This window comes from Lysinibacillus sp. AR18-8, from assembly GCF_001705465.1.
In the GTDB taxonomy this organism is placed as follows: domain Bacteria; phylum Bacillota; class Bacilli; order Bacillales_A; family Planococcaceae; genus Lysinibacillus; species Lysinibacillus capsici.
The window spans coordinates 57,672-115,342 of record NZ_MDGU01000009.1 but is presented as its reverse complement, the minus strand read 5'-3'; the positions used below and the strand labels follow the sequence as shown (position 1 = coordinate 115,342).

At 38.1% G+C, this 57,671-nt stretch carries 59 protein-coding genes and 1 tRNA gene (2 of these 60 cut by a window edge); 11 read left to right on the top strand and 49 right to left on the bottom strand.

The features are described 5' to 3' along the window. The 13 genes from BFM98_RS08565 to secG all read right to left on the bottom strand — a co-directional run. Nucleotides 1-183, bottom strand: partial view of a class I adenylate-forming enzyme family protein gene (locus BFM98_RS08565; RefSeq protein ID WP_066037107.1) — the 5' end (the start) only. 1,299 nt of this gene lie to the left of the window's left edge; only the first 183 of its 1,482 coding nucleotides appear in the window; the start codon lies at nt 181-183; its stop codon lies beyond the left edge, outside the window. Next, on the bottom strand, nt 180-671 hold the full coding sequence (locus BFM98_RS08560; protein WP_066037106.1) for a PCC domain-containing protein: 492 nt from the start codon (nt 669-671) through the stop codon (nt 180-182). Before BFM98_RS08560 ends, BFM98_RS08565 begins: the two co-directional genes overlap by 4 nt. Continuing rightward, nucleotides 664-1,413: an SDR family NAD(P)-dependent oxidoreductase gene (locus tag BFM98_RS08555; protein WP_083225322.1), complete on the bottom strand. Its 750-nt coding sequence runs from the start codon at nt 1,411-1,413 to the stop codon at nt 664-666. The genes BFM98_RS08560 and BFM98_RS08555 overlap by 8 nt, the downstream gene beginning before the upstream one ends. Nucleotides 1,414-1,427: 14 nt before the next feature. Then, a complete protein-coding gene (locus tag BFM98_RS08550; protein WP_066037104.1) occupies nt 1,428-2,753 on the bottom strand; it encodes a TRAP transporter large permease in 1,326 nt (441 codons plus the stop codon). Beyond that, a complete protein-coding gene (locus BFM98_RS08545; protein ID WP_054549534.1) occupies nt 2,750-3,247 on the bottom strand; it encodes a TRAP transporter small permease in 498 nt (165 codons plus the stop codon). Before BFM98_RS08545 ends, BFM98_RS08550 begins: the two co-directional genes overlap by 4 nt. Nucleotides 3,248-3,258: 11 nt before the next feature. Continuing rightward, nucleotides 3,259-4,284 (bottom strand): DctP family TRAP transporter solute-binding subunit, encoded by a 1,026-nt coding sequence (locus BFM98_RS08540; RefSeq protein ID WP_066037103.1) that lies wholly within the window; start codon nt 4,282-4,284, stop codon nt 3,259-3,261. Between the two features lie 163 nt (nt 4,285-4,447). Beyond that, the gene (locus tag BFM98_RS08535) at nt 4,448-5,548 is read right to left on the bottom strand and encodes a CdaR family transcriptional regulator (protein ID WP_054549536.1); all 1,101 of its coding nucleotides are present in this window, start codon (nt 5,546-5,548) and stop codon (nt 4,448-4,450) included. A gap of 45 nt (nt 5,549-5,593) precedes the next feature. Then, nucleotides 5,594-6,934 (bottom strand): (Fe-S)-binding protein, encoded by a 1,341-nt coding sequence (locus BFM98_RS08530; RefSeq protein WP_066037102.1) that lies wholly within the window; start codon nt 6,932-6,934, stop codon nt 5,594-5,596. Continuing rightward, entirely contained in the window at nt 6,921-8,336 is a 1,416-nt protein-coding gene (locus BFM98_RS08525) for an FAD-binding oxidoreductase (protein WP_066037101.1), read from the bottom strand. The genes BFM98_RS08530 and BFM98_RS08525 overlap by 14 nt, the downstream gene beginning before the upstream one ends. 229 nt (nt 8,337-8,565) lie before the next feature. Then, the gene (gene smpB, locus BFM98_RS08520; protein ID WP_009373233.1) at nt 8,566-9,030 is read right to left on the bottom strand and encodes an SsrA-binding protein SmpB; all 465 of its coding nucleotides are present in this window, start codon (nt 9,028-9,030) and stop codon (nt 8,566-8,568) included. A 71-nt stretch (nt 9,031-9,101) separates the two neighbouring features. Continuing rightward, the gene (rnr, locus tag BFM98_RS08515; protein ID WP_066037100.1) at nt 9,102-11,573 is read right to left on the bottom strand and encodes a ribonuclease R; all 2,472 of its coding nucleotides are present in this window, start codon (nt 11,571-11,573) and stop codon (nt 9,102-9,104) included. 37 nt (nt 11,574-11,610) lie between these two features. Continuing rightward, nucleotides 11,611-12,357: an alpha/beta hydrolase gene (locus tag BFM98_RS08510; protein WP_004228103.1), complete on the bottom strand. Its 747-nt coding sequence runs from the start codon at nt 12,355-12,357 to the stop codon at nt 11,611-11,613. Between the two features lie 188 nt (nt 12,358-12,545). Then, a complete protein-coding gene (gene secG / locus BFM98_RS08505; RefSeq protein ID WP_004228101.1) occupies nt 12,546-12,773 on the bottom strand; it encodes a preprotein translocase subunit SecG in 228 nt (75 codons plus the stop codon). 205 nt (nt 12,774-12,978) lie between these two features. Between secG and BFM98_RS08500 the strand changes: the two genes are divergently transcribed. From BFM98_RS08500 to dltD, 7 genes are all read left to right on the top strand, one after another. Further along, the gene (locus BFM98_RS08500) at nt 12,979-14,226 is read left to right on the top strand and encodes a transglutaminase domain-containing protein (RefSeq protein ID WP_066037099.1); all 1,248 of its coding nucleotides are present in this window, start codon (nt 12,979-12,981) and stop codon (nt 14,224-14,226) included. Between the two features lie 148 nt (nt 14,227-14,374). Continuing rightward, nucleotides 14,375-16,021: an alkaline phosphatase gene (locus BFM98_RS08495; protein WP_066037098.1), complete on the top strand. Its 1,647-nt coding sequence runs from the start codon at nt 14,375-14,377 to the stop codon at nt 16,019-16,021. 280 nt (nt 16,022-16,301) lie between these two features. Continuing rightward, nucleotides 16,302-16,439 (top strand): teichoic acid D-Ala incorporation-associated protein DltX, encoded by a 138-nt coding sequence (locus BFM98_RS08490; RefSeq protein ID WP_004228095.1) that lies wholly within the window; start codon nt 16,302-16,304, stop codon nt 16,437-16,439. A gap of 17 nt (nt 16,440-16,456) precedes the next feature. Then, nucleotides 16,457-17,932, top strand: coding sequence for a D-alanine--poly(phosphoribitol) ligase subunit DltA (dltA, locus tag BFM98_RS08485; RefSeq protein ID WP_066037097.1), 1,476 nt, complete (start codon nt 16,457-16,459; stop codon nt 17,930-17,932). Further along, on the top strand, nt 17,929-19,092 hold the full coding sequence (dltB, locus tag BFM98_RS08480) for a D-alanyl-lipoteichoic acid biosynthesis protein DltB (protein ID WP_036078787.1): 1,164 nt from the start codon (nt 17,929-17,931) through the stop codon (nt 19,090-19,092). The genes dltA and dltB overlap by 4 nt, the downstream gene beginning before the upstream one ends. 42 nt (nt 19,093-19,134) lie before the next feature. Further along, a complete protein-coding gene (gene dltC, locus BFM98_RS08475) occupies nt 19,135-19,368 on the top strand; it encodes a D-alanine--poly(phosphoribitol) ligase subunit 2 (RefSeq protein WP_016994756.1) in 234 nt (77 codons plus the stop codon). Next, on the top strand, nt 19,365-20,540 hold the full coding sequence (gene dltD / locus BFM98_RS08470) for a D-alanyl-lipoteichoic acid biosynthesis protein DltD (RefSeq protein ID WP_066037096.1): 1,176 nt from the start codon (nt 19,365-19,367) through the stop codon (nt 20,538-20,540). Before dltC ends, dltD begins: the two co-directional genes overlap by 4 nt. A 416-nt stretch (nt 20,541-20,956) precedes the next feature. Here the strand turns inward: dltD and BFM98_RS08460 are convergent, their stop codons facing one another. The 10 genes from BFM98_RS08460 to BFM98_RS08420 form a co-directional block, all read right to left on the bottom strand. Next, a complete protein-coding gene (locus BFM98_RS08460; RefSeq protein ID WP_066037095.1) occupies nt 20,957-21,487 on the bottom strand; it encodes a DUF6241 domain-containing protein in 531 nt (176 codons plus the stop codon). Nucleotides 21,488-21,798: 311 nt separating this feature from the next. After that, nucleotides 21,799-23,091, bottom strand: a complete 1,293-nt coding sequence (gene eno, locus BFM98_RS08455) for a phosphopyruvate hydratase (protein WP_048390885.1) — start codon at nt 23,089-23,091, stop codon at nt 21,799-21,801. 2 nt (nt 23,092-23,093) lie between these two features. Further along, nucleotides 23,094-24,635 carry a 2,3-bisphosphoglycerate-independent phosphoglycerate mutase gene (gene gpmI, locus BFM98_RS08450; protein ID WP_066037094.1) on the bottom strand — a complete coding sequence of 514 codons (1,542 nt, stop codon included), beginning with the start codon at nt 24,633-24,635 and terminating at the stop codon, nt 23,094-23,096. Continuing rightward, complete coding sequence (tpiA, locus tag BFM98_RS08445) at nt 24,628-25,389, bottom strand: triose-phosphate isomerase (RefSeq protein WP_048390882.1); 762 nt, start codon at nt 25,387-25,389, stop codon at nt 24,628-24,630. The genes gpmI and tpiA overlap by 8 nt, the downstream gene beginning before the upstream one ends. A gap of 19 nt (nt 25,390-25,408) precedes the next feature. Continuing rightward, nucleotides 25,409-26,593: a phosphoglycerate kinase gene (locus BFM98_RS08440; protein ID WP_066037093.1), complete on the bottom strand. Its 1,185-nt coding sequence runs from the start codon at nt 26,591-26,593 to the stop codon at nt 25,409-25,411. A 525-nt stretch (nt 26,594-27,118) separates the two neighbouring features. Continuing rightward, a complete protein-coding gene (gap, locus tag BFM98_RS08435; protein ID WP_004228061.1) occupies nt 27,119-28,135 on the bottom strand; it encodes a type I glyceraldehyde-3-phosphate dehydrogenase in 1,017 nt (338 codons plus the stop codon). 126 nt (nt 28,136-28,261) lie between these two features. Next, nucleotides 28,262-29,314, bottom strand: coding sequence for a sugar-binding transcriptional regulator (locus BFM98_RS08430; RefSeq protein WP_054549559.1), 1,053 nt, complete (start codon nt 29,312-29,314; stop codon nt 28,262-28,264). 175 nt (nt 29,315-29,489) lie between these two features. After that, on the bottom strand, nt 29,490-29,612 hold the full coding sequence (locus BFM98_RS24410; protein WP_004228055.1) for a hypothetical protein: 123 nt from the start codon (nt 29,610-29,612) through the stop codon (nt 29,490-29,492). A 261-nt stretch (nt 29,613-29,873) separates the two neighbouring features. After that, nucleotides 29,874-30,107, bottom strand: a complete 234-nt coding sequence (locus BFM98_RS08425; RefSeq protein ID WP_054549560.1) for a glutaredoxin family protein — start codon at nt 30,105-30,107, stop codon at nt 29,874-29,876. A 52-nt stretch (nt 30,108-30,159) separates the two neighbouring features. Further along, on the bottom strand, nt 30,160-31,077 hold the full coding sequence (locus BFM98_RS08420; RefSeq protein ID WP_066037092.1) for a DMT family transporter: 918 nt from the start codon (nt 31,075-31,077) through the stop codon (nt 30,160-30,162). A 122-nt stretch (nt 31,078-31,199) separates the two neighbouring features. Between BFM98_RS08420 and BFM98_RS08415 the strand changes: the two genes are divergently transcribed. Next, nucleotides 31,200-32,570 (top strand): aminotransferase-like domain-containing protein, encoded by a 1,371-nt coding sequence (locus BFM98_RS08415; RefSeq protein ID WP_066037091.1) that lies wholly within the window; start codon nt 31,200-31,202, stop codon nt 32,568-32,570. A 54-nt stretch (nt 32,571-32,624) separates the two neighbouring features. Here the strand turns inward: BFM98_RS08415 and BFM98_RS08410 are convergent, their stop codons facing one another. The 3 genes from BFM98_RS08410 to BFM98_RS08400 all read right to left on the bottom strand — a co-directional run bounded on the left by BFM98_RS08410 (nt 32,625) and on the right by BFM98_RS08400 (nt 36,373). Beyond that, complete coding sequence (locus BFM98_RS08410) at nt 32,625-34,898, bottom strand: S9 family peptidase (RefSeq protein ID WP_066037090.1); 2,274 nt, start codon at nt 34,896-34,898, stop codon at nt 32,625-32,627. 147 nt (nt 34,899-35,045) lie between these two features. After that, nucleotides 35,046-35,753: a TPM domain-containing protein gene (locus BFM98_RS08405; protein ID WP_254660011.1), complete on the bottom strand. Its 708-nt coding sequence runs from the start codon at nt 35,751-35,753 to the stop codon at nt 35,046-35,048. Nucleotides 35,754-35,791: 38 nt separating this feature from the next. Next, nucleotides 35,792-36,373, bottom strand: coding sequence for a LemA family protein (locus tag BFM98_RS08400; protein WP_048390866.1), 582 nt, complete (start codon nt 36,371-36,373; stop codon nt 35,792-35,794). Between the two features lie 133 nt (nt 36,374-36,506). Between BFM98_RS08400 and BFM98_RS08395 the strand changes: the two genes are divergently transcribed. After that, entirely contained in the window at nt 36,507-37,121 is a 615-nt protein-coding gene (locus BFM98_RS08395; protein WP_004228038.1) for a spore coat protein, read from the top strand. 51 nt (nt 37,122-37,172) lie between these two features. Here BFM98_RS08395 and BFM98_RS08390 read toward each other — a convergent pair whose 3' ends face one another. From BFM98_RS08390 to BFM98_RS08375, 4 genes are all read right to left on the bottom strand, one after another. After that, entirely contained in the window at nt 37,173-37,895 is a 723-nt protein-coding gene (locus BFM98_RS08390) for an amino acid ABC transporter ATP-binding protein (RefSeq protein WP_048390865.1), read from the bottom strand. After that, nucleotides 37,892-38,602 (bottom strand): amino acid ABC transporter permease, encoded by a 711-nt coding sequence (locus tag BFM98_RS08385; protein ID WP_004228035.1) that lies wholly within the window; start codon nt 38,600-38,602, stop codon nt 37,892-37,894. Before BFM98_RS08385 ends, BFM98_RS08390 begins: the two co-directional genes overlap by 4 nt. An 86-nt stretch (nt 38,603-38,688) precedes the next feature. Then, on the bottom strand, nt 38,689-39,486 hold the full coding sequence (locus BFM98_RS08380) for a basic amino acid ABC transporter substrate-binding protein (protein ID WP_004228033.1): 798 nt from the start codon (nt 39,484-39,486) through the stop codon (nt 38,689-38,691). A gap of 498 nt (nt 39,487-39,984) precedes the next feature. Then, nucleotides 39,985-40,059: transfer RNA gene (locus BFM98_RS08375), tRNA-Arg, on the bottom strand. A 309-nt stretch (nt 40,060-40,368) separates the two neighbouring features. On the opposite strand from BFM98_RS08375, the gene clpP reads away from it, so the two are divergent. Next, nucleotides 40,369-40,959 (top strand): ATP-dependent Clp endopeptidase proteolytic subunit ClpP, encoded by a 591-nt coding sequence (clpP, locus tag BFM98_RS08370; protein ID WP_004228025.1) that lies wholly within the window; start codon nt 40,369-40,371, stop codon nt 40,957-40,959. Nucleotides 40,960-41,013: 54 nt separating this feature from the next. Here clpP and BFM98_RS08365 read toward each other — a convergent pair whose 3' ends face one another. The 14 genes from BFM98_RS08365 to BFM98_RS08300 form a co-directional block, all read right to left on the bottom strand. Next, the gene (locus BFM98_RS08365) at nt 41,014-41,271 is read right to left on the bottom strand and encodes an HPr family phosphocarrier protein (RefSeq protein WP_004228023.1); all 258 of its coding nucleotides are present in this window, start codon (nt 41,269-41,271) and stop codon (nt 41,014-41,016) included. A 112-nt stretch (nt 41,272-41,383) separates the two neighbouring features. After that, nucleotides 41,384-42,331 carry a DNA-binding protein WhiA gene (whiA, locus tag BFM98_RS08360; RefSeq protein ID WP_004228019.1) on the bottom strand — a complete coding sequence of 316 codons (948 nt, stop codon included), beginning with the start codon at nt 42,329-42,331 and terminating at the stop codon, nt 41,384-41,386. 65 nt (nt 42,332-42,396) lie between these two features. Next, nucleotides 42,397-43,392 carry a gluconeogenesis factor YvcK family protein gene (locus tag BFM98_RS08355; RefSeq protein ID WP_054549565.1) on the bottom strand — a complete coding sequence of 332 codons (996 nt, stop codon included), beginning with the start codon at nt 43,390-43,392 and terminating at the stop codon, nt 42,397-42,399. 4 nt (nt 43,393-43,396) lie between these two features. Continuing rightward, complete coding sequence (gene rapZ / locus BFM98_RS08350; RefSeq protein ID WP_054549566.1) at nt 43,397-44,290, bottom strand: RNase adapter RapZ; 894 nt, start codon at nt 44,288-44,290, stop codon at nt 43,397-43,399. A gap of 9 nt (nt 44,291-44,299) precedes the next feature. Then, complete coding sequence (locus tag BFM98_RS08345; protein ID WP_048390859.1) at nt 44,300-44,767, bottom strand: NUDIX hydrolase; 468 nt, start codon at nt 44,765-44,767, stop codon at nt 44,300-44,302. Between the two features lie 348 nt (nt 44,768-45,115). Beyond that, the gene (gene trxB / locus BFM98_RS08340) at nt 45,116-46,060 is read right to left on the bottom strand and encodes a thioredoxin-disulfide reductase (protein ID WP_054549567.1); all 945 of its coding nucleotides are present in this window, start codon (nt 46,058-46,060) and stop codon (nt 45,116-45,118) included. A gap of 162 nt (nt 46,061-46,222) precedes the next feature. Beyond that, nucleotides 46,223-47,746 (bottom strand): tetratricopeptide repeat protein, encoded by a 1,524-nt coding sequence (locus BFM98_RS08335; RefSeq protein ID WP_048390855.1) that lies wholly within the window; start codon nt 47,744-47,746, stop codon nt 46,223-46,225. Between the two features lie 90 nt (nt 47,747-47,836). After that, the gene (gene hisIE / locus BFM98_RS08330; protein WP_048390853.1) at nt 47,837-48,454 is read right to left on the bottom strand and encodes a bifunctional phosphoribosyl-AMP cyclohydrolase/phosphoribosyl-ATP diphosphatase HisIE; all 618 of its coding nucleotides are present in this window, start codon (nt 48,452-48,454) and stop codon (nt 47,837-47,839) included. Next, the gene (gene hisF / locus BFM98_RS08325) at nt 48,451-49,212 is read right to left on the bottom strand and encodes an imidazole glycerol phosphate synthase subunit HisF (RefSeq protein WP_066037088.1); all 762 of its coding nucleotides are present in this window, start codon (nt 49,210-49,212) and stop codon (nt 48,451-48,453) included. Before hisF ends, hisIE begins: the two co-directional genes overlap by 4 nt. Then, complete coding sequence (gene hisH / locus BFM98_RS08320) at nt 49,206-49,838, bottom strand: imidazole glycerol phosphate synthase subunit HisH (RefSeq protein WP_048390850.1); 633 nt, start codon at nt 49,836-49,838, stop codon at nt 49,206-49,208. The genes hisF and hisH overlap by 7 nt, the downstream gene beginning before the upstream one ends. Beyond that, the gene (gene hisB / locus BFM98_RS08315) at nt 49,835-50,434 is read right to left on the bottom strand and encodes an imidazoleglycerol-phosphate dehydratase HisB (protein WP_004227994.1); all 600 of its coding nucleotides are present in this window, start codon (nt 50,432-50,434) and stop codon (nt 49,835-49,837) included. Before hisB ends, hisH begins: the two co-directional genes overlap by 4 nt. Nucleotides 50,435-50,438: 4 nt before the next feature. Beyond that, nucleotides 50,439-51,713 carry a histidinol dehydrogenase gene (hisD, locus tag BFM98_RS08310; protein ID WP_066037087.1) on the bottom strand — a complete coding sequence of 425 codons (1,275 nt, stop codon included), beginning with the start codon at nt 51,711-51,713 and terminating at the stop codon, nt 50,439-50,441. 42 nt (nt 51,714-51,755) lie between these two features. Further along, nucleotides 51,756-52,391, bottom strand: a complete 636-nt coding sequence (hisG, locus tag BFM98_RS08305; protein WP_048390844.1) for an ATP phosphoribosyltransferase — start codon at nt 52,389-52,391, stop codon at nt 51,756-51,758. Beyond that, nucleotides 52,384-53,556 carry an ATP phosphoribosyltransferase regulatory subunit gene (locus BFM98_RS08300; RefSeq protein WP_054549570.1) on the bottom strand — a complete coding sequence of 391 codons (1,173 nt, stop codon included), beginning with the start codon at nt 53,554-53,556 and terminating at the stop codon, nt 52,384-52,386. The genes hisG and BFM98_RS08300 overlap by 8 nt, the downstream gene beginning before the upstream one ends. Before the next feature lie 559 nt (nt 53,557-54,115). Between BFM98_RS08300 and BFM98_RS08295 the strand changes: the two genes are divergently transcribed. Further along, the gene (locus tag BFM98_RS08295; protein ID WP_048390840.1) at nt 54,116-54,319 is read left to right on the top strand and encodes a hypothetical protein; all 204 of its coding nucleotides are present in this window, start codon (nt 54,116-54,118) and stop codon (nt 54,317-54,319) included. 93 nt (nt 54,320-54,412) lie between these two features. On the opposite strand, the gene BFM98_RS08290 is transcribed toward BFM98_RS08295, so the two are convergent. The 5 genes from BFM98_RS08290 to cccB form a co-directional block, all read right to left on the bottom strand. After that, nucleotides 54,413-54,955, bottom strand: coding sequence for an acyltransferase (locus tag BFM98_RS08290; RefSeq protein WP_048390838.1), 543 nt, complete (start codon nt 54,953-54,955; stop codon nt 54,413-54,415). Nucleotides 54,956-54,960: 5 nt separating this feature from the next. Then, the gene (gene ppaX / locus BFM98_RS08285; protein ID WP_048390836.1) at nt 54,961-55,602 is read right to left on the bottom strand and encodes a pyrophosphatase PpaX; all 642 of its coding nucleotides are present in this window, start codon (nt 55,600-55,602) and stop codon (nt 54,961-54,963) included. 13 nt (nt 55,603-55,615) lie between these two features. After that, nucleotides 55,616-56,437, bottom strand: a complete 822-nt coding sequence (lgt, locus tag BFM98_RS08280; protein WP_004227978.1) for a prolipoprotein diacylglyceryl transferase — start codon at nt 56,435-56,437, stop codon at nt 55,616-55,618. 43 nt (nt 56,438-56,480) lie between these two features. Next, complete coding sequence (hprK, locus tag BFM98_RS08275) at nt 56,481-57,416, bottom strand: HPr(Ser) kinase/phosphatase (RefSeq protein WP_004227974.1); 936 nt, start codon at nt 57,414-57,416, stop codon at nt 56,481-56,483. Nucleotides 57,417-57,558: 142 nt separating this feature from the next. After that, on the bottom strand, nt 57,559-57,671 hold the 3' portion of the coding sequence (gene cccB, locus BFM98_RS08270; protein ID WP_048390832.1) for a cytochrome c551. It continues 211 nt past the right edge of the window; only the last 113 of its 324 coding nucleotides appear in the window; its start codon lies off the right edge, out of view; it ends in the stop codon at nt 57,559-57,561.

Genomic DNA, 57,671 nt, shown 5'->3' with positions numbered 1-57,671 from the left:
ATTTGACATTAAAATACCTACGCGCTCTCCTTTTTGTAAGTTAAGGCTTTTAAAATAAGCTGTTAGAGCATAGGCCCGTTCCATCAAATCGGCATAGGAAATCGCACGGTCTTTGAATTTAACTGCTATTTTATCTGGATACGCTCGAGCCGATTTCAGTGCTAATTGGCCAATTGTACTCATTTATCTTCCCCCTGTTCATCAAAATGAAAAATTAGAACCCCAAATTGTTGATCCTTCCGTCTTTTCGGTATCGCCTCTCTTAATGGATAGAGGATGAATTCGACTGTGATAGCGATTTCATTTTCTCCTTCAAGAAAATGACCACCAGTAAAATGTTGATCACAATCGACAAAAGATCCATGAAAATGAATATCTAAATCATTCGTCTCCATATCTATCCCAATAAACCCTAAACCAGAAATGAGTTCGACCGGAGAGGTAGTTTGCCGTTTTGGTGAATAAACAATGGTCCCTTGCTTTTCACCTCTTTGAACTTGGACATAGGTAGCCTGCTTTAGGGATCCCATGCATTGAAATTGCCCTCCCTTTACCCCAAAGTGATTGCAAACCTCTTTCATCCCAGTAAATAAATCCGTTCCTGCTTTTAATCTTCCGATAATTCTATCCGTAGGTCGGTCATACAAAGCTTGCCAACGAGAATTATCCAATACTAATCCCTCCATCTACCTTTAACACCTGAGCAGTTGCATAGCTAGCCTCCCTCGATGCAAAGTATAAGACAGCACTTGCAATATCATCAGGTGTGCCGATACGCTTAATAACCTGCTGATCTAAATTGTATGGAACCCCTGTTGTAATACCTGTTAAGGTTGCGCCTGGTGCCACGGAGTTACAAGTAATATTAAGTGGGCCAAGCTCTTTTGCTACCCATTTCGTAAGGGCAATTACCCCTCCTTTTGATGCAGCATAAGCTGGACCTGATCGACCTGTACCATCTTCACCAGATGTAACACCACCGTTTAAACCTGAAACTGAGCTAATATTAATAATCCGACCATATTGAGAATCCTTCATATGTGGGTACACACATGCCTGGGTAAACATAAATGTTGCTTTTAAGTTCGTATCAAGATCACGCGACCATTCCTCAAAAGTCATTGTTTCAATATTTTTGCGACTACATGTCCCAGCATTGTTCACCAAAATATGAATCTCTCCATACTTTTCAACTGTGCGATTGACTGTTGCTTTCACAAACTCTGCATCACGAATATCTCCTAAGCATTCTAAATAGCTGTCATGTGCTAGTTTTTCAATTGTCTTCTCACATGAATTTAAGTCAACTAAAACAACATGTACCCCTTGCTTTGAAAGCTGGACCGCAACTGCTTGTCCAATCCCACTTGCTGCTCCTGTAACAATCGCTACATCATCTTTTAATGTCATCATAGTTTTCCCCTTTGCTATTTAATATTTAATAAATCTGGTAAAAATGTTGATAGAGAAGGTATATAGGTTACAAGTAATAAAACGATAACCGAAGCAACAATAAACGGGACTACCCCTTTGGAAATTTGAATGATATTAGCCTTTGACATACTTGCTGCAACATATAAATTCAAGCCAACAGGTGGTGTAAATAAGCCGATTGCTAAGTTAATTGTCATAAACACGCCAAATACAGCTGGGTCTACATCGAGCATTAACATAATTGGAAGTAATATCGGGACGAATATATAAAACGCAGAAATGGCATCAATAAATGCACCCGCAATTAATAAAATAATATTTACTAGTAATAAAATAATGATTTTATTATCTGTTAAACCTAAAACCGTATTTGAAATAGTAGAGGCGATTTGCTCTGTTGTGACAATATAGGCAAAGACAGAGGCGGCACTTACGATAATCATTACAACAGCTGTTTGTAACGCCGACTCAATAAAAATACGATACATCATTTTTATGTAGCCTTTTCGATGAATGAACAGTCCGACAATTAGTCCATATACAACCGCAATAACTGCCGCTTCTGTTGGTGTAAAAAACCCTCCATAGATACCACCTAAGATAATGACAGGAATCATTAATCCTGGTAGTGCCTTTATAAATGCATCCCAACGTTCTTTTCCTGTACTTTTTTGCTTAGTTGCTTCCACAGAGTCATTAAAAATACCCTTTTGAATATCACGTTTGCGGACATACATCCCAGCAATAAATAAACCGATACCTACTAAAATACCTGGTATAACCCCTGCCATAAAAAGACGGTTAATTGTAATTGGGATTTGATCTCCTGCTACTACTGCAAAAATAATGAATGCAATCGATGGGGGAATAATAATACCTATCGCACCCGCACTCGCCACTAATCCACCAGCAGTTTCTTTACGATAGCCGTTTTTCACCATTGCTGGAATGAGAATACCTCCAATTGCAGCAACTGTGGCTGGACCAGACCCTGAAATAGCAGCGAAGAAAATCGCTACTAATACCGTTACAAGTACAATCCCACCTTTACGATGTCCTACTAATGTTTGTGCAAAGTCGATTAAACGCTTAGAAATTCCGATATGGTCCATAATGACACCAGCTAAAATAAAGAATGGAATCGCTAATAGCGTAAACTTTGCCACGCTCGTATACATAATATCTGTTAGTGCCTCAAAACCAGATAGTCCTTGTGATGCAAATAGGACTACCATTGAGGATACCGCTAAGGAAGCAGCGATTGGTACCCTTAAAAATACGAGCAATATAAAGGAGCCAAAAAGTAATAATGCTATCATACGAGCTCATCCCCTTTCGCTCCATTCCCTTCATTACTCACTGCTTTATACTCTTCTAACATTGCTTGAACTGTACGAATTAAGCACAGTAATGCACCTAGTGGTAATGCCGAAGATAAAATCCACTGCGGCATCCCTAAGGCTGGTGTTGTTTGATTAATCTGCATTTGGAACAATACCATATCAATGCCGTAATAAAGTAATACTGCAAACAATACACCACTCGCTACTGATGAAATAATGACAATCGCCTTTTTTGTCAGCTTGTTCCCTTTATCGAACAATAAGGTAAAACCAAGGTGTGCGTATCTCCGCACACCTAATGCTGTCCCAACAAATGTAAGCAATACTAACAAATTAACTGTGATTTCTTCTGTAAAAGAAAGGGATAAGTTGACTAAATTACGAGAAACAATGTTTACAAATGTTATAAATGTAATCGCTGCAAATGTAACGCTTAATATAATCTCTTCAAAGTAGTCTAAGAATTTCATATGTTTCCCCCTTATGGCGTAAACGCTTTCAGTAAATCTTCTCCCCAAATATCTGTGTATTTATCATAAATAGGCTGAACAGCTTTTTTAAACGCTTCCAATTCTGCATCTGTTGGCGTATAAACATTCATTCCTTTAGCTTTTAAATCTTCAATTTGTGATGCTTCTTTTTCACGTGCAATTTTCACTTGATATGCAGCTGCCTCTTTACCTAGTCGATCAAATAATTCACGGTCTGCATCACTTAAAGAATCATAGAGCTTTTTATTCATACCTAACACTAATGGATCATATGAATAGTTCCACAATGTTAAGTAATCCTGAACTTCATCTAGCTTTGACGAAGCAATAACATCAATAGGATTTTCTTGCCCATCAATCGTTCCTTGCTGCAATGCTGTAAACACTTCTGAGAATGTCATTGTTGCAGGATCTGTTCCTAATGAACGGTATAAATCTGTGTACATGGTAATACCAGGTATACGAATCTTTAATCCATTTAAATCTTCTGGTAGCTTAATTTCACGCTTACTATTCGTTATTTGACGGAAACCATTTTCTCCATAGCCTAAAGCTTGTACTCCCTTTTCAGCTAAAAGTCCTTTAAGCTTTTCTCCCCCTTCTCCATTAAACACTTTATCTACCTCTGAATGATCCTTAAGTAAAAAAGGTGCACTTGTCACACCAAAACGTTGATCTAAAATCGAATAAATAATCGTAGAGTTAAATGTTAAATCAATTGAACCCTTTGCTAAGCCTTCAACAGCCTTACCAGAATCTCCCCCAGATAATTGTTCATTCGTAAATACTTCAATTTTAATGCGACCATCTGTTTCTTTATCCATATCATCTGCCAGTTTTTTTGCTGCCTCATACCATGTTGATGAATCTGATACTGTGACAGACATTTTTAATTTATATGACTTTTCTTTATCATCAGCATCCCCGCTACTGCTACCACCACAGGCAGCTAGTATTGCTGATACGATCAAGAGCATAGCCAAGAGAAGATTTCTCCCTTTTAAAAATTTCCTCATAAAATATCCCCCTACTCTTTTTATATTAGATTCTATAATTATTTTATAATTCCGAAAAATCTAAATATATATTCTTAGGGGATAAAAAGTCACATGATAATTGAGTGATTTTTGTCTCTAATAAATAAAAAACATACAAATAACAGCATTTTTAAGTATTTAATTAGATGCTTTTTCTTTTTCGAAACAGCAAAATAGCAATCATTAATTCCAGTTTGTTTTCATTATTATTAATATCAATCTTTAAAAGCTTTTCTATTTTTTTTAAGCGATATTTTAATGTATTTTTATGAATATGAAGGGCATCAGCAATTTCCTGTAAGCCTCCTTTACTTTTTAGCCACATTTCTAGATTGTATATTAGTTCTTCTTCCTCTATTAAAGAACCAATTGTTCTGCCGATGAAATGGCCAACCTTTTGTTCATCAAGGTCGGACAATAGTAACTCTAATTTCAAATCCTCTTCAAATACTATTTGTCTATTTTCTATAGCAACTGTTAACGCTATATTTGCTTCATTATAGGATGCATTTAGCTCAAAGAAGGAATGTGAGTTGCCGACGCCTATAAATATATCGTCATCATATAGCTTTATCAGTTTACGGTTAAATGAATGAAGTGTTTGCTCTAAATGAATACGCGTTATTTTGGGGACAAGCAGCACTAGCTTATCAAAGCTCCATTGAAAAATATGTAATTGAGGATGGATTATTTGAATTGCACGCAAATAATCCACCCCCTTCTCATCGATTCTCCTATTCAATTGAATTATAATAATTCGATTGTAGAGCTCTGTATCAATATTTAACATTTCTGCTCGTTGCTCTAGCAACAATTGATTTACCTGACCATTTAATAAATCTAGCAGGAAGAGCTCAAACATTTTAGTCTCTCGTTCTTTTTTACGGTGCATTAAAAAATCTTCCACAAAAAACTGTGTAATTTTCTGAACAAGCTTCCCGTATTTTTCTATTTCCACAGGTTGTCCAGTAACACCAATTACTCCGATTGATGTATCTTCAATAACTAATGGCATGACAAGACCCTCACGCACACCCTTCAATTGAACCGACAGTTCCTTCGTCATATGCATGACTTCTTTGTTTTTCATGGCTATTAAAGCACCCTCATGAAATTGATTCATCCTCGACATGTCTGTGCTGGCAATAATAAATCCATTATGATCGATTACAACAACATTTTGATCAATCAACTCACCAAGCTCTCTTACAATTTTTGTGCCAATTATTTGCAAATCAAACATTGTGCCACCCCCCATAAAGATTAATATACTGATTATGCCGAAAATTTAGTATATTTTAGCTATTTTACTACAGTTTTCTATGCTCTTGTAGATAAAATCAACAATATGTGCGGCTTGCATGCTTGCTTCTAGATTTTCTTTATGGATACCAGATTGAATTTGCAGCAAGCAACCAGGATTAGCCGTAACGATAACTGTAGGCTGTAGCGCCTTAATCGTAGCCATTTTTGTAGTTAAAATATTATCTGCTGATGCAGGCTGCAATAAATTATATATTCCTGCTGAACCACAACATGTATTGGCATTTGGCAGCTCTTTAAAGTGCACATTCGGTAGGGCCTGTAAAATCATTCTTGGCTCATTAAAGATTTTATTAACATTGCGTAAATGGCAGGAATCCTGATAGGTTACAAGAGTCTTGTTTACTTGTTGTGGCAAGGTTGCTAAATAATCCAGTAGCCCAGCTTTGACAAGCAGACTTGAAATATCAATTGTCTTCTTTGAAAATCGAACTGCTTTTTCACGATAGCGTTCATCACTATGTAAGTGCTTTTCATATTCCTTTAAGAAAGCACCACAACCACCTGCGTTATTAACAATATAGGTATAATCATCTGAATCAAATAGCTCTACATTACTAATTAAGTTTTGCTTACCACGCTTTAGTTCACCACTATGCCCATGGAGAGCCCCGCAGCAACTTTGATTATCTGGAATAACGACATCAACACCAAGCAATTGTAGCAAGGACACCGTTTTTTCATTTGTTTCCTTATAAAGTGTATCCATTAGACAGCCTGTAAAAAAGGCCACCTTCATCGAAGCTGTTTTTACCTTCTTTAATGGCTGTACCTTTTTAGCTACGGGTGGTAAAGATGCCTCCATTGTTTTTAAATGCTTTGGGAATAAATTTAAAAACCCAATTTTCCGTACAGCTTTTTGTAGACCTGTTTTTTGATAAAGATGCACTAGACTAACTGCATGCTCCATATTTTTTTGCTTGACGAAAAGATGATTGAAAACAATTTTTCTTGTTGTTTTTTCTACGAAGGAAGATTGCTTCACTTCTTGTACGGCTTCACGGGTTTGCTCGATTAAAGCACCATACTGTACACCAGCTGGACATGCCGGCTCACATGCGCGACATCCTAAACATAAATCGAATGATTGTTCTACAGATGCATCGAAAGGTACAATCCCGTCACGTACTGCCTTCATTAAGGCAATGCGTCCACGTGGTGATTGTGCCTCATCCTGCTCCATGTGAAGATAGGTCGGACAGCTTGGCAAACAGAAGCCACATCTCATACAGTCGAGCAATAGATTTTCATCGACATGTGTCTGGAAGGATTGCTGCATTTGCTGTTGTACGTTAGTTACCACCATGTACCACCACTCTTTTCTTCGTTTCTTTAGCAAAGACTTTGCCAGGATTCATAATATGGTTAGGATCGAAAGTTTGCTTAATGTTTTTCATTACATTGATACCGATAGGACCAATTTTCCATTCTAAATAAGGTGCTTTCATTTCACCTACACCGTGCTCCCCTGTAATCGTGCCACCTAGCGACAGTGCTGCCTCAAAAATTTCCGAAAATGCCGCTTCCACACGGTGCATCTCCTCTTCATCTCGCAAGTCTGTTAAACATGTAGGATGCAAATTTCCATCCCCTGCATGACCAAATGTGGCAATATTGACATTGTACTTTTCGGATATATCATTGATTCTCATCACCATTTTGGCCAGCTCTGATCGTGGTACTGTGGCATCCTCTAAAATAACTGTCGGTTTTAATTTTGCTAATGCTGATAATGCGACACGTCTTGCTGTTTTAATTTGCTCCGCTTCCTGTGCATCTTTTGCAATTTGCGTAAAGAGAGCTCCATTTTCTTCAGCGATTCGTACCATTTCTTTGACATCTTGTTCTACTTGATGCATTTCACCATCCTGCTCAAGTAATAGCATTGCTTCTACATCTGTTGAGAGTCCAATTTTCATATACTGCTCGACGGCGCTAATTGTTTTTTTATCAAGAAATTCTAGCGTTACGGGAATGATTTTATTGGCAATAATACTAGAGACTGTTCTCGCTGCATTCTCTAAGGATTCAAAGTATGCGATGCTCGTCATTTTATATTGTGGCAACGGAATAAGCTTTAAAGTAATCGCTGTTACGACACCCAATGTTCCCTCTGCTCCAACAAATAATGATGTGAGGTCATAGCCCGCTACGTCCTTTGCTAGTTTGCCACCTGTTTCTAAAATATCCCCGTTCGGTAAAACAATTTGTAACCCTTTCACATAATCCTTTGTTACACCGTATTTTAAACCCCGCAAGCCACCTGAATTTTCACTGACATTGCCACCGATTGTAGAAATTCTCATTGAGCTTGGATCAGGAGGGTAAAATAAACCTTGTGATTCAACAAATATACAAAGATTCTCGGATATAATACCTGGCTGAACTGTAATCGTTAAATTTTCCTTATCAAAATTTAAAATCTGATCCATTCTATTAAATAAAATCACTACTCCCCCCTCATAAGGCACCGTTCCTGCTGCAAGGTTTGTCCCAGAGCCTCGAGGAATAATTGAAATCTTATATTCATTACATACTTTTAAAACCTCTGCAATTTCCTCTGCATTCCCTGGTGAAATGACAAGATCAGGTAAGCGCTGAAAATTTGCCGTTGCATCATAGGAATATGCTAAAAGCTGTGCAGTTGAGTTTTTAATGTATTTTTCACCAACAATGTGCGTAATTTTTTCGATAACTGTTTTATTCATAAGACTCACCTCGAAATGAATTATGTAGTTACTACAATTTTAATTGTTTGAATTTTCTAAACATATGTCTTGGAAGATAAAAAAGGGGATTATATTTTAATTTTTTTGTGTTATAGGACCAAAAAAAGAAGCTGTTGGATAGATCCAAACAGCTTCTAACAAATTTGCTTCAATATAGAAAAAAACAGATGAGAAAGTTCGGCACTTGCCTGCTTTCTCATCAGCCTTTTTAACGCTGGCGTTCCTTGAAGGCACGTTCCATCTCGCGTTTGGCTTCTTTTTTGCGCATGTCGCTGCGCTTGTCGTAGTCTTTTTTCCCTTTACCAATGCCGATAAGGAGCTTGGCATAGCCATCCTTGATGTACATTTTCAATGGAACGATTGTGTAGCCGTCACGTTTTACGGCACCGACTAGCTCGCCGATTTGCTTTTTGTGGAGCAGCAGCTTGCGGGTGCGTAGTGGATCGTGATTGAAGCGGTTGCCTTGTTCAAAGGCGCTAACGTGCATATTGTTGATCCATGCTTCACCATTGCGGACGCGGACAAAGGAGTCTTTCAGTTGGACTTTGCCTGCACGGATGGATTTGATTTCTGTACCTGTTAGGACCATGCCTGCTTCGATTGTTTCTTCGATGAAGTAGTCGTGGCCTGCTTTTTTGTTTTGTGCTAATACTTTACCAGAACCTTTTGCCATATCTTTCACCCTCTACTTAAAAGGTTGAGCTTAAGCGAAAGTACCCTTTCAATGAATACTTTCGCTTAGGCTTATTTACGTTTTGTTTTTTTCTTTTTGCCTTTTTTGGCAATGCCCTCATAGAACTTTTGCTTTTGCTTCACGCGTTTTTTTGGACCTGGGCTTGAGTCATCTTTGCGGCGTCCACGTGGATCACGGTCACTTTCGCGTCGTTCACCTTGCTTTGATGAGCTACGAGTTCCACGGTCATCCTCTTGACGACCGCCTCTACGATTGCCACCACGTCCGCCTTTTTCCTCATCACTGCGTGTGCTTCGGCGACTGCGTCCACCTTTGTTATCGCTATAATTTTTACGTGCATGAATAACAGTTGGTGCTGCTTTGCGTGTTCGTCCATATGAAGTTACCATTCCAACGATTTCAAAGTCAATGGATGACTCCTCAATAATGACATTTGCCACACGAACTGTCACTTCATCCCCAATACGGAATTGGCGATTCGTTCGTTCCCCGATCATAATCATTTGACGATCATCGAAGCGGTAGTAATCATCAGTCATATTGCTAATATGGACAAGCCCTTCGATGGTGTTGGGTAGCTCCACGAAAATACCGAAGTTTGTAATGGAAGAAACAATCCCTTCGAATTCTTCGCCAATTTTGTCGGACATATATTGTGCTTTTTTCAGTGCGTCTGTATCACGTTCTGCATCAACAGCACGACGTTCACGCTCAGACGTGTGGTCAGCAATTTCATCCATTGCCATACTCCACTGTGCAATGGTTTCTCTCGATGTATCCTTGTTAATTAAATACGTACGAATTAAACGGTGTACAACTAAGTCAGGATAACGACGAATTGGTGATGTGAAGTGTGTATAGAAATCCGTTGATAAGCCAAAGTGTCCAAGACTTTCAGGGTAGTACTTCGCCTGCTGCATTGAACGTAGGAGCATCGTTGAGATAACAGGCTCCTCTGGCATCCCTTCAATGGCCTTCAAAACATCCTGTAATGCCTTAGGATGAACGGTATTACCAGTGCCTTTAATCAAAATACCGAAGTTCGTGACAAATTCAAAGAAGCGTTGAAGCTTTTCAGGCTTTGGATCTTCGTGAATACGGTATAGAAACGGTACATTCATCCAGTGGAAGTGCTCTGCCACTGTTTCATTGGCAGCTAGCATGAAATCTTCAATTAATTTCTCCGCTACTGTTCGTTCACGTAATTCTATATCAATTGGCCATCCTTCTTCGTTTACGATCACCTTGGATTCTTTGAAGTCAAAGTCAATGGCTCCTCGCATTTCGCGTTTACGGCGTAAAATACCCGACAGCTCAGCCATGTTTTTAAACATTGGAACAAGTGGCTCATAGCGTTCAATTAGTGCCTCATCCTGCTCCTCTAAAATCTTGTAAACGTCCTTATACGTCATACGTTCAGTCGTTTTAATGACACTTTGGAAAATTTCATGTGCAACCACATTACCATTCGCATCAATAATCATTTCACAGGAGAGTGTTAAACGGTCAACCTGTGGATTTAATGAACAAATGCCGTTTGATAAACGATGTGGAATCATTGGAATGACACGGTCTGTTAAATAAACACTTGTCGCGCGATCGTAAGCTTCAATGTCAATGACCGAGCCTTGCGTTACATAATAACTTACGTCTGCAATATGTACGCCAAGCTTATACGTTCCATCTACATTTTTCGTTACGGTTACGGCATCATCTAAATCCTTTGCATCTGCCCCATCAATTGTCACAATCGTTTCATGACGTAAATCACGACGCCCTACTAAATCAGCCTCGGTAATTTCATCTGGCACACGCTGTGCAGCAGCAATGACTTCATCTGGGAATTCAGGTGGAATGTCATGCTTATATAAAATGGATAAAATGTCCACACCTGGATCATTTTTATGTCCTAAAATTTTTGTAATATAGCCTGTAGCAGATTTTAAATCCTCTGGCCATGTTGCTACCTCAACAACAACCTTATGTCCATCGACAGCTCCTAATGTATCTCCTTTGGCAATAAAGATATCCATTGGTAGCTTTTTATCGTCTAGGACAACAAAGCCGAAGCCACGGTTAGCCTGAAATGTGCCGACAAAGCTTGTTTGACCGCGCTCAACGACCTTTGTAACCGTACCCTCACGTCGATCACCAAATGATTCCTTTAAAACACGAATCAGAACGATGTCTCCGTTAATGGCACCGTTAATTTCATGCGGCGGAATGAACACATCATCCATGCCCTCGACATCAGGTGTCACGAAGCCAAAGCCCTTCGCATGTCCGATAAATTTACCTCTTAGCAAATTCATACGCTCTGGTAGGCCATAGCGATTGGAGCGAGAGCGTACAACTAAGCCTTGCCCTTCCATGCGGACAAGTGTTTTCACAAGCTCCTTGAACTCCTCCGCATCCTCAAAGCCGAATTCATCCTCGATTTCACCGACGGTTAGTGGTTTATAATCATCTTTGCTGAAAAAATCGAGTAAACGACTTTGTAGTGTATCTTTTTGATCTTTCATACATATTCCCTCCTTCATGAGAAAATCCTATTTATAATTATTGTGCCCAATTTAGGCTTTCTAAAAAGCGATAAATGTCCTCATGTAATTGATCTTTTTCTTGATCTAATGTAATAACATGTTTTGAGTTTTCATACCACTTGATGTGCTTTTCAAGTGACTCAGTTTGATTATATATAATGTTGGCAGATTCTGTCTCTATTACTTCATCATTTGTAGCTTGTACGACGAAAATAGGCGCGTAAATCATGTCAATTTCTTGACGAGTGCGAGCTATAAATTCTCGTAGCTGCTGTAGAGATGGCATGCCTTTGTCAGCAATGCTTGCAACTTCAGCTTCAATTTGCTCTTCCTGTTTCCCTTGGAACTTTTTATAGTCCCTTGCATATTTCAAGACACCCTCAAACATAACGTCGGTTGTACGCATTGTCATAGGGGCACACATTGTCACAATTCCTTTAACAGGATTATTTAATGCAACGTTTAATGCCATAACACCGCCTAATGAAAGGCCAGCAACGGCTATTTCCTGATAGCCAGCATCCTGTAACTGTTTGTAGGCGGCAATAACATCCTGCCACCAGTCTGCTGGACCTGTTGTGATTAGTTCTTCTGGTTCCACACCGTGACCTTTATAGTGAGGTGCTAATGTAGTATACCCTTTTTTCTCTAAAAATCTACCAAGCATTCGTACGTCTGCAGAGCTTCCTGTGAAGCCGTGTAATAATAAAACAGCACGTGGTCCTGCCTGAAAGAAAAATGGCTGTGATAATGATTTGTTCACTGTAAGCACTCCTTCATTCTAAAACACTTATACATACTATACCCATTCTCGTCATCTCAATGATGCCCAGCGGATGACATTGGTTATTGCATTACCATTCATTTATTACTCCAGAGAGAGAATTTACCATTTAACAATGATAAAAGAAAACGCCCAACCAATTCGGTTAGGCGATATATCTTCAACTATTAGATTTTTGTAATAGCGATTGCTAATAAAAAGAACACTATAGCTAACACAATTGTTGCACGGTGAAGGATTAAATCCATACCACGTGCTTTTTGCTTTCCAAATAGTTGCTCAGCTCCACCCGAGATGGCACCTGATAAGCCTGCACTTTTACTAGATTGAAGTAATACCACAACGATTAACGCTAATGATACGATAACTAATGAAACTAATACTACTGTATGCATTCACTGCACCTCCCGAACTTTGAAACATCACAACAGACTACATTATAACAAAAAAAGGTTGTGATGACAAACTTCGCTTTATGTTTTGCTGGAAATTTTCCGCCTCATGCTTCCATCCTTGTCGACTTATGCTACTATTTGTGGATGTCACTCCCTATAAATTAAACTATAATGGCAAAAATGAATTTTTTTGGAGGGTGGGAAAATGAATAAAAAAATAGCAGCGCTGCTTGTGCTATGCTGCATGATTCCGTTTCTTACTGCATGCTCAAAGGCCATTGACCTACTTCTTGAGGAAGAGGATGTAACAACTACGACCTTAGCAGAAGAAACAGAGAATGATATGAAGAAGCCAGAAAGTAAAGCGTTATCTGCCTCTTTTTCACCTAATGATCTTTTTTCAACCTCATTATTTAAGGATGATCCTGCCTTACTACAATTCACTAAAAAAGTCGAAAAACAAGTAGCAAAGTTTGAACAGCACTTTGAAGTCCCTTATACCGGGAAGCTAAACTTCGAAGATTTTGAGGTGCAGCTGAATGACTTAAATAGCCTGCTTTCTTTCGTTGATCCCTATACAGCTGGTTATTTTCTTACTTATGAATGGACGGCTTGGGAAACCGAGGATGGCTATTTGGTAGAGTTGTCGATTGATTACTTAACAGATGCCAAAAAGGAGCAAAAGGTCGATCAATATGTAGAGGCTTTTGCTGAACAGTATATTACGACAGATATGACAGATTTTGAACGTGCTAAAATCATTAATGATACGGTCGTACAATTAGCCACTTATACAGAACAAGGCTCTACTGAGGGACAAACGGCTTTTGAGCTGATAGACGAGGAAACTGCGGTATGTCAAGCCTATGCTCTACTAGCTTATCGCCTACTATTAGCATCGGATGTAGAAGCTAAATACGTATATGGCTATAGTGAGGATCAGCTGCATGCTTGGAATTTAGTCAGTATCGATGGCAATTGGTATCATCTTGATACAACGTGGAATGACGTGGATTCAGCGGAGCCTTATGCGATTTCCTATGAATACTTTTTAGTCAGTGATGAAAAACTAAGCCAAGATCATTTATGGGTAAAAGAAAATTATTTTACTGCTACAAATAACAATTATGATTTTATGCATGATATGTGGTATGCCAATACTGTGGATGATGTGATTTATTATAATAGTATCAATGATAATATGGTCTATTCCTATAATTTAGAAACAAATGAAAACAATCAAATTACAGAAACGGCATGCTATTATTTAGCTACTTATGATGATTTCATTTATTGCAGTGACTATGACAATGCCGGTTATTTAACAAAAATTAATGTCCAGGACGGCTCCGAAGAAGTCTTATTTGAAGATGAAGTCCTCAACTTGTACATTGAAGAAGACATTTTATATTATGAAACAATTGATGGCGCACAACATCAGGAAAATTTGTAATGCCCCAAAAGAATCTGTGTGATTTTTACACAGATTCTTTCCTTCCCCAATATTTACATAATTACCATATTCCATTAACAAACCTTTAACGCTAGCTTTACACCATTCCTTTACACTTACAATTGAATTCACCTAAAGGAGGAAAATCATGAAATACGCAAAAAAATGGACTTCATTGTTCTTAGCAAGTGCAGTGACTTTATCCGCAGTTAGTATCCCACAGCAAGAGGTACATGCAGCCGAAGTAAAGAAACCGACGAATGTCATTATGCTTGTGATGGATGGTAGCAGTAATAATGCTGTCACCCTTTCCCGCTGGTATAAAGGTGAAAGCCTAGCAATGGATGAAATTTTATCGGGTGCTATGCGCACATATTCTGCTGAATCTGCCATTACCGATTCCGCTCCTGCTGCGACAGCATTAGCAACTGGGCATAAATCGAACGATAAATATATAGGTGTGCTGCCCTCTGTGATCAACTCCCCTGGATTAACGCAAATCGCTAAGGAAGATGCCTTCCGACCTGTAGCCAATGTGCTAGAAGGAGCTAAGCAGCAAGGTAAGGCCACTGGATTAATTTCTACTTCCGAAATTCAACATGCTACACCAGCTGGTTTTTCTGCCCATGTCAACAATAGAAGTCAATATGGTGATATAGCAGAGCAGCAGGTTTACCAAAATATTGATGTTGTCTTAGGTGGTGGACTGGAATCACTCTCACCAGGCACATCGAAAAACGCTCGTCAAGATGGCGAGGATTTAATCAAGGTTTTGAATGAAAAAAATTATGATCTCGTTAAAACGCGCGATGAGCTATTTAACAGTCAATCCTCAAAAATTTGGGGAAGCTTTGCGCCAAGTGCACTTGCTTATGATTTAGATCGTGCTAAAACAAGAGCATCTGAGCCTACACTTGCTGAAATGACAAATAAAGCAATCAATACGCTGAAAAAGGATGAGGATGGCTTCTTCCTCTTTGTAGAAGGTAGTAAGGTTGACTGGGCTGCACATGCCAACGATACTATTGGTATTATTAGCGATATTTTATCGTTTGATGATGCAGTGAAAGAAGCGGTTGATTTTGCGAAGGAAGATGGTAATACTTTAGTCATCGCAGTAACTGATCATGGAAATAGTGGCATTACGATGGGGAACGCTAACACTACTAGTACCTATTCCAGCATTCCAGTCTCTGCGTACATCGACCCGTTAAAAAAAGCTACAATGACCATTGAAGGAGCTTTAAGCCAACTAAAAGAAGATCGCTCGAATTTAGTTGAGGTCGCTGCTCTTTATGGCTTAGATTCATTAACGGAGGACGAGCTTAAAACATTACAGTCTGCTAAAGACTTAGGCAATGAAATGGTAAAAATGCTAGCCAATCGTGCAAACATTGGTTATACAACAGGTGGCCATACGGGTGAAGATGTATTCTTATATTCATTTGGTCCTTCTAAATTGACAGGATTAGTAGAAAACACTGATTTAGCCCATACAATGGCACGCTTTATGGGCTTTGACTTAAACACATTAACAAATGATTTATATGTGCCTGCAACGAAGGCATTTACGGAAAAAGGATTTACAACAAAAATTGACTTATCGAATAAAGAAAACCCAACATTTATTGCACAAAAAGCAGATGTTACAGTGAAAATTCCAGTCAATAAAAACACGATGATCTATGAACAAACTTCAACAAACACGGCAAAGACTCATACTTTTGATACAATCAATGTCTACAATGGCTCTGAATTTTATGTATCTAAAAAAGTTATTAATGAAGTGAAATAAAAATAATAGCGCGAACATAAGTTGAGATTATTCCCTTATGTTCGTGCTTTTTTTACATAAGTAAACCAGCCAATAATTTGTAAACTCTACGTATCCCCCCCAAAACCTTAAATTTACCTTAAATTAATCTTATGATTTACTGAATTCATCTTAATTCAGCAACATTTTTCTCCACATTCCGTCAAATCAGTGTTAAAAACATAAGGTAAGGATTTTTAACTAGTAAATTACTATTTTTTGAAAGTTTAATCCTATACTTTTTTTCATTGGAGGTGGACAAATGCAATCCATCAAAAATAATGAGTATCTACGCTTTATTGGCTTCACGTTGTTTTATTTGATTGTTTTGGTACTGTTGTTTCTTATACATGGCTTCCATGATATGAACGCTGGACCATTTATATATACGGAATTTTAAATAAAGGAGATTAAAATATGTTAAGTATTTTGGCAGCTATTGAACGTGTGGCCCTCCAGCAGCCACAAAAAACTGCTTATCAGACTCACAATGCCTCCTTAACTTATAGTGAGCTTTGGCATTTATCGGAACGTCTTGCCGATTATTTAATGAAGCTTAAGTTGCGGAGACAACAGCCTATTGTCATTTATGGACATATGTCCCCCTTACAAATTGTTGCGTTTATCGGAGCTGTAAAAGCTGGCCATCCATATGTGCCTGTTGATTTGTCAACACCATCAGAAAGATTACAGCTCATTACAGAAGCTTCTGGAGCAGGTTTAGTATTGACAACAGAGCTATTACAGATGCCGTTGAACCTGCCAGTTATGGCAGTGCATGATATTCTGGATGCCTCCTCAAAGGACGTGATCCTATCATCCGCAACATGGGTTCGAGATGAGGATATCCATTATATTATTTACACTTCTGGTTCAACAGGTCAACCAAAAGGGGTACAAATAACAGCTAGTAATCTAACACACTTTGTTAGGTGGATGCAGGAACACTTCCCTTTACAGCAAGACGGCGTATTTTTAAATCAAGCACCTTATTCCTTTGATTTATCTGTTATGGATCTCTACCCAGCTCTTGTTGGTGGACACACGCTTTATGCGATTACACAGCAAGAAATTGCTAATCCAAAAGCATTGTTTGATTCATTAGCGATGTCAAATACTCGTGTATGGACTTCTACTCCTTCCTTTGCCAAGATGTGTTTGATGAACAAAGAATGGAATCAAAAACTCATGCCTGCATTGGATACTTTTTTATTTTGCGGAGAGGTTTTACCGATAGCGGTATGTAACGAGTTGATGCTCCGCTTTCCACAGGCAACAATTTATAATTTATATGGTCCTACAGAAACAACCGTGGCTGTATCCTATGTAAAGGTGACGAAAGAGCTAGTAGCACGCTTCGAACAATTACCGATTGCCCCTATAACGGAGCCAAACGTTTCTGTAGCAGAAGATGGAGAAATTATTATTTCGGGGCCAACCGTTAGCGCAGGGTATTTGGGAGCGCCTGAATTAACAGCGAAGGCTTTCCCGATCGTGGATGGCGATCGCATCTATCAAACGGGTGATATAGGTTATGAGCAGGATGGTTATTTGTTCTTTTCAGGTCGTAAGGATTTCCAAGTGAAATTACATGGCTATCGTTTAGAGATTGAAGAGATTGAAAAACAAATCAATAACCTGCCACCTGTTTCAAGTTGTGTTGTTGTACCTGTTTATAAAGAGAAGGAAATCATTTCTCTTAGTGCCCATATTGTTTTACATGAGCCATTAACAGGAGCAGCCTTCAAAACGACAAAGCAATTGAAGGCACTTTTATCGGCGTACTTACCTGCCTATATGATACCGAAAACGTTTAAATATATGGACGCTTTACCACTAAATCCAAATGGTAAGATAGATCGTAAAGGATTGGCGGTTATGGAGACAGTATGACGCCTTATGGAAATATAGCATTTTTTGTGATCATCGGACTTTTATTACTACCTACTATCCTCCTAGGGTTACGAGGCAAATCTTCGAAACGTTATAATCTTTTTGTTTCGGTCATTGTCTTAGCATTAATCTTCGGACATTCAATGAATGGGACCATCTCGCTCGTATTATTTACTGTCTTTCAGGTAGTACTTATTGTGGCTTATCAGCGTTACCGACTTCAGCAAAATAGCGGAACCATTTTTATAATAGCAGTGCTTTTATCCATATTACCCCTGATTCTTGTGAAGGTTTTGCCGATTCTCGGGTTACATCATGTATTTGGCTTCCTAGGTGTATCCTACATTACGTTTAAAGCGGTGCAAATGATTTTAGAAACTCGTGATGGCTTGATGAAAGAGAAAATTTCGGTAGTAGAGCTAGTCTATTTCTTATTATTCTTTCCTACCGTATCATCGGGACCTATTGATCGTTGGCGTCGTTTTACAAAGGATTTTCATACCGTACCTTCCTCGGAGGATTACCAAAAGCTGCTATTGAGTGGCATTAACTATATTTTTGTCGGCTTTTTATATAAGTTTATTTTGGCTTATTTAATTTACAACTACACGCTTATTTATTTGCCTAACCATACGTATAACTATTTGACACCCTTTCAGGGACAGCTAGCGTATATGTATATGTATAGCTTTTACTTATTCTTTGATTTCGCTGGCTACAGTGCATTTGCTGTTGGTGTGAGCCGGATAATGGGTATCCAAACACCGATTAACTTTAATCGCCCTTTCGCCAGCCGCAATATTAAAGATTTTTGGAATCGTTGGCATATGAGCCTTTCCTTCTGGTTTAGGGATTATGTCTATATGCGCTTTGTCCTTTGGATGACAAAGAAAAAATGGCTAAAAAATAAATTTGCTATTTCGTATATAGGCTTCTTTTTACTATTCTTTTTAATGGGTATTTGGCATGGTCTGGAATGGCACTTTGTGGTCTATGGACTCTATCATGCCCTATTGATTATCAGCTTTGATAAATTTGAACGCTGGAATAAAAAGCATAAGCGTTGGCCAAAAAATAAATGGACGCATGCTATTGGCGTAATCATTACGTTTCATGCTGTATGCTTCGGCTTTTATATTTTTTCTGGCACATTATTTTAAACAAAGGGCTATAAGAGCCTGTTCACTAAAGGAGAATTATTAATGGATCAACAACAAGTTTTAGAAATGCTAGTCGAGTTATGTGAAGATGAAATTATTGTAGAAAATCCAGATATTGATTTATTTGAAGAAGGTTTACTAGATTCGTTTGGGACAATTAATTTATTAGTTGAAATTGAAAACCGTTTTAATATTTCTGTCCCTATTACTGATTTCAATCGTGAAGAATGGAATACGCCTAATCGAATAGCAGGGAAATTAGCTGAAAGACAATGATCAAAAAAGGCTTTCTTTCTTTATTTATTGCATTTGCTCTTTTTACTGGCTTTGTCTTTTTTCCTAATGCTTGGATTAAAGCATGGATATCCAATGAGGATGTGGAGCAAGCCAAAACGAACATGTCTCCACTTGTATTTCAGGGCACATATTTACAGGAGCGAATGTTGCAGGAGCCTAATTCCATGCCACTTTATGGCTCCTCGGAATTAAACCGTTTTGATCCGTTCCATCCATACAATTATACGCGAGCAACTGATGCTCCGTATTCGACATTTATGATTGGGCGTGGAGGCATGCAGTCCATTACTCACTTCTTGAATTTCGCAGCACAAGAAAAGAATTTAAAGGATAAAAAAGTGGTCTTTATCATCTCCCCTCAGTGGTTTACAGAGAAGGGCATGGGTGAATTTCACTTTTCACCGAATTATTCCATGTTACATGCTTATGATTTAGCCTTTAATCAGGAGATGGATGCCAACCTTCGTAAAAGAGCAATGGAGCGCCTACTTGAATTTGATACTGTCAAACGAGATCGCCTCTTAAAGACCATGTACCAATATCAAATGTCTAACGGCAAGGAAAAACCAATTACTGGACGTATGGCCATGGTCGCGGGGCGTTTCCACAAGGAGTTACTAGAAAAGAAGGATTTATATTATTCCATTTTCCCACGTAAAGGTCATGCATTAAAAAGTAATGACAAGCTGATTGCCAATCAAAGCTTTAAGCAACAATTGCAGCATGCAGAGGCATATGGGGAGAAGCGTGTATCCAACGACTATATGATTGAAGATCGCGCCTATCAGCGACTTGTAAATGCTAAATTTTCAAAGTTTAAAGATATACGAAAAAAAGAGGATTATACAAACTCTCCTGAATATGAGGATTTCCAACTAGTTATCGATGTTTTAAAGGATGCAGGTGCCAAACCACTATTCGTCTCCATTCCAGTTAATGGCTATTGGTATGATTATAATGGCTATCCTGAGGAACGTCGTCAAAAGTATTACGATAAAATGGAGCAAGTATTAAAGGATGCAAAGGTTGCCTATGTTGATTTTTCAGATCATGAATATGATCCTTACTTTATTATGGATACGATTCATATTGCCTGGAAGGGCTGGGTCTATCTCGATCAAGAACTAGATCAGCATTGGTCACAGCCATAACAATAGTCAGGACAGTCTAATATTAGTAGACTGTCTTTTCTTATTATCGTAAGAGACCTTTTATGTAAAGCGCCATTTGCTCACTTATCTCATTTAGGTTTTTCAATAGCTTCACTAAATTGTTGAACCTGCTCTGCCTGATCATTAGAGGCTGCTCCAATTTGCTCCATGCTTTCCATAAGTGCTTGAATATTACTCGTGATCGTTTTAAGGGAGGTTTCAATTTGTTCTGTTGCTGTAGCTGTCTCACTAAAAAGCTTCCTTACCTCTTGCGCTACGATGTTGAAACCTGCACCGTATTGGCCTGCTCATGCCGCTTCACGTTAATCTTTTTTATATGTTAAAATGCCTCAAAGTTTGAATTAACTTTGAGGCATTTTTTGAAATTCGCCTATTTATCTTTCCCAAAATGGTATTCAATATAAGTCATATTCTAAATTGTGTTGAATATAAGCTTGCTCTTCAGATGGAGTTAATAGACGAATTGCTTTCCCTGAAGCTTCTTCATCGCCACCTTGCATTTCCCATATGGAATTGTGGTCGTCAACTGCATTTGAAAAATCACCCTTCGACCATCTTTCCAATATTGAAATGTAAAGCTCTTTATATTTATAATTGCTTTCTTTGGCTATAGCTAACAATCGGTCAACCTTTTCTTGTGTTATTTGCTCGTGACCCCATTTTATTTCCGCTTCAACCTTCTGATGAGACATACTATGAATGGTTTCGTTCATTTTGTGTTCTATTAGGTCATCTGGATATAATTCATTTTCTTTTTTTAGAACAGTTCCATCCTTAGAAGTTACTTCAACATATCCAGCGATTGTTTTTTCTTCCTCGGGAGTAGATTTATTCATATGCTCAGTGAATTTGATGTAACTAAATGCTCCACCGAAAATAATTAATATTACAATGATACTAATAACCGATTTGGTTTTTCTCTTCATGTTATTACCCCTCAGTAATTTTTTATCATTATGTAAATATGGTTGGTATTAGTTAATTAGGTTAAATAATAACAGAATGTTGTAATAGGTTTCAATGAATAGATACTTAATGTCCACTGCTTTCGGTTGTTCTAATTGAATAAGTTTAATCTGTAATTAGATTAGCAAATAAAAAAACCCCCAATCTACAAGTGTTTATCACACTTATAAATCAGAGGTTGAAGCAATACATAAGCCTAAATGTACAACATGGTTCAAATATAAAAGCTGTGTATTACTAAATTCAAAGTATTTTCTCTTCAATCAAATACTTATTTTAAGTTATAGAATGAATTTAAACCAAGATACTCTGCTGTTGAACCAAGTTGATCTTCGATGCGAAGAAGTTGGTTGTATTTAGCTACACGGTCTGTACGTGATGGAGCACCTGTTTTAATTTGACCAGCATTTGTTGCAACAGCGATATCAGCAATTGTCGCATCTTCTGATTCACCAGAACGGTGAGAAATAACCGCTGTGTAACCTGCACGTTTCGCCATTTCGATCGCTTCAAATGTTTCAGTTAACGTACCGATTTGGTTTACTTTGATAAGGATGGCATTTCCTACGCCTTGTTCAATACCTGCTGATAATTTTTTCGTATTTGTTACAAATAGGTCATCACCTACTAATTGTACGCGATTGCCTATACGGTCTGTTAATAGCTTGTGTCCAGCCCAGTCGTTTTCGTCTAAGCCATCTTCAATTGAAATGATTGGGTATTTATTTGTTAACTCTTCGTACCAATCCACCATTTCCTCAGAAGTTTTGACAACACCTTCACCATCTAAGTGGTATTTGCCATCTTCTTTATTGAATAGTTCAGAGGATGCTACGTCCATTGCAAGTTTCACTTCGTCACCTGGTTTGTAGCCTGCTTTTTCAATCGCTTCTAAGATCACTGTAATTGCTTCTTCGTTAGAGCCTAGGTTTGGTGCGAAACCACCTTCATCACCTACTGCTGTGTTGTAGCCTTTTGCTTTTAGAACAGCTTTTAGGCTATGGAAAATCTCAGCGCCAATACGTAATGCATGACGGAATGATTCTGCACCAACAGGCATAACCATGAATTCCTGAATGTCTACATTGTTATCTGCGTGAGCACCACCGTTTAGGATGTTCATCATTGGTACTGGTAATTGCTTAGAATTGAACCCACCAAGATATTGATAAAGAGGTACATCTAAATAATCTGCCGCAGCATGTGCAACTGCCATGGATACACCTAGAATTGCGTTGGCACCAAGCTTGCCTTTGTTTTCTGTGCCATCTAGCTCGATTAAAGCTTTGTCGATGACTACTTGATCAAGAACAGAATAGTTACCTTCTAATTCTTCCGCAATAATTGTGTTTACATTTTCAACTGCTTTTAATACACCTTTGCCTAGGTAACGAGATTTGTCACCATCGCGTAATTCTACCGCTTCGTATTCACCTGTTGATGCACCTGATGGTACGATTGCGCGGCCAAATGCGCCTGATTCTGTAAATACTTCAACCTCTACTGTTGGGTTCCCACGTGAGTCTAAAACTTCGCGCGCATAAACTTGTGTAATAAATGGCATAATTAATTCTCCTCTTTTTCAATTAATGATTGTCCTGTCATTTCAGTAGGCTGTGACACCTCTAATAATTCTAACATGGTTGGCGCTAAATCGGCTAAAATACCACCATTTCTTAACATTATATTTGGTTTTGTCACAATTACTGGAACAGGATTTGTTGTATGAGCTGTCATTGGCTCACCTGCTAAAGTTAACACTTCATCAGAGTTGCCATGGTCAGCTGTAATAATAGCTGCGCCACCTTTTGCAAGGAGTGCGTCTACTACTTTTCCTAAGCATTCATCTACTGCTTCAATGGCTTTAATTGTTGGCTCCAGCATTCCACTATGACCAACCATATCAGGGTTGGCAAAGTTAAGAATAATGCCATCAAATTTTTCAGCCGCAATTTCTGCAAGTAAGGCTTCTGTCACCTCATAGGCAGACATTTCAGGTTTTAAATCGTATGTCGCCACCTTTGGAGAAGCAATTAAAATACGTTCCTCACCAGGGAATTTTTCCTCACGTCCACCACTCATAAAGAATGTAACATGTGGATATTTTTCAGTTTCCGCAATCCGCAACTGTGTTTTCCCATTCGTCGCTAATACTTCACCAATTGTATTTTTCAAGTTGTCATTTTCATAAGCAACCTGAGCGTTGACTTCATCACTATAGTGTGTGAAGGACACAAATTTTAAATTCTTTGGATGATTTGCAGATATAGCAAAGCCATCGAATGCTCCATTTGTAAAAACTGTTGACAGCTGAATGGCACGATCGGGACGGAAGTTAAAGAAAATCACTGCATCATGATCGCCAATTGTTGCTACTGGCTCACCATGCTCTTGAATGCTAAATGGGATGACAAATTCATCTGTTACCTCACGCTCATAGGATGCTGCTACACCACTTTTAGCACTTTCTGCTGTTTGACCGACGCCATCCACCAGTACATTGTAAGTCAGTGCCACACGATCCCAACGTTTATCGCGATCCATTGCATAGTAACGTCCATGAATAGAAGCAAATTGCCCTATGCCTATTTCAGCCATTTGCTTTTCCGTTTCTTCGATATAGTCTAATGCTGTTGTTGGACCAACATCACGACCATCTAAGAAGCCATGTACATAAACTTCCTCTAATCCCTGCTGTTTAGCTAGCTTTAATAGTGCAAACATATGCTCATAATGACTATGAACACCACCGTCTGATAATAAGCCCATAACATGTAGCTTTGACTGATGAGCTTTCACATGTGCTACTGCATCTAAAAAGGCTTGATTCGTGAAGAAATCTCCATCACGAATAGATTTATTTAAGCGTGTTAAGCTTTGATAGACGATACGTCCTGCACCGATATTTAAGTGCCCCACCTCAGAATTCCCCATCTGTCCTTCAGGTAATCCAACGGCTTCTCCCGCTGCTGTTAATGTCGCATGAGGAAATTGATGCCAATATCGATCAAAATTTGGTTTATTCGCCTGTGCTACTGCATTCCCGAATGTTTCATCTCGAAATGCAAAGCCATCTAAAATAATTAATGCTACTGGCTTTTTAGGCATTTGCTGCCGCCTCCAATAATGTTAAATAAGATTCTGGTTGTAAGCTTGCTCCACCAACTAAAGCACCATCAATATGTTCTTTGGATAAAAGCTCCTGTATGTTATCAGGCTTAACACTGCCACCATATTGAATGCGCACAGCATTCGCAGTTTCAGCATTATATAGCTCTTCTACTACTGCTCGAATCGCTCCGCATACTTGATTTGCATCGTCTGCCGTAGCCGTTTTACCGGTACCAATCGCCCAAATCGGTTCATACGCAATGACCATATGCTCAACTTGCTGTGCTTCAAACCCAGCAAGTGCCGCTTTAATTTGACCAGCCACTTTTTGCTCTGTTGTGCCTGCTTCACGTTCTTCTAGTGTTTCGCCACAGCAAATAATAGGTACGATAGTATGTGCAAGTGCTGCTGCTACCTTCTTATTAATCGCTTCATCTGTTTCATTGTAGTATTCGCGACGTTCAGAGTGTCCTAAAATGACATAGTCAACATCCACACTTGCTAGCTGTGCTGGACTAATTTCACCCGTAAAAGCACCTTCATTTTCATAGTGCATAGTTTGTGCACCAATTGCCAGCTCTGACTCACTAGCAACTTGCACAAGTGTAGGTAGGTAAAGAGCTGGTGCGCAAATAACAGCATCTACTTTGTCATTGGAAGGAAGTTTTTCTTGTACAGCATCTACAAACTGAATAGCCTCTTCAAATGTTTTAAACATTTTCCAGTTACCTGCAATAATTGGTTTACGCATCATTTTGCCTCCGATTAGCTTATTTATCGTTTAGTGCTACAATCCCTGGAAGCTCTTTGCCTTCCATTAATTCTAAGGAAGCACCACCACCTGTAGAAATGTGATTCATCTTATCTGCTACTTCAAATTTTTCAACTGCTGCAGCTGAATCACCGCCACCGATTACTGTGTAGCCAGCTGTTGTTGCCATTGCATCAGCAACTGTTTTTGTGCCGTTTGCAAATTTGTCCATTTCAAAGACACCCATTGGTCCATTCCAAATGATTAATTTAGAGTTTTTGATAACTTCTGCATAGTTTGCAGCCGTTTTAGGTCCAATATCTAGACCCATCCAATCAGCTGGAATAGCATCTACATCAACGATTTGTGTTTCAGCATCCTGTGAAAATTCATTTGCCACAACAGCATCGACTGGCATATGTAATTGCACACCTTTTGCTTTTGCCTTCTCAATAAAGGACTTTGCTAGCTCAATTTTATCTTCCTCTAGCAATGATTTACCGATATCGTGGCCTTGTGCCTTAATAAATGTAAAGGATAAACCACCACCGATAATTAAGTGATCTACTTTTTCTAATAAGCTTTCAATAACACCAATTTTATCTTTTACTTTGGCACCACCAATAATGGCTGTAAACGGATGCTCAGGGTTAGACAATGCCTTACCTAGTACATCTAATTCCTTTTGCATTAAGAATCCAGATACAGCTGGAATATGCTTAGCAATTCCTTCTGTAGAAGCATGGGCTCGGTGGGCTGCACCAAAAGCATCATTAACATAAATATCTGCTAGCTGAGCAAATTGCTGTGCTAATGTAGGATCATTTTTTTCTTCACCAGCATGGAAGCGTACATTTTCAAGCAGTAGAATATCTCCATTTTGCATGTTTGCAACGGCTTCTTCCACCGCTTGCCCAATGGATTCATCAAGCTTCGTAACAGGCTTGCCCATTAATTCCGCTAAGCGAATGCCAACAGCCGTTAAACGCATATCCTCTTTCACTTCACCTTTTGGACGACCTAAGTGAGAAGCTAGAATAACTTTAGCACCCTGCTCTACTAAATACTCAATTGTAGGAATAGCTGCACGAATACGCGTCTCATCTGTAATAGCACCGTCTGCCATTGGTACATTAAAATCTACACGTACAAAAACGCGTTGACCCTTAACATCAATATCTTTCATTGTTTTCTTATTTAACATGAAGAAACTCCCTTCAAAGTTTGTTTTAGTCTTACACTTTTGTGTTTTACCCATCTTGGCTCTACACCATGCTTACTAAATTCAATAGTCATTTTGGTACTTTTTCGCGTCACTATCTCGTGTAAGGATGATTCTCCAACTTTTGATAATGAACCCTAATACTTGTTTTTATAGTAGCAAAAGTTAACTGTTATGTCTTGCAATCAACATGTATCAATTACGCCTCAGTGTATTTATTTTTTCCGAACTTGTTCCTCTTCAAAATCTGTGACATTCGCTGAGGCTTTTACCTTAATTCAGTCGGTGATTTTACATCAATGAATCAAGAGAGTAATTTGTGTTTTCATCTCACCACCTATAGAGGTGGGTTTTTCTGCTGAATCTAGAAAAAAAGGAGTAAGGGTTATCCCTTACTCCCAATACCCTTGTATATTATATCTATTCGATATTATAAAGGCTATACTTTTTGTACATAAAAAGCAGTAATATGTCACACTTTTTACTCAAAATGTCGAAATATGATACTTATTTATGGTTTAAACCTTGTTCAGCAATGTATAAAGCTAGGTCCATTAAGCGAGTAGAATAACCAATTTCGTTATCATACCAAGCTAAAACTTTCACCATTTTGTTTTCTAACACCATTGTTGAAAGGCCATCTACCGTAGAAGAATAATGGTTACCGTTATAATCAATTGATACTAATGGTAGCTCATTGTAATCTAAAATGCCTTTTAATTCATTTTCAGAAGCTTCTTTTAATGCTGCATTAATTGTTTCTTTCGATACATCTGCTTTTAGCTCTACAACTAAGTCAACACATGATACGTTAGGCGTTGGCACACGCATAGAGAAACCATCTAGCTTACCTTTTAATTGTGGTAATACTTTTGATACAGCTACCGCTGCACCTGTTGTTGTTGGAATCATAGACACTGCTCCGGCACGTGCACGACGAGGGTCAGAGTGAGGGAAGTCTAGAATTCGTTGGTCATTTGTATAAGAGTGAATTGTTGTCATCATACCACGTTCAATGCCAAATTTCTCATCAAGCACTTTAGCTACTGGTGCTAGACAGTTAGTTGTACAAGAAGCATTGGAGATTACATCATCAGTTGCTGGGTTATAATCCTCATGGTTTACACCCATAACAAATGTAGGCATTGCGCCTTTTGCTGGTGCCGATAGAATCGCTTTTTTCGCCCCTGCTTCAATATGCTTGCCTACTTCTTCCATTGAACGGAATCGACCAGTACATTCAAGCACTACATCTACTCCTAATTCGCCCCATGGTAATTGGGCAGGATCTTTTTCAGCATATACTTTTACACGTTGACCATTTACTACGAAAGAATCTTCATCTGCATTGACTTCAGCATCATAGATACCGTGTACTGAATCATATTTCAATAAGTGCGCAAGCTGACCAGCATCTGTTAAGTCGTTTACGGCTACTACTTCAAATTCATCATGCTTCATTGCCTCACGAAATACTAAACGTCCAATACGTCCAAATCCATTAATCGCTAATTTTAATGCCATTGTTAATTCCTCCAATAATGTGTGATGTCTGTCTCTATGAATAGAGACATCAAAATTTACTTTATGCTCATTCAAAAAATGCTTTAGCACTTTCTGAGATCGAGTGACATGTTTACAACTTTGCCATCATTCAAGATGCTTATTTTCTATAGAAGATATTTTAGCAGCAATTGCTTTGGCCGCTGCTTCATCTGTTACAAATATGGTTTGCTTAGGTGCTACTTTGAAATAAGAAAGCATTGCATTGACCTTCTGTTTTCCTGCTGCAACTGCAATGACCTGCTCACTGTTTTGTACCTGCTCAAGCTGGATACCAATTGTGCGTATACGATGTACTATTTCTCCATCGGCATTGAAATAATAACCGAAAGCCTCACTCACAGCGCCTTTTTCCTCAAGAATTCGCAAATCCTCAGGAGATGAGTTACGACGAATCGCCATTTCCTCTGCAGAGCCAATCCCATGAATGACGCAATCTGCTTGATCATAGAAGGCCATCATTTCTGTTACCATCGGCTCTGTTAGCATCGCTTGATAAGCTTGCTCACTTAAATGCTCTGGTAAAAATAAAGTACGGTATTGTGTTTCCATTTGCATGGCAAATGTTGCAACAAGTGTATTGGCCTGCATTTGCATTTCATGTCCAATCCCCCCGCGTGCAGCTACAAAAGTGATATCCTTTTGTCCGTCTAAAGGATGTAAAAACTGCGCAAGTGAGGCAACAGATTTTCCACCAGTGACAGCTACAACTTGCTCATCAAAAGCAGCCGACATAAATTGCAATGCTGCTTCTTTGCCTAGCATGCTTAGGATTGTATGATCCTCATTGTAATCACCAGGAACTACGACTACACGTTGAATGCCAAAGTGGCTTTCAAGCACTTTTGCAAGCTGGGTTAAACCAGACCATTCATAAACGATAGCTCTTAATTTTTCAATGACTATTTCACCATCATCTGTACATACCATACCCGACTTTTGCGCATCTAATAACCCTTGTTCACGTAAAATATCAGTTTCTTTGCGGATTTCTCTTTCTGTCATTTTCAGTGAATCAGCTAGTGTACGTCGCCCGATTGGTTGCATAAGTTGAACGGCTTGCAATATTCGATATCTTGCTTGCAGAAGCGGATACATTTCAGGAAGTAGCCTTTGCTGTGCCTCTGGAACAGTTAACATATCTATCTACTCCCCTAATTAATAGTGGTGGGTTTATTTTTAACCCACTTAATTATTTTGTGTCCCACTTATGCTTTTATTATAATATGCATTGTTTTAAAGTGCAAGTAGTTGTATTGTTCTGGATAAAAAAAAGCCTCATAGCTCTAAAAACAGCTACAAGACTTTGTTGAACTTATTTAGTGAAAGATAAAATCGCATTCTTTTTAAAACCTTCTAAAGCTTTTGTTGCTTCAGTTTTATTTGTAAATTCAAAAATACGAACGTCCTTTTTCTCAAATACTGTAATAACCCACATTGTAAAATCTCCCTTCACATCATTCATTTTTGTAATATAACAACCACTAAAATTTGTGATACATTTGCTAAACTGTTTTATAACAACTTCTTACTTGATACCTATTCTACTCCGATTTTTAGGAAAACAAAGTCTAATGTGAAGGTCTTCACAAACTGTTCAAATTCAAACCGCTTTCATTGAACAATTTGTGAATTGTGAGAATGACAGCTAATAATAAAGTCATTTATACCGTTAATAATTCTTTATACTTTCAGTAGATTAACTGCCTAATCGCTCCATTAACGTGGCATAATCTAAATGACCATACTGAATGACGACACCCTCTTTTTCAACTACCGGAATCATTAGCATATATTTTTCATGTATACGATCATCCTGCTCTATATCAATTATTTCAATATCAAATAGAACATCTTCCTGAACAAGCTTTAATGTCTGTAGCCCTTCTACACATAAAGGACAATTCGCCCTACTAAAAAATTTAATTTTCATAGATAGCACCTCCTCCTTTATTATAAACGATGTGGCAATGAAGAAATGGCTACTATTCTTTGATGATGTTTATTTGAGCTGTCTTAGCATCCTTCTTTGTAATGGTTGTATTTTTGCCAACAATGACGGAAATCACGACAATCATTGCCACGACGATCGTAAACCAAGAGATGGATTCATTTAAAAATAGCGCAGCAAAAAGAATCATTAAAAATGGCTGTAAATATTGGATCTGACTAACTCTTGCAATACCTCCTAAAGCCATTCCCCCATACCAAGCAACATATGCTAAAAACTGACTGACAACAGCTAAATATAACAGGCTAACCCACGCTGTAAGAGGGGCATGTAGCATTTCCAAGGAAAATTGGGAAATGACAGGGACAATAAAAAAGGGAGCCGCCATCAAAATAGCCCAAGCAATCACCTGCCAGCTCCCTAATTCCTTCGCTAACTGTCCTCCTTCTGCATAGCTAAGACCTAATATTACAACTGCTGCTAATAATGCTAGATCTGCCATATGTAATTGGCCTAAGCCTAAAAAGCTAGCATAAATAATAACGGCTATAGCCCCAATAACACTCGATAACCAAAACTTAAATGAGGGACGTTCACCTGCTCTGAATAAAGCAAAACCCGCAGTCGCTAAAGGTAAAAGTGCTAATTCTACCGCTCCGTGAGAAACTGGTAACCTTGTCATTGCCCAAGATGTAAGTAAAGGAAACCCTAATACAGCCCCAAAAGATACTATTATCAAGCTTTTAAATTGTCTAGCAGTTGGTAGTCTTTCTTTTCTTACAAGTAAAACAATGGCTACGATGAACGCCGCAATGACAGCTCTCCCCAATCCTACAATTGTCGCTCCAAAATATGGTACAGCTGTACTTGTTGCAGGTAACGTTAGACTAAAGCAAATTACGCCCACAAATCCTAACAGCAAACCTATTTTTTCTTTTCTTTTATCCTGCATGTTCTCATCCTTTCATTTTCCTCTCCATCTGTCCCTGGTATAATCCATAGTAAGTGGCGCTATCTCAAAAATAAACAGAATTTTCTACCAACTGTCCTGGTACAGATAAAGGAGGAAGGATGATGATTGCAAAATATTTAGAAGTTGTAGAGGACATTAAAGAGCAGCTTGCTAATGGTGTGCTCCTTACAGGCAGTAAACTACCTTCCGTTCGACAACTGTCTGAGCAATTTTCCTGCAGTAAAAATACAGTGATAAGAGCGTATAATGAATTAGAAAAGGAGCATCTTATTTTTTCCAAACCCAAAAGTGGCTATTATGTTGTGAATAACATAGAGCAACCAACTACAAACCAACAAGTTATTGATTTTTTATCAGCTGGCCCAGACAAAAGCATTATGCCCTATATTGAATTTCAGCATTGCATCAATCAAGCTATCGACACATATAAAGAAGAATTATTTAGTTATAGTGATCAGCAAGGGCTTTACTCGCTGCGTGTACAATTGGCTAAGTATCTACAGGACTTACAGGTCTTTACTGAACCTGATCGATTATTTGTTGTCTCGGGCTCACAGCAAGCATTACATTTACTAGCGGCAATGCCTTTTCCGAATGGTAAAAATAATATATTAATAGAACAGCCTACCTATTTTGGTTTTATAGAATCTGTCCATCTGCAACAAGCTACAACTTTCGGGATTGATTTAACAATGGAGGGCATTGATTTAGATCGTCTTGACTATATTTTTCGCAATAATGACATTAAGTTTTTTTATACTGTGCCGAGATTCCATAATCCTCTTGGTCATAGCTATACAAATGACGAAAAAAGAAAGATTGTGGAATTAGCAGAAAAATATGATGTTTATATTGTGGAGGATGATTTTTTAGGAGATTTAGATCCTAATAAAAAAGCGGATCCGTTTTTTTCTTTTAATCCCACTGGCAGGGTTATTTATATTAAAAGCTTTTCAAAAGTATTTCTTCCGGGTTTAAGAGTAGCCACAGTCGTCCTTCCCGCTATAATGACAAATCATTTTCTACGTTATAAATTTAGTGCTGATTTCAATAGCTCTGTGCTCTCGCAGGGTGCCTTAGACATTTATTTAAAAAGCGGTATGTTTAATAGTCATATTAAAAAGATTAAAGAGCTTTATGTAAGAAAAATGAGCGTTTTACAGGAGGCTTGCGAATCATTACTTCCCACCTCTACTAACTATACGAAACCAGTATCAGGCTTTTATCTTTCCATTATTCTTCCTGATAATGTAAGTGCTAGGCAGGTGGTTCATTTATTAAAGGAAAAAAATATATTGATGGATGACGCTGCTAGAATGTATCTACCAGAATTTAAAAAGGATAATCTTATTCGTTTAAGTATTTCTCAGGTAGATGAACCATTAATTTATACTGGTATTGAGGAACTAGCACTGTGCATTTCATCATTTGAACGTAAAATGCGCTATCCAAATCCCATTCACCTATTGTAATAAAAAAAGGCATTGATTGTGAGCAAGCTACACATCAATGCCTTTCGTTTTAAATTATTTTAAATGACTATCGAAGAATTTTACCATGGCATTATAGAATTCAATTCTATTTTCTTCATTTGCAAAGCCATGTCCTTCATTATCTTTTAGCATGTACTCTACATCCACACCTCTAGCGCGTAAGGCTTCCACAATTTGATCGGATTCTGCTTTGTTCACACGTGGGTCATTTGCTCCTTGTGCGACAAATAATGGTGTTTTGATTTTATCTGCATGGAAAACTGGTGAAACAGCAGTTAACAATTCTTTGTCTTTCTCTGGATGACCTACGCGCTCATAAAACATGTTACGCATAGTTTCCCAGTAAGGAGGGATGGTATTTAATAATGTAAATATGTTAGATACTCCTACATAATCAACTGCAGCAGCATATAAATCAGGTGTATACGTAATACCCGCTAATGTTGCATAACCACCAAATGATGCCCCATAAATACCGATGCGATCAGGGTCTGCAATGCCTTGGTCAATTGCCCATTGGACACCATCAGTGATGTCATCTTGAATCTTCAGACCCCATTGCTTATTACCAGCCTGAAGGAATTCTTTACCATATCCAGTTGACGAACGGAAATTCACCTGTAGCACTGCATAGCCACGATTAGCTAATAATTGTACTTCTGGATTGAAGCCCCACATATCACGTGCCCAAGGCCCACCATGAGGATTGACAATAAGAGGGAGATCTTTCGCTTCTTTATTTTTCGGTAAAGTTAAATAGCCATTAATCGTTAAACCATCTCGGCTCTTATATGAAATTGGATGCATTTCTGCCAGTTCATTCGGATTTAACCAAGGGCTTAAAGTGGCCAACTCGGTTAATTCATCTGTCGTAGAATCGTAATAATAATATTTTCCATAGACAGTATCACTTGAAACACTCACAATAAATTTTGTCATTTCTTTATTGTAATCGTTGATACCAAGCTCACTTTCATGCACATTCAGCTTGCTTTGGATTTTACGGAAAAGCTTTTCAAAGTTCTCGTCAAAGAATTGGTAATGTGGTTTATCTGTTATATACGCACCATATAGCAATTTATCGTGTTCGGCACTATATAAGACACCAGAAACATCTACTTGATCATTAGACATAATTACTTCTTCATTACCTTTTAAGTCGTATTTCACAACTTCTACTTTGTCTCTACCTTTGTTAGATGTAGCGTAAATGTATTGATTGTCTTTTGAGAAAGCTAGTGGCATTACTTCATCTCCAGCTTCCATTTCAATAAATGGCTTGAATTCATCCTTTTCAGAATCTCGATAAAGAATCGTTCCTTCCACACCATCTGAGGCTACAGCAATTCGTACATTTCCATTGCGATCTGCTAGCCAGCTCGTAATATTACCCGGATTTTTTGCAACGTGAGTTGTTTCCCCAGTCTTTACATTCAACTTGTAGACATCAAAAACTGTTGCATCTTCCTTATTCATCATGATAAGAATTTCATCTTTAACACCCTGTAGACCACTTAATATCCCAACTGTGACGTTTGGATATGGCGTTAGATCTTTTTCCTCAGAGTCATTAAATGTTGTAGAATAAATATGGAAATTCTCATCTCCACCTTTATCCTTTACGTAGAGTAAATTATTATCCTTCCAGTAAAATCCTGCAACGTCTCGATCTTTTGAATTGGAAACACGAACAGGCTCACTATCATCATTCATCTTTTTCACGAAAACATTCGCTCTGTTCTCCCAAGCAGAGGAAAAAGTAATGTAATTGCCATCTGGCGAAAGTTCATAACCAAAATTACCAGGATTTTTCATAAAGTCTTCAACTGAAATTTCCTTTACACCTTCATGATTGGAACCATTTTTTATTTGTTTTGCATTGTTTAAAATTTTTACTGCATCTTGTTTTGAAATTGCTTCTGTATTTAATGATAAGCCATTAAATAAACCAATCTTATTGGCCTTCTCTAAATAGTCAGCAAGTGAAGCTTCTTTTTCTTCTTTATTTAACGCTCTAACTAAAATACGAGCCGCTTCATCACGTTTAATTGTCAAACTTAAATCTGTGAATTCTCCAGCCTTGACCCATTTATCAATAATTTGTTGACGCATTGAATCTGAACCATGTTGGAATGTTAAAGTTGTTACAGCTAAATTCAAAAATTCCTGCGCTGACACATGTTCTTCTTGTGCTGTTACTGTGCTATTAGTTTCATTTGCAGCACGGACTTCTTGCATTGTTGCAGGAATAACTACAGAGGTTGTTAAAATAATTGCTAACGATGCAGATAAAAATCTTTTTTTCAAAATGATTCCTCCCTATATCAGTTTACGCTATATCGTTTGTCGATATATTTAAATTATAACAATTTTAGCATTATTGTCAATAATTGAGAGGTTTTTAATTAAGCCAAAATGAAAGCGAACTATATAGAATAGTTCGCCATACCTCTATTAAAATTTCCTGCTTGCTCCCCCACCAGCAGAAGATCCGCCACCAAATCCGCCAAAGCCCCCTCTACTTGAACCTCCACCAAAACTTCCTGGATAACCGCCATAGCCTCCAGAGCGAGGACCTCCGCCGCCTTTCGAAAAGAATGAATAGATAATAATAACAACGATAATGATTAGGATAATTAACCAAGTGGGTATGTCATCCTCTTCTTTTGTTTGCGCTGGCAAATCACCGTTCCAATTATACTCTTGGGCAACAGCGCGGAAAACTTCAGAATAGGTTGCTTGAAAAGCTTGGTCTAGATTACCAGCACTTGCTGAGGGATAAAATGCATTATCTAAAATGCGTCCTAATTTACCATCTGGTAATGCTCCTTCTAGTCCCTGACCCACTGCAATTACAACGTCGTTATTTCCTTCCCCTTGACCTAAGGTAGCTAAAATTAGGACACCGTTATTTTTATCCTTGTCACCAATGCCCCATGACCGAATCAATTTTGTCGCATACATTTTCGGCTCTTGTCCATGAAGACTATCAACTGTGACTACCATGATTTCAGCACCCGTGCCTTGATCCAACTGCTCGGAATATTGATTTATCTCTTCTTTGACATTCGCAGAAATTACATTGGCAAAGTCATGTATATACGTATTTTTCATCGGTGATGGCATTGTTGCTTCTGCTAGATTCGAGAAAAAAAGAAGCACCGAACAAACGATGATTATCTGTACAATGCAGCGTTTCATTAATGTGTACCCGATTGACTAAAATCGATAGATGGTGCTTTGTCAGCTCCTGCTGTGGCTTTAAAGTATTCTTTTTGTTCAAAGCCAAACATCCCTGCCATTAAATTCCCCGGGAAACGTTTAACATGTTTATTGAATTGCTGCACCTCATTATTGTAATCCTCACGTGCTACTGCCAGACGATTTTCCGTACCTGCTAGCTCATCCATTAACTGGCGGAAGTTTGCATCTGCCTTTAAGTTTGGGTAATTTTCTACAACTACTAGTAAACGACTAAGAGCGCCAGTTAAAGCATCATTGGCAACAGCTTGCTCCTCTGGTGAGCTTGCACTTCCCATTTGTGCACGTGCCTCCGTAATATTCGCTATCACCTCTTGCTCATGATTCGCATAGCCTTTCACAGATTCCACTAGATTGGGAATCAAATCATAGCGACGTTGGAGCTGATTTTCAACTTGTGCCCATTTAGAATCAACATTTTCCTCGGCTGTCACCAGACTATTGTATTTAGGTATAAATAATAAGGCGATTACAACAAGAATGATGACAATTATTCCAATTGGTCCAAGTAACTTTTTCAATTTTAAGCCTCCTTGACTTGCTTTTCATTCTATCTTTAGTCTACATTTTTACCTTTACATTTATACCGTATGAAATTGAATTGACACGACATACTAAATACTGCAACAAAAAATTATTGAGGAGGCGTTTTTTTTGTCACAATCGTTTTACAATGAATCATCAAACCAAACAAATTTAAATCAACAACATAGCCTAAATCATGGTGGACATGAAATGATGGACATGCATGAAACAATTGGCGAAATTATTGCAGGTATGAACCAAGCGATTATTTTGCGTCCCCATGTAAAAGATCCTGAATTACTCAACATTTTGGATCGCCAATATAATTTCACTCTTGGTATGTACAATACGATCGTAGAGTCCTTTAAAACAGGACACGATCCATCTGTTCCAACAGGACGCTACCAAATGGAAACAGGAAATGATTTCAAATATGGCCTAAATCCTGGTCAACCAAAAAAGCCGATGCAAAACGCTAATGAAATTAATGATGAAGCTATTTCCGGATTTTTACTTGGAGCTCAAAAAGGAGCAGCAAAATGTATGACAACTGCTGCGTTGGAGACAACAAACCCTGTAGTTCGTCGCGTTGTTGCGGATAGTATTCCTAACTGTATTGAGATGGGATACGAATTATCCATTTATCAAAATAAACACGGCTATTATCAGGTGCCTCAGTATTCCCAACAGGATATGCAAACGATGCTGAATGCATTCGACACAACATCTAATCCCCTTCATTAAATAAGAACAGCACAAAAAAAGCGAACGAGCATGTCGTTCGCTTTTTCAGCTTTATAATACTTTTCCTAAAAACGCTTTCGTACGGTCGCTTTGGGGATTGCCGAATAGTTCCTCTGGAGACCCTTCTTCTACAATATAGCCCCCATCCATGAAGACTACTCGATCACCTACTTCACGAGCAAAGCCCATTTCATGTGTCACAACTACCATTGTCATCCCTTCAGCTGCTAGATTTTTCATAACATCTAGCACCTCTTTTACCATTTCAGGGTCAAGTGCTGAAGTTGGCTCGTCAAATAAAATAGCTTTTGGCTTCATTGCTAAGGCACGAGCAATCGCCACACGCTGTTGCTGACCACCTGATAGCTGCTCAGGATAATTATAGGCCTTGCTGTCGAGCCCGACCTTTTTTAATAGCTCATGTCCTAAAGCTTCTGCGTCTGTACGATTCATTTTACGAATTTGCATAGGTGCCATCGTGACATTATCGATAACAGTCATATGCGGGAATAAGTTAAATTGTTGGAACACCATACCCACTTCAGCGCGAATTTCATTGATATTCGTTTTAGGATCATTAATTTTTACATTTTCAATATAAATAGCACCATCCGTTACTTCTTCTAACATATTGATGCAACGGAGAAATGTACTTTTTCCTGAACCAGACGGCCCAATAACACAGACAACTTGTTTTTCTTGAATTTCATAATCGATTCCTTTTAATACTTCAAGCTTGCCAAAGTATTTGTGTAGGTTTTCAATTTTTATCATCTAGCTTCCCGCCCTTCTACCTTAGCTTTACGAGGGACATAGCTATTGCTAAATCGTTTCTCGATAAATGCTACAATCTTCGTTACACCATATGTCAACACTAAATATAATAATGCTGCAACGATATACGGTTCCCAGAAGCGGAAGCTTGCACCAGCTACGACCTTACTAGCGTATAAAATATCTGGTGCTGCAATTACAGTTACAAGTGAAGAATCTTTTAATAATGCAATAAATTCATTGCCCAATGGCGGAATCATACGTCTAAATGCTTGAGGTAAAATGACCTTACGCATCGCTTGGTTATGCGTTAATCCAAGAGAGCGAGCAGCCTCCATTTGCCCTTTTGCAATGCTTTGAATCCCTGCACGGAAAATTTCCGCATTATAAGCAGCACAGTTTAAAATAAGCGCTGTAATCCCTGATACCATATAACCTAAAGAATGACCAAAAATTGTTGGAATAACTGCTAAGTGAATTAACAAGATTTGTACAAGCATCGGTGTTCCACGGAATAAATCGATATATAGTTTAGATGGCCAATAAATCCATTTTTTACTCGATAATTTTCCAAGGCCTAAAAATAGTCCTAATAGAATACCGCCAAAATAACCACTAAGTGTCAAAATAAGTGTTACGCCAATACCTCGTATAAACATATCTCGGTAGTTCCAGACAATGTCCCAGCGTAAGTCAAAGATGTCCATCCGAAAACCCCATTCCCCTTTAAATTACAATTAATAAATGAGCTGTTAGCACAGTTACTATGTTAGTAGCATCATTTCATTCATTTTTATTGAAAATCAATGCCTGTAATTTCTTTTAATTTACCGTTTTCTTTAATCTTTTTAAGACCTTCGTTTAATTTATCTAGCAATTCTTTATTCCCTTTTTGAACCATGAAGCCATAGTATTCTTTTTCGAATGCATCATCTTCAATTACTTTTAGTTTTTGATCTGGGTGAGCTTTGATATATTCATAAACTACTGCATTATCTCCGATAGCTGCATCAACATTACCATTTAGCATCTCTTGGATAGCGATTGGCTGACTTTCAAACGCCATAATATTTGTACTTGCTTCCCCTTGTAGCTTTTTCGCTGCCATATGACCAGTTGCATTGATTTGTACAGATACTTTTTTATCTTTTAATTCATCAAGAGATTTAATCTTTGAATCTTCTTTCACAACAATTAATAACTGAGACTCATAATACGGTTCTGTAAAATCAAATGATTCTTTACGCTCTTCCGTAATTGTGATTCCAGAAGCACCGATATCTGTTTCACCGTTCTTAATTGTTTGGAACACTGGCTCCCATCCAATATTATTCCACTCAACCTCAAAGTCCATCTCATCTGCAATAGCTTGTAGAATATCGACATCAATCCCTACAATTTTCCCTGAATCGTCAACAGATTCAAATGGTGCAAAAGTTGCCTCAGTACCTACTTTGTAAACCTTTTTGCCATCTCCACCATCTTCTGAAGATGAGCTACCTGAAGATGCATCATCTTTTGTACCACAACCTGCAAGTGCTAATGTTAAAGCTGCAATAATCATCAGTAACATCCAACCTGTTTTTTTCATTGTATTTCCCCCTAGTTCGATAATTTTCCGAATTACGTATTATTTTTCGCAATTCGGAAATGTTAGACTATTAGGTCAATTATATTAACATTATAGTATTTAGACAACAACTTTTCGCATAAAATTAAATATTTTTTCATATAAATTTATAATAAATTCATATAATTTGAAAAAACATGTATAAATAACAAGAAAATTAACCTAAAACTAATATATATACAATTAGAACCATGCCAAATTTCGATAAATTTAGGCAAAAAAAAAGAATCCCCTCAGATAGGATTCTTTTTTTCGACTATTACTAGTCTCACGTACAGTATGTTCACTAAAAAATAATTTGGAGTTGTTGCTTTTTTGAAGGTTTGAAAGGAATAAATAGGGGAATAATGCCAACTAGGACAGTATTCCCTTTATTCTTCCTCTCGATCTCCAGTAAGCAGGCTGCTAAACTACTTATTAGGAGATGAGCTATAACAGTATATCAATTGATCAGTAAAATGGCGCCCTCGGAGGGAATCGAACCCCCAGTGCAAGAACCGGAATCTTACGTGTTATCCATTACACCACGAGGGCAAAAGACACAAAAAAAAAGTACTCACTCTAGGCTTACGAAAAGCATGATGTAGATAACCCTCATTTTTGAAGCATACCTGCAAAATAGTGTCCTGTACTTTAAACCTTATAACCTTAATCATTATACAAGCCTATCCTATATAATTCAACCATAGAATGCAAAAACAATTTATTTTTTTTAATTTCACTTTAGCAGGGTTAATATTTGACCTTCCCTGACTATAATGTGTATGATAAGGATACAGCTGAAATACAAAGGAAAATTTTCAGCAAAGGTATTCGAATTTAGCTTTTTAAGGAGGATTTAACATGAATTTAATTCCTACAGTTATTGAACAAACTAGTCGTGGTGAGCGTGCATATGACATTTATTCACGTCTACTTAAAGACCGTATTATCCTTTTAGGAAGTGCTATTGATGACAATGTTGCTAACTCCATTGTCGCTCAGCTTCTTTTCCTACAAGCAGAAGATCCAGATAAAGATATCTCTCTTTATATTAACTCACCTGGCGGATCCATTACGGCTGGTATGGCTATCTATGACACAATGCAAATCATTAAACCACAGGTACAAACAATTTGTATTGGTATGGCTGCATCAATGGGTGCTTTCCTACTTGCAGCTGGAGAACCCGGTAAACGTTTTGCCTTACCAAATGCTGAAGTCATGATTCACCAACCACTAGGTGGTGCACAAGGTCAAGCGACAGAAATTGAAATTGCTGCTAAACGTATTCTATTCTTACGTGAGAAATTAAATGGCATTTTATCTGAACGCACTGGTCAACCACTTGAAGTCATTGCAAGAGACACAGATCGTGATAACTTCATGACTGCTGAACGTGCAAAAGAATACGGTTTAATCGATCATATTATGCACCGTAGCGATAATAAATAAAAAATAGAAGGCATCACAGAATTGCTCTGTGATGCCTTTTGTATTTAATGAATGTTAATCTTCATTTTCAATAATTGTTGCCAATGCTGTAACCGCTTGCTCAGCATCGTTACCTTCACTGCTTAAAGTCACTTCGGTACCTTTAGCAACTGCTAAGCTCATAACACCCATAATGGATTTGGCATTTACTTTTTTCTCATCTTTTTCTAGAAAGATATCAGCACTAAAACGATTTGCTTCTTGCACAAATAGTGCTGCTTGTCTAGCTTGTAGTCCTAATTTTAATTTAACCTGGACTCTTCTCTCAATCATTCTCAAAACTCCCCTTCACTACCGTTCGTCTATTAGTTTTATCTTACCTTACTTACTGGCAAAAGAACAATAAGCGATTAGCATGACATTCATACCTGAAAAGTATGATAACTTAACCACCTATTTTTTCACCACGCCTTAATGCATCCGCAATCTCATCAATTTTTCTCAATCGATGGTTAACACCTGATTTACTAACCGTTCCACTAGATACCATTTCACCAAGCTCTTTTAATGTCACATCTTGGTATTCAACACGGAGACGTGCTATTTCACGAAGCTTCTCCGGTAGTTGATCAAGACCAATTGAATTTTCAATAAATCGAATATTCTCAACCTGCCGTAATGCTGCTCCAATGGTTTTATTTAAATTGGCAGTTTCACAGTTCACAATACGGTTGACACTATTACGCATATCTCGCAAAATCCGAACATCTTCAAATTTCATCATAGCCTGATGCGCTCCAACAATATTAAGGAAATCTGAAATTTTTTCTGCTTCTTTTAAGTAAGTTACAAAGCCTTTTTTACGTTCAATTGTTTTGGCATTGAGTTCAAATTCATTCATCAAATCCATTAATGCCTCACCATGTTCTTTATATAAAGAATAAACCTCTAAATGATAAGCCGATGTTTCTGGATTATTGACGGAACCTCCTGCTAAAAAGGCTCCTCTTAAATAAGCTCTTTTTTGGCCGCTCTTTTGAATGAGCTTTCTTGAGATAGTATGGTTAAATTGAAAGTCGTCTGAGATGATTTCTAAATCAATTAATAGCTCACGCGCTCCTTCTCTTACACGGCATATATACACATTATTTTTTTTCAATCGCATTTTCTTACGAACAAGTAATTCAACATTGTACGGATACAATTTTTTCATAATCGTATATAGTCTTCTGGCAATTGCAGCGTTTTCGGTTTGCACGTCTAAGCTTAGTTGTTTATTTGCAAAGGATAATGAACCATTCATACGAATTAGGGCAGAAACTTCTGCTTTCATACAATGATTGTCCGCTTCTATTTGTGTCAATTCTTTTTTTGTTTCAGAAGCAAAAGACATATCACGCCCCCCTTTCAATCATGATTTCTATGTATATGTTCATCTTACCATATACAATAAAGCCATTATGTTTCTATTATTGGTCCTCTTACTTTTTGATGGTAAATATCAGCATAATCTACCAGCCATTCTGCAACATTTGTAGCATTATGTCGAACCGTTCCATCTGGTCGAATTGTAGCAATGTCTCGTTTGATAACTTCTAAACCCATACTTTCAAGCTTTGCTACGTCAAATGTTACTGGTTCCGCTCTTTCTTCTTTATACAGTTCTTTTACAGGGTTAGGGAGTTCTTCATCATTTACTAAAATGGAATCGATAAAATCATGGCCAACATGCTTATGTATGGCTGTTACATGATCGCCTGCTGTATAGGAAATGGTTTCACCCTTTTGTGTCATTAAATTACAAACATATATTTTTCTTCCTTTAGCCTTAACAACTGCTTCACCTATTTCCTTAACAAGCAAATTCGGAATAATACTTGTATATAAGCTTCCTGGTCCTATTAAAATATAGTCTGCACGAAGTATTGCACGAATAGCTTCTGGCAACGGTTGCACATTTTCAGGTACTAAAAAAACGCGATTAATGCGTTTCGTCGCTGTCGGGATTTTTGATTCTCCCTCGATAATTGAACCGTCCTCAAGCACAGCATGTAAGGTGATTTTTTTATTAGCTGCTGGAATAACTCGACCATGAACTTTTAAAACCTTTCCCATCTCACTGATAGCATGATTGAAATCACCAGTAATATCAGTAAGGGCTGTAAGCATTAAATTCCCTAAGGAGTGACCTCGTAAGTCTTCAGATGCCGAAAAACGGTATTGAAACATTTGCTCTACAAGGGGCTCAATATCTGATAATGCTGCAATCACATTACGTACATCGCCAGGCGGTGGGATATCGTAATCATCACGTAAACGACCTGAAGATCCACCATCATCTGCTACTGTTACAATAGCAGTAATATCAAATGGGTGATGCTTCAGACCGCGAAGTAACGTGGAGAGCCCTGTGCCACCACCAATTACCACAAGCTTTGTTTGCTTTTTCCCCATTCACTCATTCCTTTCTACGATTAATATCACGATGCGTAATAACCGTATTTTCCTTGCCCGCAAAATATGCACCAAAAAATTCTGCTAATGTCACGGAGCGATGCTGGCCCCCAGTACAACCAAAAGCAATAACAAGCTGTGATTTACCTTCTTGTCGATAGAGAGGAATCATAAAGTCTAATAAATCCGTCAGTTTTTGTATAAGGATTTGCGTATCTTCCAACGCTAACACATAAGAAGATACCTCTGTTTGAAGACCCGTTTTTGGACGTAGCTCCTCCACATAGTATGGGTTTTTAAGAAAACGAACATCAAACACTAAGTCCGCATCAATCGGCATACCATGTTTAAAGCCAAAGGACATAATGTTAACGGTAAAAATAGTATCTGCCTCACTTGCAAATTCTTTTACGATTTTTTCACGTAATTGCTTTGGTTTCATGTTAGATGTGTTATAAACAAAATTGGCACGACCCTTTACTTCAGATAAAAGTACTCGTTCCTGTTTAATTCCATCTAGAGGTAAACCATTCACTGCTAATGGATGTGCACGTCTCGTTTCTTTATACCGTCTGACTAATGTGGCATCATCTGCATCTAAAAATAAAATACGAGCAACAATATCGCCTTCTTTTAGTATATGGTCTAATGCGCCAATTAGAGCATCAAAAAAGTCTCCTCCGCGCATATCCATTACTGCTGCAATTCGGGTACTGTTTTTACCAGAATCTCTTAATAAGGTTAAAAAAGTTGTAAGTAACGCAGGTGGTAAATTATCAATACAGTAATACCCTAAATCCTCAAAGCTTTGAATAGCTACTGTTTTCCCAGCCCCAGACATTCCTGTAATAATAACCAATTCATGTGTACTTTGTTGGCCTTCAACCACCACTGTCATGCAACTCCTTTATTGTTCTTTTGAAATTTGTATTTTCTGATGAAGTAATTCAAAATTCGTTGTATAGTCAAACGTGCCATACTGAATGCCTGATTGCGAAACAGCAAATTGTAAATTAGTTCGATCTCCTTCAGCCATTGGCAAATGTGCTAAATCCTCTACTGGGTGCCATGCAAGTTTGCCTTCTCTTGTTTCTTCGAATGGTACTCCATCTACATCCTTTGCAACAAATGTATAGAGCATCCATTCATCCACTACGTCATTGTTCTCTTTAATGATCATCGTATAAACACCCTTTAAATGAACATGTAAAGGTATGACGTTTGTCTCTTCTTGAAACTCTCGAATAGCAGCCTCGAAGATTGACTCGCCACTCTCCATTTTCCCCCCTGGAGCTACATACCAGCCTCGTCTTGGTTTCTGAAGTAATAATACTTTACCGTCTTTTACGGCAATTAAATTTGCAATTCTTTGCATAGGCACACCTCTAATCACTTTTGCATTCTACTCTTCATTATAACAAGACCTTGTAAGTTTTGTCCTCATTTACAACTCTTGTACGCAGACAATTAACAATTTAGTTCTATTCAAAGATAACCATTTCATCTTGGGCGAAATTTACGTTTATCGTGATATTATTATTTGATTTTTTACACATAAAAAAGTAGGTTGCTCCCACCTATTGGAGGCGGAAACAACCTACTAAACAAAATAAAAGGGGGATTGCTAATTACATTTTTAATCATACACCTTTTATATGTCATTCAAGTTACAGCAATATTAAAACCACATTAAAATTGTATTTTTTTCCTTAAAATAGCCCTATTAGGCATTAATTTTCTCTAATAGCTCTTCTACATAATGTTGAACAGCTTGCGCGGCAATACTACCGTCACCAGTTGCTGTTACAATTTGACGAAGTGATTTTTCACGAACATCTCCAGCTGCAAAGATACCTGGAATTTTTGTTTCCATCGTTTCATTTGTCAAAATATAGCCAGCCTCATTTAAAATACCTAATGACTCAAATGGTTTCGTTAAAGGAAGCATACCTATATAGACGAAAACACCATCTGTAGCAAATTCAGATTCTGTACCATCGACAGTTGATTGTAGTGTTACACTGCCAACTTTACCATTCGCTTCATTGATTTCTTTTACAGTTGCATTCCAAATGAAATCAATTTTTTCATTGGCAAAGGCACGATCTTGGAGAATTTTTTGTGCACGTAATTTATCACGACGGTGGACAATTGTCACTTTATCAGCAAAGCGAGTTAAATAAACACCCTCTTCAACAGCTGAATCTCCGCCACCTACGACAACTAGATTTTTTTGTTTAAAGAATGCTCCATCACATACTGCACAGTAGCTGACACCACGGCCACCAAGCTCTTTTTCACCAGGCACACCCATTTTTTTATACTCAGCACCAGTGGTGATAATAATGGCACGTGTTTTATATTCTTTTGCACCTGATTTAATTGTTTTATATTCTTCTCCATCGATGATTTCCGTTACATCACCATAGGCATATTCAGCACCAAATTTTTTAGCATGCTCAAACATTTTTGTAGAAAGCTCTGGTCCTAAAATTGTCTCAAAACCTGGGTAGTTTTCTACTTCTTCTGTGTTTGCCATTTGTCCACCAGGAATGCCACGTTCAATCATTAAAGTAGACAAATTTGCACGAGATGTATAAACAGCGGCAGTCATCCCAGCAGGACCTGCACCAATAATTACTACATCATAAATTTTTTCTTCCGACATAAATACTTCCCCCTAAACAGAATACTTTTTATCTTCATTCAACCAATACATCTAACGTCATCTATAGAAGAAGATCAATGACGCTAAGGAAAAATTGGTGATAGCGTTAGTATGTTCATCGTATGTGAAAGTATAAAGTTATTCAACTATGTTGCTCACACATTAATCATGACTGTTTGGCAAAAACGTTAAGATTTCGTCAATATACTTTGATAAAGTAGATACAGAAACGCCATATTGCTGCGCAATTTCCTTTTTTGTCACTTTAAGCATTTGTGAAGATCTGAATAAATAATCATTTGCTCCTGCAATTGCTGTTGGATTTGTAAAACGATAATTTTCTATTAAAGCTTGTTCACATAGCACAAACCACATTTGAAACAGCGGTACAATTAATGATGATAGCTTTCCATATTGTTCTAATAAAATTTCTGAGACCTGTACTGATCGTAAAAAGCTTGCTTCTACTTTATTTTTCTTATCAAATTCATGTCCAAGTGCATAAGCTAAAAACAATTTTTCAAAAGAGCCTAATTGTTCAATATTAATCCATTTCGGATGGGCGATAATTTCTTGCTTATGCGCTGTACCTTTCAGTAAAAATAAACCAAAAATGCGCTCACTCGTATAAGTGCTCTCTAATTTTTCAACAATAAAATCACGATCATGCTCCAATGCATCAAGTCCAAATTCATTTTCTTGTTGGCGCCAAGGTTCGAAGCCCTCTTTGTCTGGGTCTAGCTCTAGAAGCTGATCCCACGCACTTTTCGAAATCTCCTCATGTCCTGAGAAATAAGCAGCATGGGACAGCCAAAAGTAAAATCCTGCATCTCCTACATAGCCTCTCTTTTGCATGCTGCGCAACCATTTATAGGCTAATTCATATTGGCTGATTAAGGCTAAGGTAGCACCAAGTTTATAACGATGCTCCCAAGTATAGGGTTGAATTTTAACAAGAACATTTAACAGTTCTTGTAAATCATCTTCATTTTTTTCATAATACGCAATTACCGTTAAATTGCATAATGCATGTAGATTGCCCTTATTTTCACGTAGCACTGTATGCAAGAGAGCCTTTGCTTGCTCTTCTTCTCCAACATAAAAATAAGCGAGTGCTAGATTATTATAGGCTGACCAAAATGCTGGTCGATCTTCAATTAAATCTTCTAAAATAGTAATAGCTTCAGGAAAATCTCCCTTTTCCATACAACGACGAGCTTGCTCCTGACGATATAAATCCTCACCAGAGCCTTCAAGCTCTTCAAAATCATCTTGCTCAAAAGCGACAAACTCTAATATTTCTGCTGCTTCATCGGCATAAGCACCCTCAGGTTCTAGCTTTAAATATTCTTCTGCAAAGCGTTTTGCATCATGCATGATGCCTACACACCCTGATACTTCTGCCATGTAAAATATGATTTCTGGATTATCTGGATCAATTTGATAGGCGCGACGAAGTAGGTCATACGCTTCCTCAAAACGTTGACCTTCTAACTCTACTATGGCTAACTGCAAGATAATCATTGGATCGTCGGGACTTAAATCTACCGCACGCTGTAAATATTTATAGGCTTTATTCATTTGTCCACTGTTCATTGCTTGAATTGATTTCTTATAATAATAGTCGCCTGTTGGAATGAACGACACTATATTCGATTGAGTCTCATTTTGACGTTTCTTTTCCAATATATTTCCTCCGAAACAAGAAATAAGGAACGTATTCTACGTTCCTTTACACAGTAACTCCTATTATACCACACAATCAATAATATGCTGTTATTTCTCCTCGTGACGTTTTTCCAACACATGCAGAACATCATAAATGCTTACTTTTTGTTCTTGTAATAATACGAGTAGGTGATAAATTAAATCAGCTGCCTCCCATTTTACTTCCTCAGCATCTCGGTTTTTGGCACCAATGACCACCTCTGTTGCTTCTTCCCCAACCTTTTTACAGATTTTATCAATGCCCTTATCAAATAAATATGTAGTGTACGCTCCTTCTGGCATTTCCTGCTCTCGCTTTTCGATGACACGAGCAAGTTTAGAAACGATGTCCACAGAGCCTACCTTCTCTTTTTGCTGAATAACCTCAGTGAAGCAAGAAATTGTCCCATTATGACATGCTGGCCCTGTCGGTAGAACCTCCACTATTAAAGCATCTTGATCGCAATCCGCTTTGATTGAAACCACCTGTTGTGTATGGCCACTTGTTGCTCCCTTATGCCAAAGCTCTTGACGGGAACGAGAATAAAACCAAGTTTCCCCTGAGTCAATTGTTTTAGCTAATGACTCCTTATTCATATAAGCTACTGTTAATACCTCTTTTGTATTGGCATCTTGTACTACAGCTGTAACAAGACCTCTCTCATCAAATTGAATGTTCTCTATCATCTTACTGCCACTCCTTTTTCACGTAAGTATTCCTTTACTTGCGCTACACTTGTTTCTTTATAATGGAAGATAGAGGCTGCTAGTGCAGCATCTGCATCTACCTCTTGTGCTAATACTTCGTAAAAATGTTCGGCATGTCCCGCTCCACCACTAGCAATCACAGGGACTGTCACAGCTTCACGCACTGCTTTGGTTAAGGCTAAATCAAAGCCTGATTTTTCTCCATCTTGATTCATACTTGTTAATAAAATCTCACCAGCTCCTAAGCGTACAGCCTCTTTGGCCCACTCAATGGCTGACCAAGGGGTTTTGTTGCGACCACCATGTGTATAAACCATCCATGTGCTATCTTCCTCACTATAGCGAGCATCGATTGCTACAACAATGCATTGTGCGCCAAAGTAATCAGAGCCTTCCTGTATAAGGGCAGGTCTTTCCAGCGCGGATGTATTCACTGAAACTTTATCAGCACCTGCTCGTAAAATACGCTTCATATCATCCAACGTACGAATACCTCCGCCAACAGTAAAGGGTATGGCAAGCGTAGCCGCTGTTTGACGAACCACATCTACCATCGTTTCTCGACCTTCATGTGATGCAGAAATATCTAAAAATACAAGCTCATCTGCTCCTTGTTCATCATAGAACTTCGCAAGCTCCACTGGATCTCCTGCATCTCGGATAGAGACAAATTGTATACCTTTTACAACACGACCTTCTTTCACATCAAGACATGGAATAATACGTTTTGTTAGCATGCCTTCACACCTTCCAACCATTGCTCTAATAAATAAACACCTAATTCCCCTGATTTTTCAGGGTGAAATTGCATGCCAGTCACAGAACCATTCATCACAATACCAGGTACTTGAATGCCGAAGTAATCAGCATAGGCAACAAGCTCTGATTCTACGATATCTGTTGCATAAAAGGAGTGAACAAAATAGACATGCTTCGCTGATACTTCATTGTGTAACCATGCAGGACGATTTGTCACAATTAGTTCATTCCACCCCATATGCGGTACTCTGTATGCTTGGCCCTCTTGGCTACCACTAAAGCGTTTAATACACCCCTTGAAAAACCCTAGCCCTTTTGTTGGGGTTACTTCATCACTTTGCTCGAATAATAATTGCATACCTAGACAAATTCCTAAAAGTGGACGGTTTTCTCTTTGTGCCTTCTGTAAATATTGATCTAAGTTTGTTTCAGCTAAACGCTTTCTGGCATCAGGGAATGCACCCACCCCTGGTAATAAAAGTGCGTCAGCTGTATCTAATGCCTTCTCATCAGCAGTTATAATAACTTCACAGCCTAGCCTTTTTAATGCCTGCTCCACACTAAATAAATTACCCATTCCATAATCAATGACACCTATTTTCACGTCAACAGCCCCTTAGTCGATGGTACGCCTTTAACACGTGGGTCAATTTCCACTGCGGCATCAATCGCACGTGCTAATGCTTTGAAAATTGCCTCAATAATGTGATGTGTATTCTGACCATAAGGTACAATTACATGAACATTCATCCTTGCCTCAAGGGCAAATTTCCATAAAAATTCATGCACTAATTCTGTATCAAACGTTCCTACTTTTTCTTTTAATGCTGGCACACGGTACTCTAGATGAGGTCGATTCGAGCAATCGACCACTACCTGAGCTAGTGCGTCATCCATCGGTACAAAGGCGTTACCATAGCGTTTTATGCCTTTCTTATCACCAAGTGCTTCTCGAACAGCCTGTCCTAATACAATACCAAGGTCCTCTGTTGTATGGTGATCATCAATATAAGTATCGCCATTTGCATGTATTGTGCCATTAAATAGTCCATGCTTAATAAATAAGTCAAGCATATGGTCCATAAACCCCACGCCTGTTTGGATATCTGCCTTGCCTTCACCATCTAAATCAATTGCTACAGAAATTTGCGTTTCATTCGTTGTACGCTCTATCTTTGCATATCGTTTCTTTTCTGTCATCGTCCTATTCCTTCTCCCATCCACGTGATTCCACTGCACGAGCATGGCCCTCTAAGCCTTCCATACGCGCTAAACGTGCAATTTTTGGTGCGTTGTCTCTCCAGGTTTTTTCACTATAGTAAACAATACTTGATTTTTTCACAAAATCATCAACATTTAAGCCACTTGCAAAACGAGCCGTACTATTAGTTGGAAGTACATGATTGGTCCCTGCAAAATAATCTCCAACTGGCTCAGAACTATACCGACCTATAAAAATACCACCAGCATGTCTTATTTGCTCAGCTAACGCCTCCGCATTTTCCATCACAATTTCTAAATGCTCCGGTGCTAATGAATTAATGGCTTCCACTGCATCTGCCAATGTTTCAGCTACATAAATTACCCCAAATTTCTCTATGGAGGCACGAGCTACTTCTTGACGCGGTAAGTTCAGCAGCTGCTTCTCTACTTCCTCAGCTACTTTTTTGGCTAATTGCTCTGAGGTTGTGACAAGAATTGAACAAGCTAGTGGATCATGCTCTGCTTGTGATAAAAGGTCTGCAGCAATTTCATCAGGATAGGCTGTGTCATCAGCCAGCACAGCAATTTCACTCGGTCCCGCAATCATATCAATGGCTACTTCTCCAAATACCTCTCGTTTGGCAAGTGCCACATAAATATTTCCTGGACCTGTTATTTTATCGACTGGGGAAATTGTTTCCGTGCCATAGGCAAGTGCGGCTATTGCTTGTGCCCCACCAACTTTATAAATCTCATCAATCCCTAAAAGGTGAGCCGCCACAAGTACACCTGCTGGTAGTTTCCCATTTGGCCCTGCAGGTGAAGTAATAACAATACGTTTCACCCCTGCGACCTGCGCTGGTATTACATTCATCAAGACTGATGAAGGGTAGGCAGCTGTACCACCTGGAACATATAGTCCTACTGCATCTAAAGCTGTTACCCGTTGGCCTAACCAAGAACCATCTCCCAGTTCTAGGTGATACCCTGAACGTATCTGTTGTTCATGATAAAAACGAATATTTTCTGCTGCTTCCGCTAAGTCTTTATATAGTTGAGGATCGAGTTCACTTACTGCTTCTTGTATTTCTTCTTCAGAGACACTTAAATTTTTAGGGACATAGCCATCCCATCGCTCAGTATAGGTGCGTAACGCCGCATCTCCCTGTGTCTTAACATCCGAAAGCACTTGTCGTACAACTTTTATTTGTTCTTCATTTCCTCCTTCAAGTGGTCTTTTTAAGGAAATGCCTTTTTCAAGCTTTGTTATTTTCATAGGATTAATCCCCTTTAGTCCTTCATATGTAGCTACAAATGATTACTTTTTCTGCTCATTTACACATTTCTTTAACCGCCTCACAAGATCAATAATACGCTCACCTTTCATACGATAACTTACAGGATTTGCAATTAATCGAGAAGAGACAGCCGTAATAAATTCATATTCTACTAAGCCGTTCTCTTTTAATGTACGACCTGTAGAAACAATATCGACAATTCGATCAGCTAAGCCAATCATTGGTGCTAATTCAATAGAACCGTTGAGCTCGATGATTTCCACTTGCTCTCCAATGCCTTTGTAGTACTTCATGGCAATATTCGGATATTTCGTAGCAATTCTAGGCGCAATCTCATTCATGGAGGTGTTTGGTAGGCCTGCAGAAGCGATATAGCAATTACTAATTTTCAAATCAAGTAATTCGTGCACTTCTCGCTGTTGCTCTAACAATACATCCTTACCAGCAATACCAATATCAGCAACACCATGTTCAACATAGACAGGAACATCCATTGGCTTTGATAAAATAAAGCGAATTTTTTCCTCTGGTATTTCAATCATTAATTTACGTGACATTTCTACTTCTTCTGGTAAATTAAAACCTGCCTCTAACAACATTTGATATGCCTCTTCAAAGATTCTTCCTTTGGGCATTGCAATCGTTAATTCATTCACCGCCAACTTCCTCCTGTCCAACTACCACCACTTCTGTAAAGTATGCTAAAAAGGCCGCCTCATCGACTAGACTACTACGTAACTGCAAAGTAGCTAATTTTCCTGCTGCTCGTAAATTTTTAACCTTTAGTAAAGCTTCCTCAAATTGTTCTTCTTCAAAAAGAACAACTGTTGCTTCCTGTCGTTTCACTGATTGCCCGTTTAATGTTTCTAATAAACGATCCACACGAATACTAAATCCTGTAGCACCAACCTTTGAACCAAAAACTTCTAACAAGCCATCATAACGACCACCATTTCCTAATAAAAAGCCACTTCCCACAGCAAATACTTCAAATAGCATACCCGTGTAATAACTCATATGACTCGAAAGTGTGAAATCGAAAGCTACATAATCAGCTAAATCAGCCATTTCAAGTAGTTGAGCAAGTTGTTGCATATATTCTAATGCATCATTTTTGCGGACATATTTTTCAATATCTCGTATATCTCTGACATTCATGGCTTCTTCAATAAATTGTAAGAGGGCATCGGATTTAGCTTTAGGCAGATGAAATGACTCTACTGCTTCTTCAAACCCTACGTAATTTCGTTGGACAAGCAATGTTCTAAGCGTTGTTTGCTGTTCGATACTCTCTGTGTAATCTTGTAAAATGCAATTTAATATACCAGCATGTCCAATTGTGATTTTAAACTCTTCCAATTTAAAATGCTTTAATAGCTCCATTGCTGTTACAATAACTTCTGCATCAGCAAAAACTGATTGATCACCTATTAACTCAATCCCCATTTGATCAAATTCAGCAGGCCTGCCTCCCTCTGCTTCCTGAGCTCGAAAAACGCTTGCAAAATAGGCAAGACGTAGTGGGATCATTTCCTTTAATAGTTTCGATGTAGCTACTCGAGCAATCGGTGTAGTCATGTCAGGTCGCAGCACTAACGTATTTCCTTGGCTATCCACTAGCTTAAATAAATGAGCATCAGCAATCGCTGAAGCCTTCCCCACTGTATCGAAATACTCCACCGCAGGTGTTTTAATAAACTCATAACCCCTTTTATATAAAAAGTCTCTGCCCGCATGTCTAACTGCTTCAACTTTCTCATAGATTTGCGGGAATGTATCGCGCATTCCAAGTGGCTTTTCAAACATTTTTATCGACGACATATGGACACTTCCTCACATTTCACTTTAATTCACTAGAGTGTTAGAGAATTAGATTATGAAAGAATTTTAACTTATTTCATTAATACAGTCAACGATATCCTTATTAATTATCGAAATCTTTAAATACTTATTATTCTGTTAATTATACACATTGAATTGCAAAGACTTGCAAAAAAGCATGACTCATTTTACTTATAATTTGACAAAATACTTTAGTGACAATGAGAATATGTCCAAATTGTGACAAACCAATTTTTAATCACTTTAAGTATTCGCTAAAAATTGATAATGATTCTCTCTTAACAAATCATTGATAAAAATAAAGAGTTTTCAATAGAGTATTCTCAATATCGAAATCCAATAATTATATCTATATAATTATTTTTAACCAATCACTTAAAATGATTCTCAATCTCATTATCATCAATAATACTTTTATATCAATACATTTATTGATTATTACTCTCATTCTATTTTACTTTTTACATTTCAAAAAACTTAATATAGAATAGCATTAATAACAAAAAGAACCATATACATTACATTGGAGGGATTTATTATGGCATGTCCATTCGTACAAATTAGTGAGCAAATGATCGTTAGTATTTGTAAAGGCGAGTTTTATCCTGGTGACAAGGTAACACTTCACACAATTGAAGACATTGATGGGACTGCAATTAAATCAACTTTTGTTGAAACAACTTGCTTAGGTGATCATGACACTTGTGAATTCAAATCAGATTATGACGCAGCTCATGCTTAAACAGTAAAAGCTACTCCAAAAACTAGTGTTTTTGGGAGTAGCTTTTTATGCAAAAAACTCACGAAGTATATCACTATACTACGTGAGTTTTTATTATTTCTTTGGTGTACACCACTCTACAGCCTCATTACGTTTGCGCTCAGCCATTTGTTCAGCAGTATATATTATTCGCATTGGATTACCCCCTGCTAAACAGCCTGCTGGCACATCCTTATGTACAAGAGTGGCAGCTGAAACAATGGCACCATCACCAATTGTTACACCTGGTAAAATAGTTGTATTTGCCCCTATCATTACTTCTTTTCCGATATGAACATCACCTAAGCGATATTCCTCTATTAAATATTCATGCGCTAAAATGGTTGTATTAAAACCAATCACAGTATTGTCTCCAATGAAAATACGTTCAGGAAACATGGTATCTGGCATGACCATTAAGGCTAATGACGTTTGCTTACCAATAGTCATGTTTAAAAAAGTACGATATAGCCAGTTTTTCACACGTAAAAATGGTGTGAAGCGTCCAACTTGAATGACAATGAAACACTTCATCACCTTCCAAAAGGACACCGTGTCATAGATATTCCAAAGTGAATTGGCTCCTTCGACACGGTAACGTTCTGTCTTACGCGCCATCTACCTTACCCCTCTTTCACAATATCAAATAAATCTGACATATGCTGCAACATATATTCTGGTTGATACTGCTGTAAGTAAGCCTCTCCCTTAATTGCCCAAGCAACACCCGCTGCTCTTACACCAGCACGATGTCCAGCTTCAATATCGTGCGAATTATCACCAATCATAATCGCATAGTCTTTTTCTATCCCTAATCGTTCCAACGCAAGCAATACTGGCTCTGGATCAGGCTTCACATTGTTCACATCATCTGTACCAATACGCACATCAAATAGATGCGTTGCACCAAGAATAGCAAGTCCACGATCGATGGTCTCATTACGTTTCGTCGAAACAATAGCCAATTTTATACCTTGAGCTTTTAACTGCTCTAGAGTTGACACAACATCAGGATATTGGCTGACTAGGTCATCATGGTGTGCAATATTCCAAGCGCGATACATCTCTATCAAATCGTCTTCTTCACCTGGTGCAATGTCATTAAATGTCTGTTTCAATGATGGACCAATGAATTTCAGGCAATCTTTTGGCGAATATTGCCCGGGAAATCGCTCATTTAATACATGCATAAATGTTTGAATGATTAAATCATTTGTATTTAGTAAAGTCCCATCGAAATCAAATAGTAGTGCCTTAACAGCCATCTTTTACAACCCCTTATTTATTATCCAAGTATTTTACGGCTGGTTTCACCTTTATTCTACGATAAATAATTGCACCTAGACCAACTACAATACCGATAATGGATACAACCTGTGCTGAACGTAAATCTCCCACTAAGTAAAGGCTATCTGTGCGCATTCCTTCGATATAGAAACGACCAATTGAATACCAAATTAAATAGCTAAAGAATATTTCTCCACGATGTAAGTTCACTTTACGCAAAACTAATAGAATAATAAGCCCAATTAGGTTCCAAATCGATTCATATAAAAAAGTGGGATGAACATATGAACCTAATTCTTCAATATACATTTGATTAATAATCCAGTCTGGTAGCATTAGGTTTTCTAAAAATGCTTTCGATACCTCGCCACCATAGGCCTCTTGGTTCATAAAGTTGCCCCATCGACCAATAATCTGGCCGATTAAAATACTAGGTGCTGCAATATCTGCTACTCGTAAAAAGCTTACATTTTTTATACGAGTATATATGTAAGCTGTGACAAATGCCCCGATGAGTGCACCATGGATGGCAATACCACCATTCCATATCTCTATGATTTTGCCTGGATTTTCGCTATAGTAATCCCATCGCATTGACACATAGTAAATACGTGCACAGATAATGGATATAGGAACTGCCCATAATAATAAATCTGCAAGAAAGTCTTCAGGCAGACCTCGCTTAACGGCCTCTCTTTGCCCAACAACATAAGCTAAAATGATTCCCGACACAATCAGCAATCCATACCAACGAACTGGAATTGGTCCTAAATGAAAGGCAATCGGGTCAATTTGCAATAGTAATAAATCCATCTTCTACTCCTCTCAATATGTCATGAACAATGTTGTTCGCTTTTTAATCGTCTAACACATCATTTGATGAAATCACTTCATCTAAACGTCTTGAAAATTCCTCTGCCGCATTGACGCCCATTTTCTTTAAACGATAGTTCATCGCTGCCACTTCAATAATAACGGAGACATTGCGTCCAGGTCTTACTGGAATTGTTAGTTTTGTTAGTTCCGTGTCAATTATTTTCATTTTTTCTTCTTCTAAGCCCAATCGATCATAAACTTTTTGTGGATCCCATATTTCGAGCTCAATGATGAGGGTAATACGTTTATAGGGGCGTACTGCACTTGCACCAAAGAGTGTCATAATGTCAATAATGCCGATGCCTCGTATTTCCAATAAGTGCTCTAACAAAGGTGGAGGGCTTCCAATTAATAGGTTTTCTGATTCTTGACGAATTTCAACACAATCATCAGCAACTAAACGATGACCCTTTTTTACAAGCTCAAGTGCTGTTTCACTTTTACCTACGCCGCTTTTACCGATTATAAGCACTCCAATGCCATACACATCGACAAGTACACCATGTGCTGCTGTCATTGGAGCTAAGCGCCCCTCTAAGTAGTTCGTCAATCTACTCGAAAATTTGGTTGTTGTCATATGTGTTTTAAACACAGGTACATGCTTTTCGTTTGAGGCCTGAATAAGCTCCTCTGGTACTTCTAAATCTCTAGAAATAATAATAGCAGGTGTATCCTGTGAACAAAGTAAACGCATACGCTCAAGCTTAACATCCGCTGGGAGCATTTCAAAAAAGGAAAGTTCAGTCTTGCCAAGCAATTGTACACGATTTGCTGGATAATGAGTAAAGTATCCTGCCATCTCAAGCCCTGGTCTTGAGATATCACTTGTCACAATTGTCCTGCCTATTCCTTCTTCACCAGCTAATAACTCTAATTTAAATTTCTCCATAACATCTCTTGTTAATACTACGACCAATGAAAAAGCCTCCAATCAATGGATAAGGTTCATCTTATTTTAGCATGTCTATGTGTAAAAGAAATGTATTTACTCTCAATACAGCGTTTACTTGCACTAAAAAAACTAGCGGCTCTCCAGCCCGCTAGTTTTTAAAAAGCAATTATTTTTGAGTTGCTAACCATTTAGCAACAGCTTCAGCATCTGCACCTTTTACTAATCCTGCAGGCATGCCGTTTTTACCATTATTTATAATATCTAAAATTTCTGATTCAG

Bases quoted from the DNA above. Each gene is read 5' to 3' on its own strand.
- gap (WP_004228061.1), bottom strand. From the start codon at position 28,135: ATGGCATTAAAATTAGCGATTAATGGATTTGGACGTATTGGACGTTTA.
- BFM98_RS08535 (WP_054549536.1), bottom strand. From the start codon at position 5,548: ATGTTTGATTTGCAAATAATTGGCACAAAAATTGTAAGAGAGCTTGGT.
- BFM98_RS08540 (WP_066037103.1), bottom strand. From the start codon at position 4,284: ATGAGGAAATTTTTAAAAGGGAGAAATCTTCTCTTGGCTATGCTCTTG.
- clpP (WP_004228025.1), top strand. From the start codon at position 40,369: ATGAATTTAATTCCTACAGTTATTGAACAAACTAGTCGTGGTGAGCGT.
- BFM98_RS24410 (WP_004228055.1), bottom strand. From the start codon at position 29,612: ATGTGGGTTATTACAGTATTTGAGAAAAAGGACGTTCGTATTTTTGAA.
- rapZ (WP_054549566.1), bottom strand. From the start codon at position 44,290: ATGACAGTGGTGGTTGAAGGCCAACAAAGTACACATGAATTGGTTATT.
- BFM98_RS08300 (WP_054549570.1), bottom strand. From the start codon at position 53,556: ATGTCGTCGATAAAAATGTTTGAAAAGCCACTTGGAATGCGCGATACA.
- dltA (WP_066037097.1), top strand. From the start codon at position 16,457: ATGTTAAGTATTTTGGCAGCTATTGAACGTGTGGCCCTCCAGCAGCCA.
- BFM98_RS08460 (WP_066037095.1), bottom strand. From the start codon at position 21,487: ATGAAGAGAAAAACCAAATCGGTTATTAGTATCATTGTAATATTAATT.
- BFM98_RS08355 (WP_054549565.1), bottom strand. From the start codon at position 43,392: ATGGGGAAAAAGCAAACAAAGCTTGTGGTAATTGGTGGTGGCACAGGG.
- ppaX (WP_048390836.1), bottom strand. From the start codon at position 55,602: ATGGCTGTTAAGGCACTACTATTTGATTTCGATGGGACTTTACTAAAT.
- hisF (WP_066037088.1), bottom strand. From the start codon at position 49,212: ATGCTAACAAAACGTATTATTCCATGTCTTGATGTGAAAGAAGGTCGT.
- secG (WP_004228101.1), bottom strand. From the start codon at position 12,773: ATGCATACAGTAGTATTAGTTTCATTAGTTATCGTATCATTAGCGTTA.
- BFM98_RS08385 (WP_004228035.1), bottom strand. From the start codon at position 38,602: ATGGACATCTTTGACTTACGCTGGGACATTGTCTGGAACTACCGAGAT.
- tpiA (WP_048390882.1), bottom strand. From the start codon at position 25,389: ATGCGTAAACCAATTATTGCAGGTAACTGGAAAATGTTTAAAACATTT.
- eno (WP_048390885.1), bottom strand. From the start codon at position 23,091: ATGCCATTTATTACACAAGTTTATGCGCGCGAAGTTTTAGACTCACGT.
- BFM98_RS08380 (WP_004228033.1), bottom strand. From the start codon at position 39,486: ATGAAAAAAACAGGTTGGATGTTACTGATGATTATTGCAGCTTTAACA.
- BFM98_RS08545 (WP_054549534.1), bottom strand. From the start codon at position 3,247: ATGAAATTCTTAGACTACTTTGAAGAGATTATATTAAGCGTTACATTT.
- trxB (WP_054549567.1), bottom strand. From the start codon at position 46,060: ATGTCGGAAGAAAAAATTTATGATGTAGTAATTATTGGTGCAGGTCCT.
- BFM98_RS08555 (WP_083225322.1), bottom strand. From the start codon at position 1,413: ATGATGACATTAAAAGATGATGTAGCGATTGTTACAGGAGCAGCAAGT.
- BFM98_RS08345 (WP_048390859.1), bottom strand. From the start codon at position 44,767: ATGCAAAGAATTGCAAATTTAATTGCCGTAAAAGACGGTAAAGTATTA.
- hisD (WP_066037087.1), bottom strand. From the start codon at position 51,713: ATGAAAATAACAAAGCTTGAAAAAGGCATTTCCTTAAAAAGACCACTT.
- BFM98_RS08425 (WP_054549560.1), bottom strand. From the start codon at position 30,107: ATGAAAATTAAATTTTTTAGTAGGGCGAATTGTCCTTTATGTGTAGAA.
- rnr (WP_066037100.1), bottom strand. From the start codon at position 11,573: ATGAAAGATCAAAAAGATACACTACAAAGTCGTTTACTCGATTTTTTC.
- gpmI (WP_066037094.1), bottom strand. From the start codon at position 24,635: ATGCCTAAAAAGCCAGTAGCATTAATTATTTTAGATGGCTTTGCATTT.
- smpB (WP_009373233.1), bottom strand. From the start codon at position 9,030: ATGGCAAAAGGTTCTGGTAAAGTATTAGCACAAAACAAAAAAGCAGGC.
- hisIE (WP_048390853.1), bottom strand. From the start codon at position 48,454: ATGATAGAGAACATTCAATTTGATGAGAGAGGTCTTGTTACAGCTGTA.
- BFM98_RS08295 (WP_048390840.1), top strand. From the start codon at position 54,116: ATGGCATGTCCATTCGTACAAATTAGTGAGCAAATGATCGTTAGTATT.
- BFM98_RS08550 (WP_066037104.1), bottom strand. From the start codon at position 2,753: ATGATAGCATTATTACTTTTTGGCTCCTTTATATTGCTCGTATTTTTA.
- BFM98_RS08490 (WP_004228095.1), top strand. From the start codon at position 16,302: ATGCAATCCATCAAAAATAATGAGTATCTACGCTTTATTGGCTTCACG.
- hisB (WP_004227994.1), bottom strand. From the start codon at position 50,434: ATGACAGAAAAGAAACGATATGCAAAGATAGAGCGTACAACGAATGAA.
- BFM98_RS08495 (WP_066037098.1), top strand. From the start codon at position 14,375: ATGAAATACGCAAAAAAATGGACTTCATTGTTCTTAGCAAGTGCAGTG.
- BFM98_RS08365 (WP_004228023.1), bottom strand. From the start codon at position 41,271: ATGATTGAGAGAAGAGTCCAGGTTAAATTAAAATTAGGACTACAAGCT.
- dltB (WP_036078787.1), top strand. From the start codon at position 17,929: ATGACGCCTTATGGAAATATAGCATTTTTTGTGATCATCGGACTTTTA.
- BFM98_RS08530 (WP_066037102.1), bottom strand. From the start codon at position 6,934: ATGGTGGTAACTAACGTACAACAGCAAATGCAGCAATCCTTCCAGACA.
- BFM98_RS08390 (WP_048390865.1), bottom strand. From the start codon at position 37,895: ATGATAAAAATTGAAAACCTACACAAATACTTTGGCAAGCTTGAAGTA.
- BFM98_RS08290 (WP_048390838.1), bottom strand. From the start codon at position 54,955: ATGGCGCGTAAGACAGAACGTTACCGTGTCGAAGGAGCCAATTCACTT.
- lgt (WP_004227978.1), bottom strand. From the start codon at position 56,437: ATGGATTTATTACTATTGCAAATTGACCCGATTGCCTTTCATTTAGGA.
- BFM98_RS08440 (WP_066037093.1), bottom strand. From the start codon at position 26,593: ATGTTAAATAAGAAAACAATGAAAGATATTGATGTTAAGGGTCAACGC.
- dltD (WP_066037096.1), top strand. From the start codon at position 19,365: ATGATCAAAAAAGGCTTTCTTTCTTTATTTATTGCATTTGCTCTTTTT.
- BFM98_RS08420 (WP_066037092.1), bottom strand. From the start codon at position 31,077: ATGCAGGATAAAAGAAAAGAAAAAATAGGTTTGCTGTTAGGATTTGTG.
- whiA (WP_004228019.1), bottom strand. From the start codon at position 42,331: ATGTCTTTTGCTTCTGAAACAAAAAAAGAATTGACACAAATAGAAGCG.
- BFM98_RS08500 (WP_066037099.1), top strand. From the start codon at position 12,979: ATGAATAAAAAAATAGCAGCGCTGCTTGTGCTATGCTGCATGATTCCG.
- BFM98_RS08430 (WP_054549559.1), bottom strand. From the start codon at position 29,314: ATGTTAACTGTTCCAGAGGCACAGCAAAGGCTACTTCCTGAAATGTAT.
- dltC (WP_016994756.1), top strand. From the start codon at position 19,135: ATGGATCAACAACAAGTTTTAGAAATGCTAGTCGAGTTATGTGAAGAT.
- BFM98_RS08525 (WP_066037101.1), bottom strand. From the start codon at position 8,336: ATGAATAAAACAGTTATCGAAAAAATTACGCACATTGTTGGTGAAAAA.
- BFM98_RS08415 (WP_066037091.1), top strand. From the start codon at position 31,200: ATGATTGCAAAATATTTAGAAGTTGTAGAGGACATTAAAGAGCAGCTT.